The following is a 57,671-nucleotide window of genomic DNA, read 5'->3' as shown; positions in this document are numbered from 1 at the left end:
ATTTACCACAGGAAGCTGCGCAGCGGCAGCGGCCAAGGCGGCCGCCTATATGCTGCTGACCGGAAGGGAGAAAACAGAAATCACCATAGAGACACCCAAAGGTATCCCTTACACAGCCCAGATCCGCAACATCTGCCGCAAGGAGCAGGAGGTCAGCTGCGCCGTGGAAAAGGATGGCGGGGATGACCCCGATATTACCACAGGGGCGCTGATCTGTGCGAAGGTTTCTTTTGCGGAAATAACGGATAGGAAAGCCAGAGAAGAACCCGGTAGGAAGAATGGAACCGGACATGCACCTGAACAGGCACAGGTCGTGATCGACGGCGGCATCGGTGTCGGCCGGGTGACGAAGCCGGGACTGGATCAGCCCGTGGGAAATGCAGCTATCAATCACGTCCCCAGAAAAATGATCGAACGGGAAGTATTACAGGTGTGCCAGGTGCTGGATTATCGTGGAATCCTGTCGGTGGAGATCTCTGTGCCGGAAGGTGAAAAGTTGGCAGAGAAGACATTTAATCCAAGGCTTGGCATCGTGGGCGGTATTTCTATTCTGGGCACCAGCGGTGTCGTGGAGCCTATGAGCACACAGGCTATTCTGGATACGATCCGCGTGGAACTGCGGCAACAGCGGGCACTGGGGAGAGAAGATGTGGTGATCTCTCCGGGCAATTACGGACTGGATTTTCTGAAAAATACCTATCACTATGATCTGGATAAAAGTGTAAAATGCAGTAATTTTATCGGTCTGACGATCGATATGGCGGTGGAAGAGGGATTTAGGCGTCTGCTTCTTGCGGGACATATCGGGAAGCTCATCAAAGTGGCGGGAGGTATTATGAATACCCATTCCCGGGAGGGCGACTGCAGGATGGAGCTGTTGACCGCTTTTGCCGTAAAATGCGGTGTAGCGGCAGTGGATGCTGCCAGACTCCTGTCCTGTGTCACCACAGAGGAAGCGGTGCGGATTCTGGACGAGTGCGGCAGGAGACAGGAAGTTATGGATTATGCCATGGAGCGTATTTTATTTTATCTGGAGAAGCGGGCGCAGGGAAAGCTTGCGATCGAATGTATCATGTATGCCAATGATTTCGGAGCATTGGCGAAAAGTAAGGAGGCGGAGGAATGGTTTACTTTGTTGGCGCAGGAAGCGGGGCAGCAGATCTGATCACAGTGCGGGGCATGCACATGCTGCAACAGGCGGATGTCATCATCTATGCGGGATCACTGGTGAACCCGGAGCTGTTACAATATGCCAAAACAGACTGTGAAATCCATAACAGCGCAAAACTGACCCTGGAGGAAGTGCTGCAGATTATGCAGGAGGCACAGGAACAGGGGAAGATGCTGGTGCGTCTGCACACCGGAGAACCAAGCATCTATGGTGCGGTGCGGGAGCAGATGGATGCACTGGATGCATTACATATCCCTTATGAGAGCTGTCCGGGAGTCAGTGCCTGCTTCGGCGCAGCGGCATCGTTAAATCTGGAATATACCCTGCCCGGTGTCTCCCAGACCCTGATCATCACCCGTATGGAAGGACGGACCGGAGTGCCGCAGAAGGAGAGCATCGAAAGTCTGGCAGCCCATCAGGCTTCCATGGCGATCTATTTAAGCACGGGAATGCTGAGGGAACTGAGCCGCAGACTGATGGCGGGCGGTTATGCGGAGAACACCCCAGCAGCCCTGATCTACAAGGCAACCTGGCCGGAGGAAGAGGCTTATATCTGTACGGTGGAGACACTGGCACAGGTAGCGGAAGAACACGGCATCATTAAGACAGCGCTGGTACTGGTGGGGGATGTTATCACCCATGGAAATTATCAGAAGTCGAGGCTGTATGCGGCGGATTTTTCCACAGAATTCCGTCAGGCAAAAAGCAGTGTCCGGCAGACAGAGGAAAACCGGGAGGAGCAGCGTGAAGATTAGTGTGATCAGCTTTACGAAAACAGGACAGAAGATGGCGGAACGGATTCTGAAGAGCATGTGCGGTGGAGACGAGACGATTATTCTATATAGCAAATGCTCCCGAAAAAAGACAGTGCAGACAGCGGAAAACAGTGGGGACGTTACAACGCAGGCATTCGGGGTGATTCCGAACAAAGACACTAACGTACCGACAGATAATACCGGGAATACAATAGCGGTACAGGAGAGTGTGTCAGTCTGGGCCGGTGAGCAGATGGCTGCCCATCATGCGCTGGTGTTCGTCGGTGCCTGCGGTATTGCGGTCCGGGCTATTGCCCCCTGGATCACGGACAAGCTGCATGACAGCCCGGTACTGGTCATGGATGAACAGGGGCAGTATGTGATCCCGCTGTTGTCCGGGCATGTGGGCGGAGCCAATGAACTGGCGGTCCGTCTGGCCGGAGAACTGGGAGCCGTCCCTGTGATCACGACAGCTACAGACCTGCATGGCAGCTTTGCGGTGGATTTGTTTGCCAAAAGAAATGATCTGTGGATCCACAACCGGGAGGGGATTGCCCGAGTGTCGGCAAAAATACTGGCAGGCGAGAAAATTACCATGTCCGTACAGACAGGGCATCTGGCAGTGGACGAGACTATTCCGTCAGAGATCAGGCTGTGTGCATATCCTCCGGTGGAAAAGGTGGATGTCCTAATAGCGGACAACACGGAAGAAATATTTCGAAAAGAGGCAGCAGAACTGTTGTTGAAGCCGAAGAAATATATTCTGGGTGCGGGTTGTAAAAAAGGAACGGACAGTGTGAAGCTGGAAGCCTTTTTAAGAAAAATACTGGAAGAACAGGACATTGCCATAGAACAGGTCGCAGCACTGGCTTCCATTGATGTAAAGAAAGAGGAACGGTGTCTGCTGGAATTCAGCGAAAAGTACAGAATCCCGTTTCAGACCTATCCGGCACAGAAATTACAGACGGTGTACGGAACATTTCATGGCTCCGATTTTGTAAAGTCACAGGTGGGTGTGGACAATGTGTGTGAACGTGCCGCCATGAAGGCGGCGGGGGCAGATGGAAGAATCTGCAGAGCTAAGCAGGCACAGGATGGCATGACCGTGGCAATTGCCGAGAAAGCATGGAAAGTATCGATGCAATCGTAAAGACCAATCGGAAGGACAGTCAGAAAAAACAAAGATTTTTTCATGTAGCTAGGCATCCCTGGGACAATACCTACAAGTGATGGAAGTATGAGAGGATCCGGAGGGCTTGCAAATGATGGAAAGAGGAAAATCAGATGAGTAACAGAATCTATATCATAGGAATGGGTCCCGGCAGGGAAGAAATGATGACCGGAGAAGCCATCGCTGCGCTGGAGCAGGCAGATGTGATTGTGGGTTATACCGTATATGTCAAATTATTGGGAGAACGTTTTGCAGGGAAAAAGCTGCTGACCACTTCCATGCGGCAGGAGACGGAGCGCTGTGAGCTATGCTTCCGGGAGGCGGAAGCAGGAAATCAGGTGGCACTGATCTGTAGCGGCGATGCAGGCATCTACGGTCTGGCATCCCTGATGTACGAGCTGGGGGCAAAGCACCCGGAGACGGAACTGCTTGTGATTCCCGGCATCACGGCGGCCAGCAGCGGTGCGGCGGTACTGGGAGCACCCTTAAATCATGATTTCTGTGTCATCAGCCTGAGTGATCTGCTGACACCCTGGGAGAAGATCGAGAAGAGACTGCGGGCGGCAGCAATGGGAGATTTTGCCATGGCCATTTACAATCCTTCCAGCCACAGACGAAAAGATTATCTGCAAAAAGCCTGTGATATTTTACTGAAAACCATAGAAGGGGAGCGTCCCTGCGGTTATGTGGAAAATATCGGCAGAGAGGGCACCCGTGCGGTGACCTGTACGCTGCGGGAATTAAGGGACCGGGAAGTCAATATGTTCACCACTGTATTTATTGGCAATTCGGAGACGGAGATCCTGGGGGACAAGCTGATCACCAGAAGAGGCTACCAGGCAGAAAAGGGAGAAAAGGCAGAGTGAAAAAGCTTGTAATATTTGCGGGAACCACAGAAGGACGGAGATTGTCGGAGATTCTGGCGGATGCCGGAATCGCACATACGGTATGCGTGGCAACGGAATACGGTGAAATCGTAATGCGGGAACAGACGGAAAGCACAAAAGCGATGCAGACAGCCGGGCAGCCCATTGTAAACCTTCACTGCGGCAGAATGGACCGGGAGCAGATGCAGAAGTTTCTGCATGACGAAGGCTATGAGATTGTAGTGGATGCCACCCACCCTTACGCCAGGGTCGTTACGGAGAATCTGCGGGGAGCTGTGGATACACTGAAATCTTTGGAAAAAGATGCACATTTTCCCATATACCTGCGTCTGGAACGGAAAATCGACGGGATTACAGAAGCAGATGACATTGTTACAAATGTCCAATATTTTGAAAACAATGCAGATTGTGCGAAAGCTTTGGAGAATACAGAGGGCAATATTCTGCTGACTACGGGAAGCAAGGAACTGGCGGTGTATTGCGCTTCCGGCAGATTAAACGACCGCCTGTATGTACGGATTCTGCCGGGCAGAGAGAGTCTGGAACTGTGCATGGAGCAGGGAATCAAAGGCCGGCAGATCCTGGCATTGCAGGGGCCTTTTTCCACAGAGATGAACGCTGCCATCCTAAGGCAGTACGACATCCGCCATATGGTCACGAAAAACAGCGGCCGCACCGGAGGGTATCAGGAAAAGCTGGAAGCAGCGAAAATACTGGGAATCCCGGTGTATGTGATTGAGCCTGCGCAGAAGACATCGGATGCTGCCGGGAATATTCCGGGGACAGACTCGTATTCGTTTGCAGGAATCTGTGGAAAACTGGGACAACTCTGTGATTGTAAGATTTCGCAGCAGGGAAGTCTGGAAATCTGCCTTGCCGGGATCGGTATGGGCAGCAGAGACTGCATGACAAAAGAAGTGCAGCAGACAATCGAAACTGCGGATATCCTGCTGGGGGCGGAGCGCATGATTGCAGACTATTCTGCCAGAATAGAAAAAAAGCCCTACTATATGGCTGCCCAGATCCTGCCCTATCTGGAAAAATTACAGGAAAGCGAGGAACTGGCACAGCAGGAGACACTTCGGGTAGCGGTTCTGTTTTCCGGAGATACCGGATTCTACAGCGGATGCAGAAAATTGTATGTGAAATTACAGGAAGCGATTGCAGCAGGACAACTGAGAGGCAGTGTGAGGATCCTGCCGGGAATTTCATCGGTGGTTTCTCTGGCGGCCCGGGTGGGAGAAAGCTATGAGGATGCCGCCATTATAAGCATGCACGGCAAGAAGCTGAACCATCTTCCGACAACTGTGGTGAGTCATGAGAAGACTTTCCTGTTGACCTCGGGAAGTGAGGATATCCGTAAGATCGGACGGATGCTTACGGAGATGGGACTGACAGATTGTGAAGTGATCGTGGGATATCAGCTGTCCTATCCGGAGGAAAACATACGGACCCTGATGCCGGAGCAGTGTGTGGAGGTCACCGAAGAGGGTCTGTATACCTGCCTGATCCGCAATCCTCATCCACAGCCGGAACTCCTGACCCACGGCAGAGCGGACACCTGTTTCCTACGGGATGCTTCCGGGACGGAGGGAAAACTTCGTAGAACTCCTATGACCAAGGAAGAAGTCCGGGAAGTCAGTATTTGCAAGCTGCACCTGACAGATGGAGCCGTAGTCTATGATATCGGCAGCGGCACCGGATCCGTGGCGGTGGAAATCGCCGGATTGTCGGAAACGGTGCATGTCTATGCCATTGAGAGAAAACCGGAGGCGGTAGAACTGCTTCGGAAGAACCGAGAGCATTTCCATATGGACAATATGGAGATCATCGAAGCACTGGCACCGGAGGGACTGGAAGAACTGCCTGTGCCCACCCATGCTTTTATCGGCGGCAGTGGAGGCAGATTAATGGATATTTTACAGACCTTGTATCGGAAAAATCCTCATATGCGCATTGTGATCAATGCCATCAGCATGGAGACGATTGCGGAGCTTCAGGAAGTATTGGAAGCGTTTCCTGTGGAGGACGGGGAAATCCTGCAGATGCAGGTAAACCGGGTGAAGAAGCTGGGAAACTATCATCTGCCCAAGGCGGAGAATCCGGTGTGGATCTGTTCGTTTACGTTCAGGGAGGGAGAAACAGGCTCTATGGACAAAGTGAAGAAAGCGTTGCTGACCGAAGAAGAAAACGGAAACAGGGAAAATGGAGAAGTGCAGAGATGATCGGAGCACAGGAAAAAAAGATACGACGCATCATGATCGCCGCCCCGAAAAGCGGTAGCGGCAAGACTATGATCACGTGTGGATTATTGCAGATTTTTAAGGAAAACGGAGAGAATATCTCTTCCTGTAAATGCGGCCCGGATTATATCGATCCCATGTTCCACAGACAGGTGCTGGGGATTCCTGCCAGAAATCTGGACACTTTTTTCACCGGAGAGGACGGCACGAGAAGCCTGTTTCTGAGAGATCGCAGGGAAGACGAGCTTGTGGTCATGGAAGGTGTTATGGGACTCTATGACGGGCTGGGCGGAATAAGAGAGGAAGGCTCCTCCTATCATCTGGCAAAGGTGACGCAGACCCCCATCATACTGGTGGTGGATGCAAAAGGCATGGGAAAATCGGTGCTTCCTCTGATCACCGGATTTCTGGCTTATGATAAAGAACATCTGATCCGGGGAGTGATCTTCAACCGTATGTCAGCAGTTTACTATGAGATTCTGAAGCCACTGGTGGAAGAGGAACTTGGTATTGCGGTGCTGGGATATTTCCCGGAAAATAAGGACTTACAGATCGCCAGCAGACATCTTGGCCTGTGCCTGCCGGGAGAACTGGAAGATCTGCAGGGAAAGATCCGGGTCACGGCGGCAAAACTAAGGGAGAGCGTAGACATTTCGAAGCTGTTGCAGATTGCAGAAGAGGCGGAACCGCTGGGAGCTGAGAGAATAGGGAGAACCTCCCAAACCAAAAAGAAGGAACGCAGTGAAGAAACGGCAGAAGAGCAAGATCCGGATTCTGTGGAAAACGATAGGGTAAAGTGCCCGAGGATCGCTGTAGCCCGGGATGAAGCCTTTTGCTTTTATTATGAAGAGAATCTGCGCCTGCTGGAACAGACCGGAGCGGAACTGGTGTATTTTTCTCCATTGCATGACAAGGCGTTGCCGGAAAATATCCATGGGATGCTGTTGGGCGGCGGTTATCCGGAATTATATGCCAGACAGCTGAGTGAGAACAATGCCATGCGCAAGGCCATCCGGGCAGCAGTCATAGGTGGCCTCCCCACCGTAGCGGAGTGCGGAGGCTTTTTATACCTGCATACGTCTCTGACAGACAGAGAAGGACATTCCTTCCTTATGGCAGGAGTGCTGCCTGAAAAATGCTTCGATACCGGAAGCCTGGTGCGCTTCGGATATATCGAACTGGAAGAGAACAGTGAATATTTTCTGCCCCGGGGCAGCCGCATCCGGGCACATGAATTTCATTACTATGACAGTGAAGATAACGGCGTGGACTGTATCGCAACTAAACCAACCATCGGAAGAAACTATCCCTGCATCCATGTCGGTGAGAACCACTGGTATGGTTTCCCCCACCTCTATTATCCTTCCTGCCCCGAGTTCGCAGAGCAATTTGTGGAAAAGGCTGCGCAGTACAAAAATCGTTTTAAATAGCAGGATATTTGGCGGTATCTGCAAAAATTGTGCAAGAAAAATAAAAAAACACTTGCATCGTACATCGATGTACGGTGTACAAAGAAATGGGGAAGTATTTCGGATGAAATACGTTGAAAGGACGAAACCGGCTGGCGAGAGTTGGGTTCGTCCTTTTTTGCAGAAAAATTCTCAAAAACAAAAAAGATGTGTTATAATCGTAATATCTTTTTTAGGTACGGAGGATAAAGTTATGGAAAAATCAAAGGTATATTTTACAGACTTCAGAACCCGTCTGGGAGAGGGACTTCCCAGTAAGTTAAAGCGTCTGATGACGGCGGCAGGAATTCAGGATATGGATATGGATCACAAGTTTGTTGCCATAAAGATGCACTTCGGCGAGCTTGGCAATCTGGGATATTTACGTCCCAATTATGCCAAGGCGGTAGCAGATGTGGTGAAGGAACTGGGAGGAATTCCTTTCCTGACGGACTGTAATACCCTGTATCCCGGCAGCCGTAAGAATGCCATCGAGCATATGTACTGTGCCTGGGAGAATGGTTTCACACCGTTGACGGTTGGGTGTCCTGTGATCATTGGTGATGGTCTGAAGGGAACGGATGACATTGAGGTGCCGGTAGAGGGCGGCGAATATGTGAAAAATGCTAAGATCGGCCGGGCCATTATGGATGCGGATGTGTTTATTTCCCTGAATCATTTCAAGGGGCATGAAACGGCGGGCTTCGGCGGTGCTATCAAAAATATCGGTATGGGCTGCGGATCCAGAGCCGGTAAAATGGAACAGCACGCTCAGGGCAAACCGGAGATCAATGAGAATTTGTGCCGTGGCTGCAAACGATGCATGAGAGAATGTGCCAATGAGGGACTGGTATACGACGAGACTACCCATAAGATGCATATTGATCATAACAAATGCCTGGGCTGTGGACGCTGTATCGGTGCCTGTAACTTCGACGCAATCCATAGCGGTTGTGATGCGGCAACAAAGGATTTCAACTGCCGTATGGCAGAGTATGCGAAGGCGGTCGTGGACGGCAGACCCAATTTCCATATTTCTCTGGTGGTGGATGTGTCTCCGAACTGTGACTGCCACCGGGAGAATGATGTACCCATCCTGCCCAATATCGGTATGTTCGCCTCCTTCGATCCTCTGGCGCTGGATCAGGCCTGTGTGGATGCCTGCCTGAAGCAGACACCGCTGCCGAACAGCCAGCTGACGGATGCCATGGCAAAAGAGGGCTTTTGTGATCACCATGATCATTTTGAAAATACCACTCCAAATGCGGAGTACAAGACCTGTCTGGAGCATGCAGAGAAGATCGGTATCGGCAGCAGGGCGTACGAACTTATTGTTATGAAGTAATTTCAGAAAGGATGAGCTTATGCGTCCCATGGTAAGCATCATTGTTCCGGTATACAATGCGGAGCAATATTTACGACGCTGTGTCGACAGCATTTTGAATCAGGAATACACGGACTTTGAAGTGTTTCTGGTAAACGACGGCAGTACGGATTCCTCCGGTGACATCTGCGAGGAATACGGCAATAAGGACACAAGAGTCATTGTGATCCAGAAGGAAAATACCGGAGTCTCCGACAGCAGAAATCTGGCATTGGATCGTGCACGGGGAAAATATCTGCAATTCTTAGACAGCGACGACTGGATCACGCCGGATGCCACAAGACTGTTCGTGCGGGCGGCGGAAGAGTATGACTGCGATATGGTCATTTCAGACTTTTACCGCGTGGTGGGAGAGCGTCTGTCCCCCAAGGGAGACATTGAAGAGGAGGGTGTGCTCACCCAGGAGGAGTTCGCGGCACATATGATGGAGAATCCGGCAGACTTTTACTATGGTGTGTTGTGGAACAAACTGTACCGCAGGGATCTGGTGGAGGAGCACAGTCTGCGAATGGATACGAATATCAACTGGTGTGAGGATTTTCTGTTCAATCTGGAATATATCCGTTACGCGAAAGTATTCTATGCCCTGCATGCCCCAATCTATTATTATGTGAAGCGCAAAGGCTCCCTTGCCAGTCAGGGAATCAGCATCTCCAAGACGGTAAAGATGAAGTTGAATGTCTTTGAGTATTACAATAACTTCTACAAGCATGTGCTGGAAGAAGAGGACTACGAGAAGAACCGTTTGCAGGTATATCGTTTCTTCATTGATGCGGCAGGAGACGGAACCGTGCCGCCTTCCATCCTGCCCGGATCCAAGAAGCTGGGAGACGAGAGAGTCTTTGTCAATACCGAGATCCTGCAGGCCGAGGGACCGGCGGGGGATGCTTACCGTAAGCGGAAGCTTCTGGAACATTATCTGGAGCCGGTGGCATTAAAAGGAGATCTGAAGGTAGCGGATGTGCGGCTGCTTCTGTGCCTGTGTGAAAAGCACGAGTGGGACAGCAGACGGGAACTGGCGGATTTCGCCGGAATCTCCCGCACGAACCTGACCAGCGGCTTGCAACGCCTGACCATGAAGGGATTCTTGAAAATAGAGGAAGTGAAGGAACCCAAGCCTTCCAGAAAAAGCAAGGCAGCCGGAGAAGTACAGGGAAAAGCGGAAAAGCCGGAGACAAGGCGCAAAGACCGTAAAACCAAGGTCACAGTGACAATCCTTCCCACTGCGGAAGCGGTCATGAAGGAACTGGCACTGGCACAGCGGGATTATGATGAGGCGAGATTTGTGGGATTTACCGAGGAAGAACTGATAAAATACGCAGATCTGTCGGAGAAAATAAAAGAAAATACAAAGAGGATTCTGGGATAATATTCCTTCGCCCTATAAATATCACTCAATATTCTTACGAATGCGAGCATTCGACGTATATTGGGTGATATTTACATGGATTGGAATATTTTATATTTTGTTAATTGACATCGCCCCTTCCAAAAAGTTATGATAAATAAGTATATAAAAATGTGAGGGAAAGGAAGGTATTTGGATGAAGAAAAACGAAGAGTATATGTTGGAACATGCCGGATTGTGCAGAGCGGCAGATAGATTGGAACCCCAGATGTTCGACGAATACGGCGTACAGAGGGGACTGCGTGATAAGAACGGTAACGGCGTAGTCGCAGGTCTTACCAATATTTCACGGATCGAATCCTTCAAAATGGAAGACGGCAAAAAAGTTCCCTGTGAAGGTAAGCTGTGGTATCGCGGCTATGACTGCATCGAGCTGGTCAACGGCTTCCGGGGTGATCATTTCGGATTCGAGGAAGTGGCTTATTTACTTCTGTTCGGTAAGCTGCCGAACCGTGAGGAACTGAAACATTTTAACGATATTCTTGCGTCCAGCAGAACTCTGCCGACCAACTTCACCAGAGACGTCATTATGAAAGCCCCCAGCAGTGATATTATGAATTCACTGACCAGGAGCGTTCTGACACTGGCTTCCTATGATAAAAACTGCAGCGACACTTCCATTGAAAATGTATTAAGACAGTGCCTGGGGCTGATTGCTGTGTTCCCCATGCTGGCAGTCTACGGCTACCATGCATATAATCACTATTCCAACGATGAGAGTATGTACATACACCGTCCCCAGAAGAAACTTTCCACCGCAGAGAATCTGCTGATGATGCTTCGCCCGGACAAACAATACACCGAACTGGAGGCGAGGGTACTGGACACCGCACTGGTGCTGCATATGGAGCATGGCGGTGGTAACAACTCCACCTTTACCACCAGAGTCGTGACTTCTTCCGGATCCGATACTTATTCTGTCATTGCGGCAGCACTTTCCTCCCTGAAGGGACCCAAACATGGTGGTGCCAATATCAAAGTCGTAGAGATGATGCGGGATATCGAAGCACATGTGTCCGACTGGACAGATGAGGATGCGGTAAGGGCATATCTGAACAAGATTCTGAGCAAAGAAGCCTTCGACGGCAAGGGACTGATCTATGGTATGGGGCATGCAGTCTACTCCCTGTCTGACCCCAGAGCCCAGGTATTCAAAAGCTTCGTGGAAAAACTGGCGGTAGCCAAGGGCAGAGACAAGGATTTCGCCCTGTATTCCATGATCGAGCGGATCGCACCGGAGGTCATTTCCCAGAAATCCCGGATCTACAAGGGTGTCAGCGCCAACGTTGATTTCTACAGCGGTTTCGTATACAGCATGTTGGAGATTCCTCTGGAACTGTATACCCCGATCTTCGCCATTGCCAGAATCGTAGGATGGAGTGCACATCGTATCGAAGAGCTGATCAATATGGATAAGATCATTCGTCCCGCTTACAAGAGCGTAATGCAGGAACTGGAATATGTTCCTTTGGATCAGAGATAAATTATCAAATAATAAAGGACTGCGTATTTTGCGCAGTCCTTTGCTGAATTACTATGGAGAACAGATCGGGGAACCTACGAATAGATCTTGCAGATAATGGATACGATTTCTTCAGCGGATTCTTTGGAATCTTCCAGAATCCAGGTGACATAAATATTGTAGAGGGAACCGGAGAAGGCTCGGAGCGTGTAATAAAAATCCTGCCCCTTGTCTTCGGTATAATAGGTATCCAGAATGTAGCCGTCCAGTGCCTGTAACAGCAGGTGCCCCAGACCGGTCTGCACCAGACAGGCAATGAATTCTTTGTAATGATTGAAATATTCATAACAATGCAGCATATTGCGGGAGTCATTGTAATTGCCCTTGTCCGGCCATGTCGCAACATCCTGACGGTAGGATTCTACCAGATCCTTCAGATAACTGCTGAAGATTTCATCCAGAGAATGGTAATTGCGATAATAGGTCATGCGGGAGACACCGGCACGCTCGGTCAGCTCGGTAATTGTAATATTGGACAGGGATTTGGTCTTCAGCAGCTGGATCAGAGCCTGTACCATACAATCTCTGGAAAAAAAGTTGGAATTCTTTGTGGACATGACGGATCACCTTCTTTATGATTTCTACCTAATAATGTAACGATTCAGACCTACATTCGCAAAATCGCCTCTATGAGGCTTCCTTGGAGAACAGGCCGGCCTGTTCTCTGCTCATTGTGGTTACTTCGCCATATAAATCATATCAAATGTTCTTACGAATGCAAGCATTCGACGTACATGTTGACATGATTTGCATGGCTCTGAATAGTTACCATATAATTATATGATGTCGGGGTCAAAAGCCCCCGACTTTGATGCCTACGGATTGTTCCGTGCTACGCACTCCTACAATCCTACCCAATATTCGCATATCGTGGGATTATCATCCCACTTTTATGCTCATATCGGGGCGGGGCCTAAGGTCTTTCACCCACCTATGAGCAAGCTCATGTGGGCTTAGACCTTTTGACCCTGGCATCATTATATAGAACGTAACACAATCCGGCGAAATACGCAAGGAAAGTTCCTCGCAGAAAGGAGCGGCATATGGCAGGAACGGTAATAGAATATTTGCAAAAATACGGAGACATTTCTTTTCGGGAAAAACCTCTGAATGATGTGGACAGTCTGGCATTGTGCCAGCTCTCTTATCTGAAATTCGACGGGATGGTCAGCGATGTGCGGCACAATGGCCCTTCCGTGACCCTGCGGGAGATTGCAGAGCGTTCAGACGTGGACAAACTGTTCGGGGATGTCCGTTTTGAGAAGGAGAACCGGGCGCTGTTCGAAGGAATGTTAAGCGGCAGACGTTTCCGGGATATGAAGCTGAACTGCTATATCAATCTGGTGGAAAAGGAATGGGAGACCCAGTTCTCCGCCATCACTTTTATTCTGGATGACGGAACCCTGTTTCTGGCATTCCGGGGAACGGATGAGACTATCGTAGGCTGGAAGGAAGATTTCAACATGGCATTTCTGTCACCGGTGCCGGGGCAGGAGTACAGTGTAAAATATGTAAATATGGTCACCGGATGGCTGCACCAGCCCTTTTATATCGGAGGGCATTCCAAGGGCGGCAATCTGGCAGTCTACAGTGCCATGAAATGCGCCCCTTTTGTGCAGAAACGGATTCAGAAGATCTACAGTCTGGATGGGCCTGGATTCCGGCCGGAAGTGCTGAAGGAGTGTCACTATAATGCCATCGAAGGCAAGGTGGTGAAGCTGTTGCCACATTCTTCCATGATCGGTATGATTTTCGAGCGGGATATTCATTACCGCGTGGTGGAGAGCAACAGCCATGGGCTTTTGCAGCACGATCCTTTTTCCTGGCTGGTGGAGGAGGACCATTTCGTGGATGTGGATGACATTTATGAGAGCCAGAAGATCATGAATGAAGCACTGAACGAATGGATACTGTCCTTAAATGAAGAACAGGTCCGCACCTTCGTGGAAACACTCTATCAGGTCATCTCCGCATCCCAGGCGGATGATCTGATCACGTTTACCGCTGACTGGAAAAAGAGTATGAATGCGGTGGTTACTGCACTGAAGGAAGTGGACGACCAGACCGCGGAGATGCTGCGTGGAATCATCCGCTCCCTGTTCGAAATCGCCAAAGTCAAGGTCAGAGAGGAGCTGGCCCCGGCGAAAAAGCCCGGGCGCAGATTCAGAAATAAGAAGAAAGAAGAGAAAGCAGAGGCTCACCGGCCTGTTCCGGAAGACGCTCCGGATGCCACTGCAGCCCAAGGATCGGCAGCTCGTCATGCTCCAAAGCTTCGGGGCAGCCGTCATCGGGGCAGCGCTGAATGATCTTCAGATGCTGACCTAAGCGGTCGATCCTCTGATGGTGGGCGCTGTTGACGTGCATTTCGACAGGAAAATACTTGAAAAGACGGGAATCTTCCGTCATAATGGACGTATGGAATGCATCACCGGAAGGGATACTGTGCAGGGAATCTCCCGACATATCCTGCAAAATAGTGCCACCGAAGGCAACATTGATGACCTGCATGCCCTTGCAGATCCCGATCACGGGGATCCTGGCGGCAATGGCTGTGTCAAGGGCCTGAAATTGCAGGATGTCCAGTTCGGTGTCAACAGTACGGGAACCTTTGTTTTTTTCTCCGAAGAAAGCCGGAGTGATATCTCCGCCGCCCGGCAGAATCAGGGCATCACAGGAGGTGACTTCCCCGGGGACCAGTGTGGTTACGGTTCTGGCGGGAAGTTTCGAAAAAAACGTCTCATAATTGCCCGTCTGGGATTTGCGTCCCAAAATGACTAATTTTGTCATATGATTTTCTGATACCTCATTTTTTATAGTTAATATATGCCATAACTTTTCATTTTTGCATGGAACAAATTAGCAAAAATGTATCTTACGTTTTTCAATAAATAGGAGTAAAATAGCAACGACCGTGAGGGAGTGAAAGCTCTTTCAAGGATGTTCACGGAAAGGAAGTGGTATTATGGAGGAATTGGCATCAGAACTGCTCAAGGAACTGAATTGTGACACGGCTTTTTCTATTAAGCTTCCGGCAGGTCTACCCCTGATCGGTGGAGTACAACTGGACATTGCGGAATCGGTCGTTATCACCTGGGTGGTCATGGCAGTCATTCTGATCTTGTCGATTATCCTTACAAGCAACCTCAAAGTACACAATGTCAGCAGACGACAGCTGGTGGCAGAGACGATCGTGACAAAGCTGGAAGGCATTGTTACGGGAATGATCGGAGAAGAAGGCAAACGGTATGTACCGTATCTGGTTAGCGTACTGTTGTATCTGGGCATATCCAATATCATTGGATTGTTCGGTATGAAGCCCCCTACCAAGGATCTGAACGTAACGGCGGCACTGGCCCTGATGAGTATCGTTCTGGTGGAAGCCGCAGGTATCCGCAAAAAAGGTATGGGCGGATGGATCAAGAGCTTTACCGAACCCATCGCGATCGTAACACCTATCAATATCCTGGAGGTGTTCATCAAGCCCCTGTCCCTGTGTATGCGATTGTTTGGTAACGTTTTGGGAGCATTCGTTATCATGGAGCTGTTGAAGCTTCTGGTTCCGGTAGCATTGCCGGTACCCTTCAGCTTTTACTTTGATATTTTTGATGGATTGATTCAGGCATATGTATTTGTATTCCTGACATCCATGTATATTAAGGAAGCCATTGAGTAACTGGATAACTATTCAGAGCTATTTTGCGAATGCGATTATGAATAGTTATGAAACACTAATTCACACAAAAACGGAGGAAAAGAATTATGATAGCTATTGGAGCAGGTATTGCAGCACTGGCATGTATCGGAGCAGGTATCGGTATCGGTATCGCAACAAGTAAAGCAGCAGAGGCAGTCGCAAGACAGCCGGAAGCAGAGAGCAAGATCACCAAGATCTTACTGTTAGGTGGTGCGCTGGCAGAGGCAACCGCTATTTACGGATTCGTTATCGGTATCCTGATCATTCTGTTCATGGCATAACTATCCGAAGCCGGAAACGTCACAGACAAGCGTCAAATGCCTGCATTTGTAAGCTGTTTTGTGACGATTTACGACGACTAAAACTCCATGAGCAAAAAGAAAGCTCTGAAAGAGCGTTTTGCGAATGGAAGTTTCGGATAGTTATAAGGAAATTAGAAAGCGAAACGTAAGAAAGGATGAAAGCACATGCTGAGATTAGATATTAATATTGTATGGACCATCCTGAATCTGTTGATCATCTTTGCCATTGTGAAGATCTTCCTGATCAAGCCCATCCACAAGATCCTGGATGCAAGACAGGCAGAGATCGATAAGCAATATGCAGATGCAAAAGCTGCACAGGACAGTGCCAATGAACTGAAAGGCCAGTACGAGGCATCCTTAAGCGGTGTTCAGGCAGAAAAAGAAAGCATTCTGAACGAGGCAAGAGGCAAGGCCAGCAACGAATATGACCGCATCGTGGCAGATGCCCAGACAGAAGCGAAAAAGATCATGGACAATGCCAGTAAGAATGCCACACTGGAAGAGCAGAAGCGCATCGAGCAGGCACAGGAACAGATCGCCGGCCTGGTAGTGGAAGCTACTGCAAAACTGGTAGCTGCCAAGCAGAACGCAGATTCAGACAGAGAACTTTACAACCAATTTATAGCAAAGACAGGTGAAAAGATTGATTAGTACAGCTTTAGAATACGCAAAAAGATTGCGTGAACTGAATATCCCCGGAGACATTGTAGGTCAGACAGGCGATATCTTCAAAGCCGTACCGCAGGTGAAGCTGGATTTCGAATCCCCTGCTGTGTCACTGTCTGCCAAGCACAATGTAATAGAAAAAGTATTCCCCTTACAGATCAGAGATTTTCTGAAAGTCCTGTGTGACAACGGAGACGTCTATCTGTGGGATGATATCTGCACCGCATACAGAGAAGCCTCTCCCGAGAAAAAGGAAGAGTTCGTTGTAACCCTGTCCTATGTGACAGCGCCCACCGATGAGCAGCTGCAGAATATCCGTAATTTTATCCAGAAGAAATACAACAGAGAGGATATGGTCTTTGAGACCAAAGAAGATCCTTCTCTTGGCGGCGGTTTCATCATCCGTGCCGGTAACGAGGTCTATGACTGGAGTACCAATGGACGTATGAAGCAGTTCGCAGACAAGCTTTCCCAGGTAGGAAAGACCGCCAGTGAGCAGGGCATCATTTCCATTCTGAAAGGTGAGATCGAGGATTTCAACTTACAGGCACAGGAAAATGAGATCGGTTCTGTCAGCTGGGTAGGTGACGGTATCGCCAACGTCAATGGTATCGACCATGCAGAGTACGGCGAGATCGTTATCTTTGATTCCGGTGTCAAAGGTATGGTACAGGATGTCCGCAGAGATGAGATCGGATGTATCCTGTTCGGTCATGATACCGAGATCCGCGAAGGCACCAGGGTCGTTCGTACCGGTAAGAGAGCCGGTATTCCTGTAGGTGACGGATTCAAAGGCAGAATCGTGGATGCTCTGGGAGCACCCATTGACGGTGCAGGTCCTATTAAGGAAGAAGGCTATCGTCCCATCGAGCAGCCGGCACCTTCCATCGTGGACAGACAGTCCGTAGGCGTGCCTATGGAGACTGGTATTCTGGCTATCGATTCCATGTTCCCCATCGGTCGTGGACAGCGTGAGCTGATCATCGGTGACCGTCAGACCGGTAAGACTTCCATTGCCATCGATGCAATTTTGAACCAGAAGGGCAAGGATGTGGTATGTATCTATGTGGCTATCGGCCAGAAGGCATCCACCATTGCAAAACTGGTAGGAACCCTGAAAAAGAACGATGCCATGGATTACACCATTATCGTATCTGCAACCGCCAGCGATCCTGCACCTCTGCAGTACATCGCACCTTATTCCGGTACCGCACTGGCTGAGTACTTTATGTATCAGGGCAAGGATGTCCTCATCGTATACGATGATCTGTCCAAGCATGCGGTAGCTTATCGTGCACTGTCCCTGTTGCTGGAACGTTCTCCCGGACGTGAGGCATATCCCGGAGATGTATTCTATCTGCATTCCAGACTGCTGGAGCGTTCCGCAAGACTGAGTGCCGATAAGGGCGGCGGCTCCATCACCGCACTGCCGATCATTGAGACCCAGGCAGGCGATGTATCCGCATACATTCCGACCAACGTTATCTCCATTACCGATGGTCAGATCTTCCTGGAGAGTGATCTGTTTTTCTCCGGCATGAGACCTGCAGTCAATGTCGGTCTGTCCGTATCCCGTGTCGGCGGTGCTGCACAGACCAAGGCAATGAAGAAAGCAGCCGGAAGTATCCGTATCGACCTGGCACAGTTCCGCGAGATGGAAGTGTTCACCCAGTTCGCATCTGATCTGGATAACGCCACAAAGGAACAGTTACAGCACGGACATGTACTGATGGAACTGTTGAAGCAACCTCTGTGCAGGCCTTTGAGCATGGCAGAGCAGGTTATGACCCTGTGTGCAGCCAACGGCAGAGTGATGCTGGATGTGCCTGTAAATCAGGTAAAGGATTTCCAGATGAAGTACTTAGACTACATGAAGGAACAGCACAGCGACATCGTTCGTCAGTTAGAGACCACCAAGGCTCTGGATGACGAGCTGAACAAGCAGATCTGTGATGCTGCAACAGAATTTAAAAAGGAATTTTTACAGAAATAATGTAACTATTCAGAAACCCATTCGCAAAACCGCTCTTTCAGGGCTTTACTTTTGCTTATGTGGTTACTTCGCCCATTGGCTCTGAATAGTTACAAATAACAGGAGGTTAACATGGCAAATACGAGAGAAATACAAAGTCGTATGAAAAGCATTCAGGATACCATGAAGATCACCAATGCCATGTATATGATCTCTTCCACAAAGCTTCGGAAAGCCAAGAAGAATCTGGAAGAGACAGAGCCTTACTTCTATACTCTGCAGACGATGGTCAGCAGAATCGTCCGTCACTTACCGGAGATCGATAATAAATATTTCGATGAACGTAAGGACAAACCGGCTGAGGAGAAGACCACGGGACTGGTAGTAGTCACCGCGGATAAAGGCCTGGCCGGAGCCTATAACCATAATGTACTGAAAATGGCAGAAGAACAGATGCAGAAAGCCGGGAAGACCGGAAAGTACAAACTGTTCGTTGTCGGTGAACTGGGACGTCAGTATTTCGGACACCGCGGAATCGAGGTGGCGGAGCAGTTCCATTACACCGCGCAGAATCCGACGCTGCATCGTGCCCGTATCATTACGGAGACGATTCTGGAGCAGTTCGAAGAAGAACAGCTGGATGAGGTATATATTATTTATACCAATATGGTAAACAGCGTGACAACGGAACCACATATGATGCGTCTGTTACCTATCATAAAAGAACGTTTTATTACCAAAGACGGACAGGATCTGAGTATGTATCAGGAACCGTTAGTCATGACACCGTCTCCCAAGGCAGTGCTAAACAACATTGTCCCGGATTTCGTCATGGGATATGTCTACGGTGCACTGGTAGAATCGTTCTGCAGTGAGCAGAATGCCAGGATGATGGCCATGGAGGCAGCAAATAAGAATGCTTCCGCCATGATCCATGATCTGTCCATTCAGTACAACCGGGTACGTCAGGCCATGATCACACAGGAGATCACTGAGGTCATTGCTGGTGCCAAGGCTCAGAAAAAGAAGAAAAAGGCAAGAAAGGAGGTCCTGAACAATTGAGTAACGTAAAGGAAAAAAATCATGGTAAGATCGTCCAGGTCATGGGACCTGTTGTAGACGTAGAGTTCGAGAACAATGATCTTCCTTTTATCAAGGATGCCCTGGAAGTATACAGTGAAGGCAAGCGTCTGGTCATGGAAGTGGCACAGCATATTGGCAACAATACCGTTCGCTGCATCATGCTGGGTGCCAGTGAAGGACTTTGCAAGGATATGGATGTCATTGCTACCGGAAAAGGAATTCAGGTGCCGGTAGGTAATAAGACACTGGGTAGATTGTTCAACGTATTGGGAGAGACCATCGACGGTGGAGAATCCCTGGAAGGAGAGGAACATTGGGTTATCCACAGAGATCCACCTTCCTTCGAAGAGCAGAGTCCTGTAGTAGAGATGCTGGAGACCGGTATCAAGGTTATCGATCTGCTGGCTCCCTATGCAAAAGGTGGTAAGATTGGTCTGTTCGGCGGTGCCGGTGTAGGTAAGACCGTGCTGATTCAGGAGCTGATTCGTAATATTGCTACCGAGCACGGTGGATATTCTATTTTCACTGGTGTCGGAGAGCGTTCCCGTGAGGGTAACGATCTGTGGAGTGAGATGAAGGAGTCTGGAGTTCTGGAGAAGACTGCGCTAGTCTTCGGTCAGATGAACGAGCCCCCCGGAGCACGTATGCGTGTAGCCGAGACCGGACTGACCATGGCAGAGTACTTCCGTGATGAAGAGCACCAGAACGTGCTGTTGTTCATTGATAACATTTTCCGTTTTGTACAGGCAGGTAGTGAGGTATCCGCATTGTTAGGCCGTATGCCTTCCGCAGTAGGATATCAGCCCACTCTGGCTACCGAAGTCGGTGAATTGCAGGAGCGTATTGCTTCTACGAATAAGGGTAGTGTTACTTCCGTACAGGCTGTCTATGTGCCTGCGGATGACCTGACAGACCCTGCACCCGCAACTACATTCGCCCATCTGGATGCCACCACCGTTCTGTCCCGTAAGATCGTGGAGCAGGGTATTTACCCAGCTGTGGATCCTTTGGAATCCACCTCCCGTATTTTGGAAGAGGATGTGGTAGGTAAGGAGCATTACGAGACCGCCCGCCAGGTACAGGCAATGCTGCAGAAGTACAAGGAACTGCAGGACATCATCGCCATCCTGGGTATGGAAGAGCTGTCCGATGAGGATAAGGTCACCGTATATCGTGCCCGTAAGATTCAGCGTTTCCTGTCCCAGCCCTTCCATGTGGCAGAGAACTTCACCGGTGTACCCGGTAAGTATGTGCCTGTGAAGGAGACCATCCGCGGATTCCGTGCGATCATCGACGGAGAGATGGATGAGTATCCCGAGGCTGCATTCTTCAATGTAGGAACCATTGACGAGGCAGTGGAGAAGGCCAAGAAGCTCATGGCACAGTAAGGAAAGGCGGTGTGCGTATGAACACCTTCAGCTTGAAGGTCATTGCCAGTGATAAAGTATTTTTCGACGGAAAATGCGGCATCATTATCGTACCGGCTCTGGACGGCGAGCAGGCCATCATGTCCCATCATGAGGATATGGTCATTGCCACGAAGGAAGGCGAGGTACGGTTTAAGGAAAAAGAGGATGACGACTGGACCAAGGCCGTAGTCGGTGTGGGCTGTGTCTACATTTCTCATAACCGTGTGATCATGCTGGTGGATACGGCGGAGCGCCCGGAGGATATCGACAGAGTCCGTGCGGAAGCCGCTCTGGAGCGAGCCAAAGAGCAGCTGCGTCAGAAGCAGAGCATTCAGGAGTACCATGTATCCCAGGCATCCATGGCGAGAGCTATGCTGCGCCTGAAGGAAGCCGGAAAATACGAGATCAACTAGAAATCAAGTAAAATATTTGTAAAAAGTAACAAAATTAAGCCTGTAATGTTAGCAAATGTGTGCAATTCGGAAATTGTTATTTTTCTGTCATTGCGATAAAATCTCTTAAGTATAAGAGGAGAGTTAAGCAATGGATTATTTACAGAAAAAATCAATACGAAGTGTCGCAGCTGCCATTACAGGCTTTTTGCGTCATTCCGTTCGAAAAATAGGAATTACCAGGGAGAAGCTTCCTTCCTGTATCGCGCTGGCAGTATGTCCGCTGGTGACATTTTATCTGTTTGAAATGTATACCCATAATCCTTTTACGACAATGCATTTCAAAACCCAGCTGTTGAACATGGCGTTCTATGTACTGACCGCACTTCTGTTATTCGGAATCGTGAAATATGTCCGGGCGGCTCTGATGTTGCAGACGGCCTTTTTCATGGTGGTGGGACTGGCGAATTATTATGTGCTGAATTTCCGTTCCGCACCCATCATGCCCTGGGATATTTATTCCATCAGTACAGCAGCCAGTGTGGCGGGCAATTTCAACTATGAATTGTCCACCAGTACGATACTGGTCATTGTGGGATTCCTGATTTTGTTGTTGATCGAGAGCCGTTTTCACATGAAGGCACCGGGAAGAGTGGCAAAGAGAGCGGCACTGATCCTGTTAAGCATTGTCATGATCTATGGTTATACCGGCATGATACAGAGCGAGAGCTTTGTGCAGAGCTTTGGATTATACGACAAGCTGTTTACCCCTACCGTCATGAATAAGAGAGATGGCAATATCGTGGCATTTCTGATGGAAATGGAATATATGGATGTGGAGAAACCCGCAGATTATTCTGCAGATGGCACCGGCAGCAATTATGAGCAGGCCGGGAAAGATTCCGCAGGGCTTGCAGCAGCTGTGGAAGAACCGGAGAGCGTGAAGCGTCCGAATATCATTGTGATCATGGATGAGGCATTTTCGGATCTGGCAGTCCGGGGAGAGTTTACCACCAACGAAGACTATATGCCCTTTATTCACAGCTTACAACAGGGGGCAGAGAATACCAGAACCGGTTACCTGAATGTTTCCGTGCTGGGCGGGAATACTGCCAATACGGAGTTTGAATTCCTTACCGGCAACACTATAGGATTTTTACCGCAGGGCAGCGTGGCTTACCAGCAGTATGTGCAGAAGGAGATGCCTTCTCTGGCTTCCTACCTGAAGGAACTGGATTATCATACTGTGGCGATCCATCCTTATTATGCCAGCGGCTGGGACAGAGACAGAGTCTATCCGCTGCTTGGATTTGATGAGTTCCTGTCACAGGACGATTTCAGGAATCCGAAACGGATCCGTAACTATATCTCCGATGAGAGCAGCTTTGCCAAGATCATTGAACTGTATGAGAACAAGGAAGCGGGAGAGCCTCTGTTTGTATTCAATGTGACCATGCAGAATCACAGCGGTTATGAGGAGGAATTCCACAATTTTACCCCGGATATCACGGTGGACGGTATTGATTCCAAGGTACTGTCCATGTATCTGTCCCTGGTAAAACAGACGGATTCCGCCCTGCAGGGACTGATTGATTATTTCTCTCAGGTCGATGAGGATACCATGATCGTATTCTTCGGGGATCATCAGCCTACGACCTATGTGAGCAATCCGATCTTAAGAAATAATAAAGTGGATCCGGAGACTTTAACAGATGAGGAAAATCTGTTAAAATATAAAGTACCTTATGTGATCTGGAGCAACTTTGACATTGAGGAGCAGACGGACGGAGAGACCAGTGCCAATTATCTGGCCATGGATGTGTTGGAGAACTGTGATCTGCCGCTGCCTGCCTTGCAGAGCAGTCTGACCGGGGTGCGGGAAAAATATCCGGTGATCAGCGCGGCCGGTGTGAGAGAAGCGGACGGCACACTCACGACGGTGAAGGAATGTGGGGAAGCATTGAACGATTACCGGAGTCTGGAGTATTATCTGCTGTTTGATTACGGAAGGTAAGAAAAGAGATCGTGGGAGAAAAATAATATGAACGGCAATAAAACGACAGCAACAAGTAGTGAGGAGCGCAGGATGCAGAGAGGGATCTCTGTGCTTGCGTTCTTTGTGCCTGCATTTATTATGCTGGTTCTTTTTATCATACGGGGCATATATCCTTTTGGTGACCGGAGTTTTCTGTTCTCCGACATGTACCATCAGTATATGCCTTTTTTAAGTGAATTTGTACACAAGATCAAAGCGGGAGAGGGACTGTTCTATTCCTACAATGTAGGGATCGGATCGAATTTCCTGGCACTGTATGTCTATTATCTGGCAAGTCCTTTTAACTGGCTGGTATTTTTGCTGCCGGAAGGCCTGATCATGGAATTCATGAGTTATCTGGTGATCCTGCGGATCGGCCTTATGGGGCTTACCTTCAGCATCTATCTGCGGAAAGTGTTCGGCAAGGAGGATCCGGCGGCTCTTTTGTTTTCCACTGCGTATGCTCTGTCCGGCTATCTGGCGGCCTACAACTGGAATGTGATGTGGCTGGACTGCCTGATCCTGCTACCCTTGATCCTGTTAGGAGCAGAGCGGCTGGTCAGAGAAGGCAAATGGGTCATGTATACCGTGACTCTGGGACTCTGTATTCTGACCAATTATTACATCTCCATTATGATCTGTATCTTTCTGGTGCTGTATTTTGGAATGTTTTTGATCACGGAATACTATACCATGACGGAAGGGCAGAGCAGGAAAGCACGGATCGTATTCGGCAGGATCGGAAGATTTGCATTTGCCTCCCTGCTGGCCGGAGGGCTGGCTGCAGTACTGCTGATTCCGGAGGTCTGTGCTATTCTACGGACGGATTTTGGCAATTCGGATTTCCCCGGTACGCTGGAGTCCTATTTTTCCGTGTTTGATATGCTGGCGAGACATTGCCTGTGCGTGACCACGGAGAGGGGACTGGAACACTGGCCGAACATTTACTGTGGTGTGGCAGTATTTTTACTGGTGCCCATGTATGCACTGAATGAAAAAATATCAGTGAGAAAACGGTTCTGCAATCTGGCACTGGCGGGATTTTTGCTGCTCAGCTTCGGAACCAATGTCCTGGACTTTTTATGGCACGGTCTGAATTATCCGGATTCCCTGCCGGCGAGACAGTCTTTTCTATATATTTTTCTGATCCTTGTCATGTGCTATGATGCTTTCCGAAATGTCGAGGGCACTTCTCCCAGGCAGATTATCTATGGGTATCTGGCGGCGGTGATATTTTTACTTGCCTGTGAGAAATTCGTGGAGAGCGAGGATTTCGACACGGGTATTGAAGTGCTGACGCTGGTGTTCGTTACGATCTATGGTGTGCTTCTGTATTTGTACCGGACGAGAAAAGACGAACTGACGAGGCAGGTGCTGGGGATTCTGGTGCTGGCGTGCGTAGTGGCGGAGCTGAGCATCAATACATTTAATACGAGTCTGGGCACTACCGGACGAAGCGCTTATCTGGGAGACCAGGAGGATTATAAGGCGTTGTACGCCCTAGCGCAGGAACAGGAGGGGGATGACTTCTTCCGTATCGAGAAGTTTACCCGCAAGACGAAAAATGACGGTACTCTTACGGGATACCCTACGGCTTCCGTATTTTCCTCCACCATGAATTCCATCGTTATGGACCTGTATAAAATGCTGGGTATGCGTCACAGTAAGGTTTATTACGGATTTGACGGAGCGACAGCTTTCGTGTCGGCACTCCTGAATGTGGATTATATGTTCGGCGGATCGGATAAATACGAAAACGGTCTGTATGAGATCGTGAATAACAGCGGAGATGTTTATTTATATCATTGTAAATATACGCTGCCTTTTGGCTATGTGGCACCGATGGGTTGGAATGTTACGGACGAGATCGGCACCGGTGTGAGAGTGCAGAATCAGCTGACCGAGGATCTGGGAATCGCAGAGCCCTTACTGGACCGGGCGACCAGTGAGACTAGCGGAGATAATGTATGTATTACGGCGGACCGGGCAGGCTACTATTACGCGAGGATCAATGCCACAGGGACGAAAAAGGTTCAGGTGCTTGGGGGAACGCTGGAGACGCAGGATTACAGTGATCTGAAGGACGGAGCTATCCTGTATCTGGGCTATCTGCAAAAAGGCGAGAGAGTTACCTTGACCAATGGGGATGACACGGACGATACCCCGAAGGTATCGGCGGAAGCTTATGTAATGAATGAAGAAGTGCTGGCACAGGCAGTGGAGATATTGTCAAAAGAACATCTTGAAAATGTAGCGATGGACAGCACCCATATTTCCGGAACCTTAAGTCTGAAAGAAGCCGGCAGACTGATCCTGTCCGTGCCTTATGAGGAGGGCTGGACGGTGCAGATCGACGGAGAAAATGCAGAGACTGAGCAGTTTGGCAATGCGCTCATGGCATTTGATCTGGAAGCGGGAGAACATACGATACAGATGCACTATGTACCGGAAGGACGGAATATCGGTATTTTAGTGAGTGCGGGAAGTGTACTGATCCTGTTGGGATGCGTGTTGTGTCAGAGGTGTGACAGGAAAAGGAAAGACTGTGCGGAGAATGAGCCTTTGCAAAAGGCAGCAGACGAAACGATGGAAGACGGGAATGCGGAAAAAACGCACACAGAGGAAGGTTCTGTGAAGGAAGAGGCAGGAAGGATGTAAGAAGGAGCGAATTATGACGAAGAAGAGTATTTGTGATACCTTGCGGCGTACCTGCCTGATCCTGGCGGGATCCTTTATCATGGCAGTCAATTTGAAAAGCTTTGTCCGGGCCGGGGGATTGATCCCCGGTGGATTCAACGGCCTGACCCGACTGATCCAGGAGATCAGCGTGCTGTTGTGGCACTGGGAGCCTCCCTTTTCGGTGATCAACTTTATCTTAAATGCGGTTCCGGTGGTCATCAGCTTCAAATTCATCGGAAAAAAGTTCACCGGTTATTCCTGTCTGATGATCGTGGTGAGCGGTATTTTGACGGATATGGTGCCCGCCTGGCCGGTAACGGAGGATATTCTGCTGATTGCTATCTTCGGTGGACTGATCAATGCACTGGCCATCAGCCTGTGTCTGTTCGCCAATGCCACCAGCGGCGGTACGGATTTTATCGCGATCTTCCTGTCGGAAAAGTATGGCATTGATTCCTGGAATTATATTTTTGCGGGAAATGTGGTGATCCTTGGAATTGCCGGAGCACTGTTTGGCTGGGACAAGGCGCTGTATTCCATTATTTTTCAGTATACCTCCACACAGGTACTTCATGTGCTGTACAAGCGCTACCAGAAGCAGACACTGATCATCGTGACGAAACGGCCGGAGGATGTCTACGAAGCTATTGCGGAGATCACCCATCACGATGCCACCCTGATCAAGGGTGAGGGCTGTTATTCCAAACAGGAATGTGACGTGCTGTATTCCGTGGTGGGACGAGACGAGGTGAACAAAGTTGTGAATACGGTGCGGGAGACGGACCCGCAGGCCTTTGTCAACATGATCCGTACGGAGAATCTGGCGGGCCGGTTCTACCAGAGACCGAATGATTAAGAAATGTAAAAAGAAGAGCCTGAGCGTCAGCAGTTTAGCTGACACTCAGGCTTGCGTACTTTTTCGGGGAAACACCCACGGCTTTGGTGAAGGCTTTGAAGAAATTGCTGTAGTCCGTGAAACCGCTGCGTTCGAAGGCTTCCATGACATTGCCGTTTTCGTTCAGAACCGCCTTGGCGATACTGATGCGGCGGGCGGTGATGTATTTATTAATGGTGGTGCCTGTGGCGGATTTGAAAATCCGGCAGATATAGGATTCGCTTAAGTAGAACTGTCCGGCCAGATGTTCCACTGTAATAGGCTGGGAGATGTTCTGGTTGATGTAAGCCAGAATATCGTCCACCTGATGGTTGTAGCGGTAGCTACTGTCCTTGTATTCGGCGGGATCTGTTACGGTTTCCCCGGCCGCCGTCTGCTCTGCACTGCGGATGAACAGCGTGTTGAGCATGACCATCAGCTCCATGAAAGCGGCATATTCCGTGATGTCATGGGCAAAGCCCTCCGCGGAAGTGATTTTGTTGATATAATAGAGGAAACGTTTCTGCTGTTCCTTGTTGAGCGAAAGCTTATGGGAAAAGGGGGCACTGCGGTGAGTGAAGCAAAAGCTCAGATCCGTCTCTTTGGTGGAGATCAGCTTCATGAAATCCGGCGCCACCGACAGAACGATACGTTCGTGGACGGAGTTGTCGATCTGGGTCAGCTTGTGACTTTCGTACTGGTTGATGATAAAGAGATCGCCTGGGGCGATGGTGTAGAAGCAGTTGTCGATCAGAAACTGTTTGCCGCCGCAGATGGAATAGTAGATCTCGTAGCAGTCATGGATGTGCATGTCCATGGCTTTTTCTTCTTTATATAAGTGGGCAATGGCAAAAGTCCCGGAGGTTTTACAGTTTTCTATGGCTGTTTTACAGGAGGTAAGTTCTTCCATTTCTTTCATCCTTTTCGCTTTTTCTTTTATTAAACACCAAAAGTTCAAAATTTGCAATGTTTAGATTAAAATATGAAAAGACTTTGAGAATCTTTTCTAGTATACTTAACTCATACAAAAGAGAAAAGCAGTTACAGCCTTCCAAAATTTTTATAAAAAATAGTAAAAATGTGTTGGAAATGGTTACAATGATATGTTATAATGTAAGTGCTTTCATAAAAAGGTAACATTCAATAGCGGCACGCAGGCCGCCCGTTGAGGAAAGAGAGGCGTAAGGTGGAACTTAGAACAGCAGTATCACCAAGAGATGTGAAGCATTACACCACAGAGCGTCTGAGAGAAGAGTTTCTGATCCAGAATCTGTTCGTACCCGGCGAGATCAAGCTGGTGTACAGCCACATCGACAGAATCATTACAGGAGCAGCAGTTCCTGTAAGCCCTATCACTCTGACCGCCGGAGATGAACTCCGTGCAGAGTATTTCTGTCAGAGAAGAGAACTGGGTGTGATCAATATCGGCGGAGCAGGTATGATTACCGTTGATGGCAAAGTGTACAAGGTAGGTTACAAGGAAGCTATGTACATAGGAATGGGCTCCAAGGAGATCATTTTCGCAAGTGAAGATGAGAAACAGCCCGCTAAATTTTATCTGAATTCCGCTCCCGCACATAAGACTTATCCGACCGTGCTGATCAAGCCGGAAGGTACTCCCGAAGAGGGCGTGGTCATTGTAAAGGATGAGAATAAAGTAGAACTGGGTACTCTGGAGGATGCCAACCACAGAGTAATCTGCAAGTATATCCTTCCCGGACAGGTAGAGAGCTGTCAGCTGGAGATGGGTATGACGAAGTTAGAGCCCGGCAGTGTATGGAACACCATGCCTTGTCATACACATGACAGACGTATGGAAGTATATCTGTATTTCGATATGCCTGAGGATGCCTTTGTTATGCACTATATGGGTGAGCCCGATGAGACCCGCCACATCGTAATGCGTAACGAAGAAGCAGTGATCTCCCCCAGCTGGTCCATCCATTCCGGATGCGGTTCCAGAGCATATACCTTTATCTGGGGTATGGTCGGAGAGAATCAGGACTTCGATGATATGGACGGCGTTGACAACAGAGATCTGAAATAAGATCCTTTGGAACATGTAACTAAAATAACAGTTTTTATAAAGAAAAGGAGAAAAAACAATGTCTGAATTCACTAATTTCTCACTGGAAGGTAAGGTTGCACTGGTTACCGGCGCATCTTACGGTATTGGTTTCGCTATCGCTTCCGCATACGCTGAGTGCGGTGCTACCATCTGCTTCAACGATATCAAGCAGGAGCTGGTAGACAAGGGAATGGCAGCATACGCTGAGAAAGGTATCAAGGCTCACGGCTATGTATGCGACGTTACCAATGAAGAGGCAGTTAACGCTATGGTAGCTCAGATCGAAAAGGAAGTAGGCACCATCGATATCCTGGTGAACAACGCAGGTATCATCAAGAGAATCCCCATGACCGAGATGACCGCAGATCAGTTTCGTCAGGTAATCGACGTAGACCTGAACGCACCTTTCATCGTATCTAAGGCAGTTATCCCCGGCATGATCAAGAAGAATCATGGTAAGATCATCAACATCTGTTCCATGATGTCCGAGCTGGGTCGTGAGACTGTATCTGCATATGCAGCAGCTAAGGGCGGCTTAAAGATGCTGACCAAGAACATCTGCTCCGAGTACGGCCAGTACAACATTCAGTGTAACGGCCTTGGACCCGGTTACATCGAGACTCCTCAGACAGCTCCTCTTCGTGAGATCCAGCCCGATGGCAGCAGACATCCTTTCGACCAGTTCATCTGCGCTAAGACCCCTGCTAACAGATGGTTGAAGCCCGAAGAGCTGACCGGTCCCGCTGTATTCCTTGCTTCTGAGGCATCCAATGCAGTCAACGGACACATCCTCTATGTAGATGGCGGTATCCTTGCTTACATCGGCAAACAGCCCCAGTAGAGCTTGTGCAAAAGGAAAACAAGCGGCCGCATAGCGGACATTTGTTTTCCTTGCACAGCTCACGAGTAAATATCCGGTGAGTTTACGAGCCGGATGCAGAGTGCGAAGCACGAATTTGCGAGTGAGTAGCTATGGAGCTTGTGCATTTACGCAGGATATCAAAAACAGAATAAACAATTCACATCAGGTCAGTCGCAGAAGAATTTCGGCGGCTGACTGTTGTGGCGTTTGGAAAAGGAGTATCTCATGAAGATAGCTTTGATCAATGAAAACAGTCAGGCTGCCAAGAATGAAATGATCTGTGCTACTCTTAAAAAAGTAGTAGAGCCCATGGGTCATGAAGTATTCAACTACGGTATGTGCGGCGCAGAGGATCCCAATTCCCTGACCTACGTACAGAACGGTATTCTGGCAGCAGTTCTTTTGAACTCCGGGGCAGCGGATTTCGTTATCACCGGATGCGGAACCGGCGAAGGTGCCATGCTTGCATGCAATTCCTTCCCCAAGGTTCTGTGTGGACACATTGAGTCCCCTCTGGATGCTTACCTGTTCTCTCAGGTAAACGACGGTAACTGTGTGGCACTTCCTTTTGCTGAGAACTTCGGCTGGGGCGGTGAACTGAATTTACAGTATACTTTTGAAAAGCTGTTCTGTGCTCCCGGCGGCGGTGGATATCCCCCTGAGAGAGTGGTTCCCGAGCAGCGCAACAAGAAGATCCTGGATCAGGTAAAAGAAGTAACTCATACCGATATGGTTACCATCCTGAAGAATCTGGATCGTGAACTGGTAAAGGGTGCTTTATCCGGTGCCAGGTTTAAGGAGTATTTCTTTGCAAACTGCAAGTGCGACAAGATCGCTGAGGCAGTGAAGGAAGTACTGGCATAAAAGTATTGGTTTCATTTTGCAGAAATATTTTCGACAGGATCTCCTGCGAAGATTTTTCACATAACTATTAGTCTATAAGACAGAAAGGTGTTATTTATGAACGCAGTATTAGAGCAAATCAGCAAAATCGGTATCGTACCGGTTGTAAAAATTGACAACGCAGCAGATGCACTTCCTCTGGCAAAGGCACTTTGCGCAGGAGGACTTCCCTGTGCAGAGGTTACTTTCCGTACCAGCGCAGCAGCAGAAGCTATCAAGATCATGACCGACAACTTCCCTAGCATGTGTGTTGGGGCAGGTACCGTTCTGAACGCAGAGCAGGTTGACGCAGCAGTAGCAGCAGGCGCCAAGTTCATCGTAAGCCCCGGCTTAAATCCCAGAACCGTTAAGTATTGTGTAGAGAAGAACATTCCTATCACTCCCGGTACTTCCAGCCCCAGCGACATCGAGCAGGCTATCGAGCTTGGCCTGGATGTAGTTAAGTTCTTCCCCGCTGAGCAGTCTGGCGGTCTGGCTAAGATCAAGGCTATGGCAGCCCCTTATGTAAATATGAAGTTCATGCCTACCGGCGGTGTAAACGCTAAGAACCTGACTTCTTACCTTGACTTCCCCAAGATCATCGCATGCGGTGGTTCCTGGATGGTTCCCGGCGACCTGATCAACGCTGGTGAGTGGGACAAGATCGAGCAGCTGACCAGAGAAGCAGTACAGACCATGCTGGGCTTCGAGCTAGCTCATGTTGGTGTCAATGCAGAGAACGAGGAAGAGGCTGTTAAGGCTGCGAACCGTTTCGCATTCATCTTCGGTATGCCCGCTAAGGTTGGCAACAGCTCCGTATTCGCAGGCTCTGCTCTGGAAGTTATGAAGACTCCTTACCTGGGCAAGAACGGCCACATCGCTGTTAAGACCAACTACATCGAGAGAGCTGTCAACTACCTGAGCACTGTTCTGGGTGTTGAGTTCAACGAAGAGTCCGCTAAGAGAGATGCCAAGGGCAACCTGAAGGCTATCTACCTGAAGGAAGAGATCGGCGGATTCGCAGTTCATCTGGTACAGAAATAAATCATAAGCAAATTTTAAACCGTACGGTTGCAGCAACTGCATATTTCAGTTGCAGACGAGCTTCCGCTGTAATATAGCGATTACACGGTGAAATGAATAGGATTTAGAATAATCAGGTTGGACGGTTGCGTGTTCCGACACGGACTCTAACCGACCGTCGGTACTTAGATGCTGTATTTTAGCATCTTATGTACCGCTACGGGAGGGCCGAAGCGAGAGCGGGTCCGTGATGGAATATGCAGCCATCCAACCAGAGATAATAGACAATTTTTAGTGAGAAAGGAATATACCAAAATGGCAAAAGTAATTACCATGGGTGAGATCATGCTGAGACTGTCCACCCCCAACAACGAGAAATTTATCCAGGCAGACGAGTTCGATGTAAACTACGGCGGCGGTGAAGCTAACGTAGCAGTATCTCTGGCTAACTACGGTCATGACGCTGAGTTCGTTACCGCAGTTCCTGACAACGAGATCGGTGAGTGCGCAGTAGCAGCTCTGAGAAAGTACAACGTAGAGACCAAGCACATCGCAAGATGCGGTGAGAGACTGGGTATCTACTACCTGGAGAGCGGTTCTTCCATGAGACCTTCCAAGGTTGTATACGATAGAGCACATTCTTCTATCTCTACTGCAACCGAGGCTGATTTCAACTTCGATGAGATTTTTGAAGGTGCTGACTGGTTCCACTTCACAGGTATTACCCCCGCCGTATCCGACGCTGCAGCAGAGCTGACCGAGAAGGCTCTGATCGCTGCTAAGAAGCACGGCGTAAAGGTATCCGTAGACCTGAACTTCCGTAAGAAGCTGTGGAGCTCTGAGAAGGCTCAGAAGGTTATGACCAACCTGATGAAGTACGTTGATGTATGTATTGGTAACGAAGAAGATGCTGAGCTGGTACTTGGCTTCAAACCCGGCGATACCGATGTTACCAGCGGTGAGCTGGAGTTAGCCGGTTACAAGTCCATCTTCGAGCAGATGGTTGAAAAGTTCAACTTCGAGTACTGCGTATCCTCTCTGCGTGTAAGCCATTCCGCTTCCGATAACGGCTGGTCTGCTTGCATCTACTCCAGAGATACCAAGGAGTTCTATCACTCCAAAGAGTACAGCATCCATCCCATCGTTGACCGTGTAGGCGGCGGCGACTCCTTCGCAGGCGGCGTGATCTGCGGTATGCTGGATGGCAAGAACTTCAAGGATGCTCTTGAGTACGGCGTAGCTGCATCCGCTCTGAAGCACACCATCCCCGGTGACTTCAACCTGGTATCCAGAAAAGAAGTTGAGACCCTGGCTGGCGGCGACGCTTCCGGACGTGTACAGAGATAATCTTCTGTAAACAGAATAGTGTAAAAATAAAAAGAACTCACCTGCGTGGTAACATGCAGGTGAGTTTTTCCGTCTTTGGGACTGGTTAATGCTGGCAGCACTGCTTTGCCATTTCAAACCAGTCATTGGTCATATACACCAGAGCAGAAAGAAGAAGTGAAGAAAGCATTAGCTGCAGGAGTTCCGAAAGCAACGATTTTGACTTATTTCTATCCGGAGGTTACTGTGGAGAAGATGAGTTCATATCGGAATAAGAATTAAATGATATCGCATAGGCACAGGAAATGTGGTATACTGTGCCTATGTAAAAAAGAATGTGTTTTGCAAATCAGAATTTGTATTATTGAATAAAATGGGGATTTTGATATGAAAGACAAGGCAAACAAGGGTTATTGGCAACGACTTGCAAAAATATATGCACCTTTGATGGAGTCAGATAAGAAATTTTATAATGCAATTTGCGGGTATATTAGAGATTATCTCAAACCTGATATGAACATATTAGAATTAGCTTGTGGAACAGGGCAACTATCTTTTCCACTGTCTGATTATACTAATAGTTGGACGGCAACCGATTTTTCGGAAAATATGATTGAGCAAGCAAAAAGGAGAGGCACAACAGAAAAACTTCGTTTTTTCGTAGCGGATGCAACAGCACTTTCATACGAGGATGAAAAATTTGATTGTGTAGTAATTTCAAATGCACTGCACATTATGCCGGAGCCTGAAAAAGCAATGCAGGAAATTCGTAGAGTATTAAAAAAAGATGGTATTTTGTATGCACCAACTTTCTTATGGGCAGAGAAAAATTCAAGTGGTTTACGAAAACGATTGATGTCTATTACAGGATTTAAAGAATACACAGAATGGAACAAGGGAAGTTTTTGCAAGTTTATATCGGATTATGGCTTTACAGTTGTCGAAATAGATTTGGTGGATGGCGTTTTAGCTCCTGTTGGAGTTTTGATTGCGAAAAAAGCTAATTATTAAATTCGATTTGTATAGAACAGAAACTTGGAAGTTGGAGGTGTGACGAAATGTCAATAGCATATAAGAGATTAACTGAAAATGAACTTGATATTTTTATTGAAATGAGAATAAATCAGTTAAGGGAAGAAGGTGCAAAAGAAGATATTGATTTAAAACCTGCTTTAAAAGATTATTATAAGCGTCATATGACAGACGGCACATTCGTATCTTGGATAGCTGTTGATGGGAGCAAGATAATCGGAACAAGCGGTATGTCTTTTGTTGAGAAGCCTCCATATTTCGGTTGCCCAAGCGGAAAAATGGGACTGTTATCAAGTATGTTTACCAATCCAGATTACAGACGGATGGGAATTGCAAAAGAGCTTTTGCACAGAGTTATAGAGGAAGCAAGAAAATATGGCTGCGGCACGATACAGATTACTGCTTCTGATATGGGCGTAAAATTATATACAGCATATGGATTTGTTCATAATGGTAATTTTATGCAATACAAACTATAAGGAAAGCTCAAACTTGTAGAACCGAAAATACCAGTTTGACGAATTGTAAAATCGAAATTGAACGATTATTGACTACACATACAAAGATACATTGTATTTTAATAGTAATGAAACCTGCCTCGTGAGTACAACAGGAAACACCGTGCAGTTGTTGCATTTTATGTTTGAGTAAGGAGATTTTCATGAGCGACGATATAAGAATAACTATAGCTTTAATTTGTGGTGCTGTTATTTTTGCTTGGCTATTTTTCTTTGTTTTTCTTAAAGGCAAAACAAAGGGAAATCAGCTAATGGCAAAAGCAAGACAAAGTGGATGTATAACCACAGGTAGGGTTGTAAAGAACGATTATAGAAGATTTACAGGTCCTGAGGGACGATACAGAAGTGAGATCGTAACCTATGAGTATTTTGTGGACGGAAAAAGATTTGAGAAGAAAATCACATATACTGACACAGGAATTGTTGTTAATTATCCCAATCAGGTAGAAATTTTTTATGACAAAAACAATCCCTCAAAGTCGTTTGCAGATGTTGAATTAGGGCAGAACAAACAAAAGCAAACAGGATGTTATATGTCAATTGTAATTCCGATTATTGTAATCATATTAATATATAATTTATTGAAATTAGTATAAGAGAGGTCATTGATATGCAGTGGATAAAGAAAGAATGGGTACATAAAAATGAGCGAAGAAATTAGAAGTGCTATCGCTTTGATAGCTGGTGCATTAGTTTTGGTTGTATGTTATATAAAGATTTTTCTGAAAGGTCGTTCCTTTAATCAAAAGTTTATGGAAAAAGCAAAAAAGCAGGGGTGTTATACAACGGCTACGCTTATAGATAATAAGCTTAGATTAGGAAACGATGAATCTGGAAACGCAAACTTTAAAAATGATAGAATGAAATGCACCTATGAGTATAAAGTTAATGGTATTTCATATAAAAAGAAAATTACGTTTCAGTCACCAGGTATGGTAGCTGTAAAGTTCCCTTATACAATAACGGTTTATTATGATTCGAATAACCCTTCTAAGAGCGTTTGCAAGGAAGAAGCAAGTCAAGGATCACAGCGGACAGCTGGTTGTTTGGGAACAATAGCTTTTGTAGCTATCACATTTATTGTTATTTATAATTTGTTGAAATTAGTATAAGAGAGGTTATTGGTAATCCGTGTTATTGCCGGTATTGCAAATAATATTAATCAGGCAGTAAAGCTTGGTAATTCACAGGGAAAGTTATATTACAGCGATATTGATAAACTGCAGAGCAAACTGGATGATGTAAAGAATGTGCAGGATAGAAAAATCGGAATTCGTAGGAGGTATCGAAAAATGAATAGGAAAACTTTATTCTGTTTTCTGACAGCTTTGATAATGATTTTTGTTCTTGCCGGCTGTGGTGGAAAGAATAGTGGTGGGAATATTGACAATGTTCAAATTCCTGATTGGAAACCATCGGAAATATATTCAGACAGTGATATTGAGGCGGCTTTCCAAACAGTAAAAGACTATTTCGGCAACGAATTTGACGGCTGCACACTGACAAAACTGTCCTATCCCGGAGATACATACGCCGATGAATTTTATGAATGGGCTGAACAATATGACGCGGATGAAGCAATCGTAATATTATCATCTTTCGATGTAGACTCATCAGGCGGGGATGGTTCGCTTAATCCGGATTCAACATATGATGATTGGAAATGGATTCTAATTAGGAATGACAGTGGGAATTGGGAACATGTTGACCACGGGTATTAAAGCGACAGATTCAAGTTTGTCGGACTCACAACAAATTAATATCAAACTAATACAAGCACTTTAGCCAATCAGACACACTTTTGTAAAAAGGGAGTTAAGAAATAAAAAAGAGCCGTTTTCCGGGTTGCGGAAGACGGCTTTTTTGACAGTTTCTGATTTAGTGATTTAGCTTTCGCTGTATTTCTCTTCGCAGTATTTGCAGCGGTAGATCTCTTTTTTCTCATCGGAGAGGACGAATACATGGGGCAGTCCCTGCTCGATGGAAGTGATGCATCTAGGGTTGCGGCATTTGATGACGTTTTTGATCTGTTTGGGAAGTACCAGTTCCTTCTTCTCTACGATCTCACCGTTTTTGATGACGTTGACAGTGATGTTGTGGTCGATGAATGCCAGTACATCCAGATCCAGCATATCGATGTCACATTCTACTTTCAGAATATCCTTTTTGCCCATTTTTCCGCTACGGGCGTTTTTGATGATAGCAACGGTGCAGTCTAACTTATCCAGCTGAAGGTGCTCATAGATTGAGAGACTTTTTCCGGCTTTGATATGATCGAGGACGAAGCCCTCTTCGATTTTTCCTACATTTAACATAGTAATCTCCATTCTGCAGGCACAGAGTGCTGCGTATGTTAACTTTAATATACGAATTCATAAGATAATTTTGCGGTCAGATACCGGAAAATTATGCCAGACCCAGCAAAGTCAGGATCAGAGCCATACGGACATAGACAGCGAACTGTGCCTGTTTGAAATAGGCGGCTCTGGGATCGTCATCGATCTCCACGGAGATCTCATTGATTCTGGGAAGGGGATGCAGCACCAGCATATCGGGCTTCGCCAGTTCCATTTTTTCAGGGGTCAGTACATAGAAATCTTTCAGGCGGACGTAATCCTCTTCGTTGAAGAAACGTTCCTTCTGCACACGGGTCATGTATAAGAGATCCAACTCCGGCATCACATCTTCGAGACGGATAACTTCCTGGAAAGGAATGCCTTTCTCGCGGAGCATGTCGGTGACATAGTCGGGAATCTTCAGCTCTTCGGGAGAGATGAAGATGAATTTGATGCCTTCGTAGCGCACCAGTGCGTTGATCAGGGAGTGTACGGTACGGCCGAATTTCAGGTCACCGCACAGACCGATGGTAAAATTATTCAGATCGCCGTGGAGGCTGCGGATGGTCTGCAGGTCGGCCAGGGTTTGGGTGGGATGCTGATGTCCACCGTCACCGGCATTGATCACGGGGATCAGGGATTTCTCTGCGGCTACCATGGGAGCGCCTTCCTTGGGATGGCGCATAGCGCAGATGTCCGCATAGCAGGAGATGATGCGGATGGTATCGGATACACTTTCTCCTTTAGAAGCAGAAGAGGAAGCCGCATCGGAGAAGCCGATGACTCTGCCGCCTAAACGGGTCATGGCGGTTTCAAAGCTTAAGCGTGTACGGGTGCTGGGCTCATAGAAGCAGGTGGCGAGGATCTTGCCGTCGCATTTGTGGGCGTATTTGGCGGGATCCTTCTCAATGTCGTCTGCCAGAGCGAACAGCTTGTCCAGTTCCTCAACAGAGAAGTCAAGTGGGTTCATCAAGTGTCTCATTTTTTCATTTCCTCATTTCTGCGCTGCTATTTTCGACACAGTGACTGTACGGAATAGAAGAATCCGTGCTCACTTGTGTATGCGACATCATAAGAATACAGCGCTTTTCTTATGATGCGGGTAGAAACAGGGCCCGCAGGAAGCAGACAGCTCATACCCTGACCAGAAAAAAGTCGAAGAGGAAAAACTCTTCGACTTTAAAATTACTGTTGATAAGATAACAGATCCGTTACGGGTTTCCGTTTGGGAGCAACGGGTGCTTCTGTGGGATAACCGATGGGGATCAGTGCGATCAGGTCCTGATTTTCAGGAATCTCAAGGAGATCAGCAGCTTCCTGCTGATCGAAAATACCCATGATCACGGTGCCAAGGCCCTGCTCGTAAGCAGCCAGACAAAATGCTTCGCTGGCAACACCGGCATCGAACATCTGCCATGCATCGCCTCTTTGGGTAGTGAAGGAGCCGTCTCTCTCGAAACCGCTTCTGCCCTTGATCACGGATACTGCAACGACCATGGGAGCATTCTCCATGATCTTACCATTACCCGGGAAGGAGGAAGTACATGCTGCCAGTTTCGCTTTCTTTTCGCCTTCCACAGCGATATAACGAACGATTTGCGTATGCTTCCAGCTGGGAGCATAAGAAGCTGTCTCTACGATCTGAGCCAGAAGCTCATGAGATACCGGCTGATCCGTATACTGACGGATACTTCTGCGGCCGGTGATACATTCTTTTGCGGTCATTGTTTATCCTCCTGTTTTTTTGCATTTGTAATATAATAGCATTTCTGAAGGGTAGAATCAAGCAGGAAAGAGTGAAAAAATATAGAAAATTTGTGTGGATATGACAGAAAGGTTTTGCATTCCCGGATAGGATATCATATAATGAGGCAAAGAGAACTATATTGATGAAGCCGGTTGTGTAAAAGACGGTTCTACTGTACGTTACAGCGGCTGTGGAATACCGGACCAGGCAATAAAAGGAGGGCACTATGTCAGTAGAATTTGTGGAAAAGAAGCGCTGGTTATTTTTAGGATTACCTTTTACTTTTACCAGGTATGTGATCAAAGAGGATATGATCACTGTGGATACGGGTGTGTTCACCAAGGTGGAGAATGACTGCTATATGTACAAGGTACAGGATGTGGAGCATACGGCAAGTATCTGGGAGAGAATGGTAGGACTTGGCACCATTGTCTGTTATACCGGTGATACCACTCATCCCAAACTGTTGATTGAGCATATCCGCAATTCCAAAGCGATCAAGGAGTTTATTTTGAAGGAGTCGGAAGAAGCCAGATTGAAGCGCAGAACCGTGAACATGCTGGATATCGGTTCCGGAGAGGTCGGGGATATTGACGATTTACAGTAATATTGAGAAACAAGTATACATGTGTAAAGTATACATGTGTATAAGAGACGGGGCCTTCCGGGGCCCTGTTTTTTCGGGAGAAGAGATTTATGGAACTTGATATGACGAAGGGCAGCCCTTCCAAGCTGATTACAAAATTTATCATTCCTATTATCATAGGTAATATTTTCCAACAGTTATACAGTATGGTGGATACCATTATCGTGGGTCGGTTCGTAGGTGTGGATGCATTGGCGGCAGTAGGAGCCACCGGGTCGGTAAGCTTCCTGATCCTGGGATTTACCCAGGGACTGACCACCGGATTTACTGTGCTGACGGCACAACGCTTCGGAGCAGGGGACCGGGAAGGTATGCGTAAAAGTATCGGAAGCGCTGCCATCCTGTCGGTGATCGTGACGATCGTGATGACCGCAGTCAGTATGGCCGGCATGGACAGGCTGCTTCGGGTGATGAATACTCCGGAAGATATTTTTGATATGACGAAGGAATACATTATGATCATCTGTGCGGGAATTGCCTGCAATGTATTGTATAACCTGTTGTCCAGTATCCTGCGTGCCATCGGCAACAGTGTGGTGCCGTTAGTATTGCTGGTGATCGCTTCGGTGACGAATATTGTCTTGGACTATGTACTGATCGTTTACGGTCATATGGGAGTGGGCGGTGCAGCTTATGCTACCATCATTTCGCAGGGATTATCCGGTGTACTGTGTCTGATTTATATTATTAAGAGAGTACCTACACTGCATATCCGTCCGGAGCATTGCAGACTGGAAAGTCAGTGTGTGAAAAATCAGCTGACCGTGGGAATTCCCATGGCACTGCAGTTTTCCATTACTGCTATCGGTACCATTCTGGTACAGGCAGCACTGAATCTGCTGGGTTCTACCGTGGTGGCATCTTATTCGGTGTCCTGCAAGGTGGAACAGCTGGTGACACAGCCCTTTGCTGCAATGGGTGTGACTATGGCAACTTACTGTGCGCAGAACCGCGGCATCAATGATCTGAACCGGATCCGTAAGGGCGTGAAAGCTGCCAATATCATGTCCGGTGTCTATGCGGTGCTTGTCTACGGACTGGTATATATAGCACTTCCTTATATTGTACCGCTGTTCATCTCCGAACAGGTTGAGATGGTATGCGGCTATGCCAGAACGTATATTACGATCTGTGGCATGTTCTTCATTCCGCTGGGAATGATATTTATCTTCCGAAATGCGCTGCAGGGCTGTGGCTTCGGCTTCATGCCCATGATGGGCGGTGTGGTGGAATTGTTGAGCCGTGGTATCGTGGCTTTTGCGGCAGCGCATCTGATGAGTTATGTGGGTGTGTGCTTTGCCAATGCCTCAGCCTGGCTGACCGCAGGTATTTTCCTCTGGATCGCTTATCATTTCCTCATGAAGAAGATGGTGAGGGACAAAAAGGGTCATGAGGAACGGATGCTGGCAGAAGCAATGCAGTAATGCTGTAAAACGGCTCAGGGCAGGATCTTTTCAAAAAACAGTCCTGCCAGGAACCACCAGGGGGCATAGTCCAGCCGGATGATCCGGTGGATGTGGAAACGGCTTTTACCGTAATCCCAGGGGCAGAGACCATGCTTCCACAATAGGCGCCCACTGAGATATTCCACGGTGAAGATCATAGCCATATAGAACAGCCCGCGCCCGGGACGACTGATATTCAGGTGCTCAAAAAGCCGTTTGAAGGGTGCAAGCAGGCAGGCGGAGCCGTAGATAGGGAACATCCACAGGGAAGTATTACCGGTAAGACGCAGATCCCTGCGCCGAAGGGAGTGCAGCGCTGTGAACAGGATCTCCATGCACCAGCCGCACAGTCCGCACAGGAGAAAGCTCCTGCCGAAGGTTTTAAAAGAGTTTGCGATGGATTTTGTCATTTTCATGGACATAGTATATGAAATTTTCAGTGTATGATACGGGAGAGATTGCTATGAACTATCAGGAAGCAATGGAATATATGGAAAAAGTGGGAACCTACGGCATTGTTCCGGGGCTGGACAGCATCAGAGAGCTGTGCAGAAGGCTGGGAGATCCGCAGAACGACCTGAAATTCGTACATATTGCGGGAACCAACGGAAAAGGTTCCACACTTGCCTATATTTCCAATATCTTACAGGCTGCCGGATACCGTGTGGGGAAATATATATCACCTGTTATTATTGATTATTGTGAAAAAATCCAGATCGGAAAGCAGAAGATCACCCATAAGGATCTGTGCGATGGTCTGGAAATCATCCGGGAGCATTGCGAGGCAATGGTGCAGGACGGGTTCCATCATCCCACGCCTTTTGAGATCGAGACGGCGCTGGCTTTTTGGTATTTCCGGGAGAAACAGTGCGATATCGTCGTGCTGGAGACCGGTATGGGCGGCAGGGAGGATGCTACAAATCTGATCACGACCACGCAGGTGGCGGTACTGGCTTCCATCGGTATGGATCATATGAAATTCTTAGGGAACAGTCTGGAGGAGATCGCAGCACATAAGGCCGGAATCTGTAAGCCGGGATGTCAGGTGGTCTCCATGCGGCAAAAGGAAGCGGCACAAAAGATTGTGGAGCAGACGGCGGCAGAGCTTGGCTGCATGCTGACCATCGCAGATGTGGCAAATGCAAAGCATGTGAAATACGGACTGAAAAAGCAGACCTTCGATTATGGAAATTATAAAAAGCTGGAGATCACCCTTGCGGGGAAATTCCAGGTAGCAAATGCTGTGCTGGCGGTAGAAGCGGTGCAGGCTCTGGGAAAATGCGGCTATGAGATCAAAGAGAGCGCTGTCCGGAAGGGCCTGCAGGAGACGACCTGGATCGGACGGCTGCAAATACTGGAAGAACACCCGTTATTTATAGTGGACGGCGCGCATAACGAGGATGCAGCCGCAAAACTTGCGGATTCCATAGAATTCTATTTTACAAACAAAAGAATTATCTATATAATGGGAATGTTAAAGGACAAGGAAGTGGACCGCGTGATCGCGCTGACGGAGAAGTATGCGGATCAGATTCTCACGGTGACACCTCCGGACAATCCCAGAGCCATGCATGCTTATGATCTGGCAACGGAGGTGGCAAAGGTACACCCCAATGTGACGGCGGTGGACAGCCTGGAAGAGGCAGTGGAGCTTAGTCACCTGCTGGCAGGACGGGATGATGTGATATTGTGCTTCGGCTCTCTCTCTTATCTGGGAAGAATCCTGAAGCTCATGGAGAAGAGACAGACAGCAGGGAATAAACGGAAAGCGAAGCGGTGAAAATGGTAGATCAGAAGAAAGTACAGGAAGCAATAAAGCTTTTACTGGAAGGAATCGGGGAAGATACCGATAGAGAAGGACTGAAGGAGACACCGGAGCGGATCGGCAGGATGTATGAAGAGATCTGCGGCGGTATGGATCAGGATGCGGGAGAGCATCTGTCGAAGGTCTTCTCCGTAGACAATAACGAGATGGTACTGGAGAAGGATATTACCTTCTATTCTATGTGCGAGCATCATCTGATGCCTTTTTACGGCAAAGCTCATGTTGCGTATATCCCCGATGGCAAGGTTGTGGGTCTGAGTAAGCTTGCCAGGACTGTGGAGGTATATGCCAGAAGATTACAGATCCAGGAGCGGATGACGGCGCAGATCGCCGATGATATCATGAAATATCTGGCACCTCAGGGAGTTATGGTAATGTTGGAAGCAGAGCATATGTGCATGACCATGCGCGGGATCAAAAAGCCCGGCAGTCAGACCGTTACCATGGTGACAAGGGGAGTCTTTGCGGAGAATAAGGAATTGCAGGACAGATTCTTACAGCTGGTGAACCGATAGAAATTATGAAGACCGGAGGAAGCTGCGGAAAGACCGGATCGAAATGGGGGAACTCCTGTGGACAGAATTGATAAAATATTAAATCATGATTTATTTTTATACCATTTAGGAAAGAACAATGCGGCAGAAGCAGACAGACGCTTCTGCCGTCATAGTATGGTACATTTTCTGGATGTGGCCCGGATCGGGACGATCATAGCTCTGGAGGAAGGACTGGAACTGGACCGGGAGTGGATCTATGCGGCGGCATTGCTCCATGATTGCGGGAAGCATGAACAGTACGAGAACGGCACGCCTCATGAGCAGGCCAGTGCCCGGATCGCACCGGAGATCCTTAAGAACTGTGGATTTGACGATAAAGAAACGGATGTTATTGTAACTGCAATCTCACGGCACAGAGATCCCGAGGCCGCGAAAGAGAAGAACCTAAACGGCGTTCTTTACCGGGCAGACAAGGCAAGTCGTGCTTGCTTCGCCTGCGATGCGGAGAAGGATTGCAACTGGAAAGACGGCAAGAAGAACCTGACGATCAGGTACTGAGTGCAACAGGCTGAACCGAGAAATTCGCAAAGCTGTACCCGGTAGGGGAACATATCCGGACAAAAAATAATACAAACATGAGGGAGAAAACAAATGAAGATTGGCAACAGAGAGTTTCAGACCAAAGGACATACTTATGTAATGGGGATCCTGAATGTGACCCCGGATTCTTTTTCCGACGGAGGAAAGTGGAATGACAGAGACCGGGCATTGAAGCATGTGGAAGAAATGATCGCTGAGGGGATGGATATTGTGGACATCGGCGGAGAGTCCACGCGTCCGTGGGGTTATACCCTGCTATCTGACGAGGAGGAGATTGCCAGAGTCGTACCCATGATCGAGGCGGTGAAGGCAAATTTTGATATTCCCATTTCCCTGGACACCTACAAAAGCGGTGTGGCAGAGGCGGGGATCCGCGCGGGAGCGGATCTCATCAACGATATCTGGGGATTGAAATACGACAGACACATGGCGGAAGTCATTGCAAAGAGCGGCCTGCCCTGCTGTCTGATGCACAATCGCAAAGAGGCGGACTATCAGGATTTCATGCAGGATGTGGCGGCAGATCTGGCAGACACGATCCATCTGGCGGAAGCGGCAGGCATTGCGGATGAGAAGATCATTCTGGATCCCGGCGTGGGGTTCGGCAAGACCTACGAGAACAATCTGGAGATCATCAACTGTCTGGAAGAACTGAATATGTTCGGCTATCCCCTGCTGTTGGGATGCAGCCGCAAGTCGGTCATCGGGCTGACACTGGATCTGCCGGTGACGGAGAGAGTGGAGGGAACGCTGGTGACTACCATGTTCGGCGTCCAGAAGGGATGTATGTTTGTCCGGGTGCATGATGTGAAAGAAAATGTCCGCACCATTAAAATGTGTGAAGCTATTTTAAACAGTGGAAAATAAAAAGCTCTGAAAAGGTATCGGGAAAGGCGGAGTCAGCAAATGAGAAATGAGAATCGGAAAGATCAGATCCGTATCGAAGAACTGGAAGTATATGCGCATCACGGCGTATATCCGGAAGAAAATGAAAAAGGACAGCATTTTTATGTGAATGCCACGTTGTATACGAATACCCGTCCGGCAGGACTGGCGGATGACTTAAGTCTCTCCACCAATTACGGAGAGGTCTGTCAGTTTATCACGGAGTTCATGCAACAGCATACTTTTCAATTGATCGAAACGGTGGCGGAGCGGACTGCTTACGAAGTATTACAGCAGTTTCCACTGGTACAGGGACTGGATCTGGAGATCCGCAAGCCTGAGGCTCCGATTCCGTTACCCTTTGGCAGTGTATCTGTGGCAATTCACAGGGAATGGCATGAAGCCTATATTGCCGTGGGTTCCAATATGGGGGACAGCAGAGAACATATCGCGCGGGCACTGGGCCAGCTTAAGAATAGTAAAGATATCAGAGTAGAAAAGGTATCGGAGCTTTTGGAGACATTGCCATATGGCGGTGTGGAACAGAATAACTTCGTAAACGGAATGTTTGAGATCCGGACGCTGCTTGCACCGGAAGAACTATTACAGGAGCTGCACCGTATTGAGCAGATGGAAGGAAGAGAACGCAAGATCCACTGGGGCCCCCGGACACTGGATCTGGATATTATTTTCTATGATGACTTGATCTACAGCTCCGAGGATTTGGTGATCCCGCATGTAGATATGGAGAACCGTTATTTTGTACTGAAGCCCTTAAGTGAGCTGACACCGAATTTCCGTCATCCCATTACTCACAAGACCGTAGCACAGATGCTGGCGGAGCTTCCCGTGGATCTCACGGAAGGAAGCGAAGCGTAAAGCGGGCACAGAGACCAATGAACAAACCGGTCACCAGACCGCTGAGAAGCAAAAACGGCAGATAGACAAGCACGGCGGGAACGGAAGTCAGCAGAAACGCCACTCCAATCTGCCCCAGATTGTGAAAAACAGCACCTGTCATGCTTGCGAGGAACAGGTAATTCCCATGCAACAGCAGCTTCACAAGCAACATGGAAAACAGGCAGAGTATACCGCCGGACAGGCTGTACAGGAGACTCATGGCCTGCCCGAAGAACATGGTCGCTAAAAGGATCCGCACCAGAAGCACGAAAAAGGCGTCTTTTGCGGAATATTTCCATAGAACAACAAGCGTTATTATATTGGAAAGCCCCAGCTTGATGCCCGGGATCGGGACAATGGGGGGCAGAGCACTTTCCACGGCATACAGCGCCAGTGCAATGGCCGCCAGCAGAGAAAGCGTCGTCAGTTTTCGGGTAGTTACAGGTGGTTTCATTAAAATCTCCGTGTTTTCGTAATTCGTAAGATCTGCGGTGTTTTAGGGCCGTGGGCTTTAATACCGTGGAGGTTTGGCATCAGGTGGTTAGCACCGGATGATTTCGAGTTGTGGATTAGGGCATCGTGTGGTTAGAATCATGCAGGCAAAAACGATATCCCGTCAGTAGGTCACGCCGTCCGGAACCGGTGCAGTGTCATCCGGAACGGAAACCTCTTCTCTGACCCGGATCACCAGCCGATTGGGCAGACAGGTGATGGGGAGCAGGGAGGTGCTGATAAATCCCTGATGCACGCAGATCTGATCCGGACAGGACGCAGAGACGATGGCAATGCTGCCCGGACGGACACAGACGGTATTCGTGGCACCGGCATTCCCGGAGACCTCAAAGGTATATTCGGCGGTCACCGTATCCAGACGGATGGTCTGCAATAATTCGCCGTTCTGATAGAGATCGGCATAGAGAGCCTGACCGTTTTCTACGGAACTGTGCGAGACTACATAGATCCGCACTACGCAAAGGACAGCTATTACAAGCAGAGCGGTGGTAAGGAGAACTGCTTTTTTTCGATCATTCATGGAAAGATTCATAGGAATAAGGAACTCCTTTCTGATGAGAACAGTATAGCAAAAGGAATGAAAAAAATGAAGAAGTATTTGAAAACGCCCCGGGTGTTGCGACGGGCGACGTTGCTGGCAATGCTCCCGGTGTTTTTTCTGGCGGGATGCGGGCAGAAAACGGAATGCGAAAAAAGCATAGATACCGCCATGGGAACCGTGATCTCCCAGACCGTTTATGTTACCGGAAATTCCGTAACCACAACAAATAGTAAAATAAATGAGAAAATAACAGATGTTCTTTTACAAAAACTAAACGATCTGGAACAAAAAGAACTTTCCTGGAGACTGGAAAGTGCGGAAGTGGCGCGGATCAATGCAGCCGCTGGAGAAGGGCAGACCTCCGTATCTCCTGTGATGGCTGAGTGGCTGGGAAGATGCCGGCAGATCTCAGAGGAGAGTGCCGGGGCCTTTGATGTCAGTATCGGCCGGCTCAGCCGTCTGTGGGACATTGATACCTGGGCGGCTGCCGGAGATTCCGGGGATTATGAACTGCCGAGGCAGGAAGAGATCGCGGAGGCTCTTGCCACCACAGGCTGGCAGAAAATTCAGTTGGAACAACAGGCGGACGGGGATTCGGTGAGCATTCCCGCAGAAATGCAGTTGGATCTGGGAGCTATGGGAAAAGGTGTGGCGCTGGATGAGATCCTTAAGATACTGGAAGCGCATCCGGAGGTAAGTGGTGCCGTGATTTCCGTGGGCGGCAGCATCCTGACTTACGGAAGCAAGCCGGAGGGCGGAGCCTGGCAGATCGCAGTGACAGATCCGCTGGATCCTTCGGAAAGTGTGGGCGTGCTGACACTGGACGGAGGGCACTGTGTATCCACATCGGGAGATTATGAACGCTATGTGGAAGTGGATGGTGTCAGATATCATCACATACTGGATCCACGGACCGGATCACCGGCCCACAGTGATGTGGCGGGGGTCACCATCGTGACGAAGGACGGATTCTTAAGTGATGCCCTGTCTACGGCCTGCTTTGTACTGGGACAGGAGGAAGGCCAGAAACTTCTGGAAAAGTATGATGCGGAAGGGTTGTTCATCAACCATGAGGGAACGATCACCATGACAGAGGGCATGCGGCAATATTTTCATTTGTCGAATTCGCAGAAATAGTGTATAGTAAATATGGTTAACCGTAGATAACAGTCAGTGCAGAAAACCTCTGTTGAGAGAGGGATCACAGAGTAAATAATGGAGAAATAAAATGGAAGAGAAGAACAGTTATCTTTCCGCAGATCCGGAAACCATCCGGCAGATCGATGAGAAGATGCCGCCGGAGGAGGAGTTACAGGATCTGGCAGAATTTTTTAAAGTATTTGGAGATGCTACAAGACTGAAGATCTTGTCGGTGCTGCTGTGCTCCGAAATGTGTGTGTATGACATAGCCACTCTGCTTGGTATGTCACAGTCTGCCATTTCCCATCAGTTACGTGTATTGAAGCAGATGGATCTGGTGAAGAACCGCAGAGACGGCAAGACGATCTTTTATGCACTGGCGGATGACCATATCATCACGATTCTGAATCAGGGCCTGAACCATATCGAGGAAGGTTAAAATCAATTTGCAACGGGAACGAAAAAATAAGAGCCGCAGGCGGAATGTCTGCGGCTCTTGCTATGTTATTATTCTGTAACTATTCAGAGCAGTATCGCAAAATCGCATCTTCGATGCTTTCTTTTTGCTCATACAAGCTGCTTCGCCAAAGAAATATTAGCGGATGCTCTTACAAATGCAAGCATTCGACGAACATCCGCTAATATTTCATGGCCCTGAATCGTTACATTATTTTTTCAAAGCATCCAGCGCGGCCTGTCTGGCTGCGTCAAATACGCTGTAGCTCTGACTGCCTAATGGAGAGTGATACCAGGAAGAGTCATCTCCGAACATCTGGAAATAGACATACTGGGATGTCATATTGATGGCGGTATAATTGCCTTCGGCAATGACCCAGGAGTCGCTTCCGTCATCCCGCATGCATTTCAGGCAGGCTTCTTCGCCGTTCACCTGATAGTACACATAACCGTAACCCACATTGAAGCAGTCGATCCGTTCGTTGGTCAGGACTTCGATCTCATTCCGGGACAGGGAGTAACGACACAGGCGGTAATCATTTTCCACATCCATATAGTAGACATAATCTCCCTGTACGATGGGATACCACAGATTGCCGTCCCATACGGTGGAAACTCCGTCCGTTGCGGTATTCATGGCATAGAGATAGTGGTTGTCCTGTGTACCGTTGTAATAAATGGTGCCGTTTACGGCGCTGGCGGGATTGATCTCGAAGTTGGAAAGTTCCGTCTTGTCAGACTTGTCGATCTTCATACGGTAAAATAAAGGCCCGTTATCATCCACGGTCATAATATAGAGGTTGCTTCCCACCAGCTGGGCGGTGGAAATGGGATCTCTGGTAAGTCCTGTGACGTCGCTGCCGTTTAGCTTACAGCGGTTGAAGGAACGCACAGTTCGCAGCGCACCGATCCCGGCATCCCCGGAAGCTCCAGTCTGATAATAGTAGAGGAATTTACCGCCAGCCAGGATATTTTGTACGGAGGCATTCCCCAGTTTTTTGATGTCCTGTTCGGAAGGGTCCATGGAGTACAGGGTGTCGCTGTCATAGACATTGGCAAAATACACTTTTCCATCATACTCGCAGAAGTAGCCGGAATTGTTCAGATTTCCGGCGGTGTTCCCCACGGTCTCCGGGGGATTGTCAGGGATCCGGTCTCCCACGATGGCAAATGCACCGATGATGATCACGAACAGAAGAAAAGGAATCAGAATCAATAAGGCTTTTTTATCTTTCATAAGCAATCCTTCTTTATGTAAAATGAAATGTAAAGTTTTTGTAATATCTAATATTATACCTTGGTTCTTGCTTGCTAACAAGGGAAAAGTGAGATAAAATGTAACTATTCAGAGCCAAAGGGCGAAGTAACCACTATGAGCAAATAACATGCAAGCATGTTATTCAGAAAAGCCTCGCAGAGGCGGTTTTGCGAATGTGGTTCTGAATAGTTACATTTGGAGTCAGCGGATTCCGAATGTTTGAGAATTGCGGGAGCTGCTTTGCAGCGGAGCAATTCGTGGATATCAGTTAAGTTAAGGAGAACAGCATGGATTTATCACAGTTAAGACAACAGATCGACACCATTGACCGGCAGATCGTGGATCTCTATGAGGAGCGCATGGATGTCAGCAGACAGGTGGCGGAATATAAAATAGAGACGGGGAAAAAGGTATTCGACAAGCAGCGTGAACAGGAGAAGATCGCCGGTGTCAAGGCACTGACCCACAACGATTTCAACAGCCACGGCGTGGAAGAACTGTTTGAACAGATCATGTCCATGAGCCGGAAGCTTCAGTACCAGCTGTTAGCCGCCCACGGAAGTGAGGGAAGGCTTCCTTTTATCGGCGTGGAAGAACTGGAAACCGACTGTGCCAGAGTGGTCTATCAGGGTGCGGAAGGTTCCTATTCCCAGGCAGCCATGCGGAAATTTTTTGGCGAGAATGTCAATGCATTCCATGTGGAAACTTTCCGGGATGCCATGAGTGCTATTGATGAAGGCAGTGCGGATTTCGCAGTACTTCCCATTGAGAATTCCACCGCCGGAATCGTGAATGAGATCTATGATCTGCTGGTAGAATTCGAGAATTATATCGTAGGAGAGCAGGTCATTCCCATCGAGCATTGTCTGCTGGCACTGCCCGGGACGAAGATGGAAGAGATCAAAAGAGTCTATTCCCATCCCCAGTCCCTGATGCAGAGCGCCAGATACCTCTCCGAGCATGACTGGCAGCAGATCAGCATGCAGAACAACGCTTTCGCAGCTTTAAAAGTAGCGAAGGAAAAGGATAAAACCCAGGCAGCCATCGCCAGCGAATACGCGGGAGAGACCTACGGACTGGAAATTCTGGAAAAAGGGATCAATGATTCCGACAGCAATTCCACCCGTTTCATCATTGTGACGAACCAGAAGATCTTCCGCAAAAATGCCAACAAGATCAGTCTGTGTCTGGAGATCCCCCACCAGAGCGGATCCCTGTATCACATTCTGTCCCATTTTATCTACAACAATCTGAACATGACCAAGATCGAGAGCCGACCCATTCCCGACCGGAACTGGGAGTATCGTTTCTTCATTGATTTTGAGGGGAATCTTGCGGACAGCGCAGTGAAAAACGCACTGCGGGGACTCAGAGAAGAAGCTCGCAGCATGAAGATACTGGGCAATTATTAAGCATAACAACTATTCAGAAACCCATTCGCAAAACCGCCTCTGCGAGGCTTACTTAAATAACATGCCTGCATGTTATTTGCTCATGTGGTTACTTCGCCCATTGGCTCTGAACAGTTAAAACATAAGACAAGAAGGTTAGACATATGAGAGAAAAAGAACTGATCGTATATCGTGATTTTGAGGATGGAGAACTGCTGTATGACATGGCATTTCTCATGTCCCATTACGATGATGAATATTACAATACGGAGGATATGGCAGCACTGTTTTACGAGTGTATCCATGATCTGATCGACCTGGCAGGCAATTACGGTTTCCACGGGAATCTGTGGCACTGTTACCTGGCAAATCTCCTGGTGAACAACGAGAACAGTTATAGCTGCGGCTGTGAGATCCGCGGAGAGATTGCCGGCTCCATCAACGATGCGGCGCTGCATGATATCCGCATTTTCAAGGAATTCTATGATTTTGATTTTGCTCCCATGATGGAGATACTTAAGGTACCGGAATTTTCCTTAATAGAAAATTATGCCAGCAGCATGCAGGAGAGCAAGGTCTATAATAAACGGATCTGCGCCCGGATCTGTGAACTGGCGGAGAAATTCTGCGCAGACGGAACGGCTGAGGAGATGAAGGCTACACTGACCCAGTTCTATAAAGAATACGGCGTCGGTAAATTCGGTCTGCACAAGTCTTTCCGCATCACCCATGATGAGGAAGGCGTACATATCGTTCCGATTTTAAATATTGCCCATGTGAAGCTGGATGATCTGGTAGGTTACGAGCTTCCCAAGAAAAAACTGGTAGACAATACCGAGGCTTTTGTAAACGGGAAAAAGGCCAACAACTGCCTGCTGTTCGGTGATGCGGGCACCGGTAAATCTTCCAGCATCAAAGCCATTGCCAATGAATATTATGACAGGGGCCTGCGTATTATCGAGGTCTACAAGCATCAGTTCCAAGATCTGAACACGGTCATCAGCCAGATCAAGAACCGCAATTACAAATTTATCATTTATATGGATGATCTGAGCTTCGAAGAGTTCGAGATCGAATACAAATACTTAAAGGCTGTCATCGAGGGTGGTCTGGAGAAAAAGCCGGAGAACGTCCTGATCTATGCTACTTCCAACCGTCGCCATCTCATCCGCGAGAACTACAGTGACAAGGAGGAGACCAGAGAGGATATGCACACCAGCGATACCGTACAGGAGAAGCTGTCGCTGGTATACCGTTTCGGCGTGACCATTTATTTCGGTGCTCCCAACAAAAAGGAATTCCAGAATATCGTGAAGACTCTGGCGGAGCGCTATCATGTGGAGATGCCGGAAGAGGAACTTTTACTGGAAGCCAACAAATGGGAACTGTCCCACGGCGGACTGTCCGGAAGAAGTGCCCAGCAGTTCATTGATTACCTGTTAGGAAAGTGAGGAACTTTATGAGTGTAAAAACCTTCGCAGCCATTGATGTGGGCAGCTTTGAACTCACCATGAAAATATTTGATCTCTTCGGGAAAAATACCATGCGGGAGATCGACTGTATCCGCCAGCGGATCGACCTGGGCTCGGACACCTATGCCCACGGGAAGATTAGCAATGAGAAAATAGATGACCTGTGTCATACTTTGAAAGAATTTGCACAGATCATGGAATCCTACAAGGTGACAGCTTACAAAGCCTACGGTACCAGTGCCATCCGGGAGACGGAAAATACCCTGATCCTACAGGATCAGATTGAACAGCGTACCGGCATCTGGGTGGAGACCTTAAGCAACTCCGAACAGCGTTTCCTGGATTACAAGTCCATTGCCTCCAAGGGAGAGACTTTCCGCAGAATCATTGAAGAAAAGACGGCGATCCTGGACATCGGCGGGGGTAGTATCCAGATTTCCCTGTTCGACAAGGATACACTGGTCTCCACGCAGAACCTGCGGCTGGGGGTACTGCGGCTGCAGGAACTGCTGAATCATCTGAACGCGGGCAGCACTCAGATGGAGCGTCTGGTGGACGAACTGGCTACGGCACAGCTGGATGATTACAAGAAGCTGTATCTCAAGGACCGCGAGATCAAAAATATCATCATCGTGGACGATTACCTGTCTCCCTGGGCGGTGCGCAAGGCTCACGAGCGGGGAGAAGTCAATGCCGTAGTGGATCGCAAGGCATTTTCCCAGCTGATGGAAGCCCTTCGTACCAAAGGCACCACGGAGCTGGCGAAGCGGATGGATATTGCGGAGGAGAAAGTGCCTCTGGTGTACATCAGTGCCATTCTGACCAGACGAATTGCAGAACTCATGGGCGCGGAACTGGTCTGGGCACCGGGAGTAACACTCTGCGACGGCATCGCCTATGAGTATGCGGAGCAGAACAAAATGTTCCGTGGCGAGCATGATTTTGCGGAGGATATTATCGCCTGCGCACTGAATATCAGCAAGCGCTACAATGGCAGCAGTAAGAGAGCGGATACCCTGGAACATATCACTACCACGATTTTTGACAGTATGAAAAAAGTGCATGGCATGGGGCAGAGAGAACGCCTGTATCTGCGGCTGGCCGCTATTTTGCACGACTGTGGAAAATATATCAGCCTGCTCAATGTCGGCGAGGCTTCCTATGACATCATCATGGCAACGGAAATGATCGGATTGTCCCATATGGAGCGGGAAATCGTGGCCAACGTGGTAAGGTTTAACCACAGCGATTTCGTCTATTATGGGCAGGCACAGGAGCGCCCTATGGGACTGGATAAGGCGAGCTACTTAACGGTTGCCAAACTGACTGCCATCTTACGTCTGGCCAACAGCCTTGACCGCAGCCACAAACAGAAAATGAAAGGTGTCAAGGCCGTTTTACAGGAGAATGAACTGATTCTGAAGGTGGACACCCAGGAAGATATTACGCTGGAAAAGGGATTCTTCCAGACCAGCACGGAATTTTTCAAGGAAGTATACAGCATTACCCCGGTGATCCGGCAGAAAAAGAAATTTTAAGGGAGGCAGCAGGGAAAATGGAAATCGATTTTAAAGATCCGAAATATTATACCAACCGGGAACTGAGCTGGGTACTGTTCGACTATAGAGTGTTGAACGAGGCCAGAGACAAGAGCATCCCACTGTTTGAACGGTTGAAATTTTTAAGCATTACAGCATCGAACCTGGATGAATTTTTCATGATCCGGGTGGCATCCTTAAAGGATATGGAAAATGCGGGCTATACCAAAAAGGATATTGCCGGCATGACGCCCACAGAGCAGTTAAAGGCGCTGCATGTAGCAATCCATGAACTGGTGGATCTGCAATATTCCACCTATAACCGTTCCTTACTCCCTCTTCTGGAGAAAAACGGGCTGCATATCATCAGAGAGCATGAGCAGCTGACGGCGGAGGAGGCAACGTATGTGGATCAGTATTTTCAGGAAAATGTGTATCCTGTGCTGACCCCCATGGCCGTGGACTCTTCCAGACCATTCCCTCTGATTCGCAACAAATCTCTGAACATCGGAGCTATGGTGCGGAAGAAAAACAGTGACGAGGAACTGGAATTCGCCACCGTACAGGTGCCCAGTGTCCTGAGCCGTGTGGTACGGATCCCGTCTAAGGGCAAGGCCTGCAAGATCATTCTGTTAGAAGAGATCATTGAGCGGAACATGGATAAGCTGTTCCTGAATTATGATATTGTCTGTGCCCATCCTTTCCGTATCATGCGAAATGCGGATCTGAGCATTGATGAGGATGAGGCGGCAGACCTGTTAAAGGAGATCGAAAAGCAGTTAAAGAAGCGTCAGTGGGGCGAAGCCATCCGCCTGGAAGTGGAAAGCGGCATGGATAAGCGGCTGCTGAAGATCATTAAGAAGGAATTGAACATCGAGCCCGAGAATATTTATGAAATCGACGGACCGTTGGATCTGACTGTATTGATGAAGATCTACGGGCTGGAGGGCTTTGACCATTTAAAGACTCCCAAGTATGAGCCCCAGCAGTCACCGGAGCTTCCCGCAGGCTGCAATATTTTCGAGGAGATCCGTAAGGGAGATATCCTCTTACATCATCCGTTCCAGAGCTTTACGCCGGTGGTGGATTTCATCCGTCAGGCGGCGAGAGATCCGGAAGTACTGGCTATCAAACAGACCTTGTATCGTGTCAGCGGCAATTCTCCCATTATTGCGGCATTGGCTCAGGCCGCCGAGAACGGCAAGCAGGTCACAGTACTGGTGGAACTGAAAGCCCGTTTCGATGAGGAAAATAATATCGTCTGGGCGAGAATGCTGGAAAAAGCAGGCTGTCATGTTATCTACGGACTGGTGGGATTAAAGACTCATTCCAAGATCACACTGGTGGTCCGCAGAGAAGAGGATGGCATCCGCAGATATGTCCATCTGGGTACCGGTAACTATAACGATGCTACGGCGAAGCTGTACACGGATGTGGGTATGCTGACCTGCGCGGAGCGCATCGGCGAGGATGCCACGGCAGTATTCAACATGCTGTCCGGTTATTCTGAGCCACTGTTCTGGAACAAGCTGGCATTGGCACCGTTATGGCTGAAGGATAAGTTCCTGCACCTGATCGAGCGTGAGAAAAATTATGCGCTGGAGGGAAAGAATGCTCATATCATTGCGAAGATGAACTCCCTCTGCGACAAGGATATTATCCGTGCCCTGTATGAAGCAAGTGCGGCCGGCGTGAAGATCGAACTGATCGTCAGAGGTATCTGCTGCCTGAAGGTGGGAATCCCCGGTGTCAGCGAGAATATCAGTGTCCGTTCCATCGTCGGCAATTTCCTGGAGCATAGCCGTATTTTCTATTTTGCAAATGATGATCATTATGAGATCTACTGTGGAAGTGCCGACTGGATGCCCCGTAATCTGGAGCGTCGTGTGGAGATCCTCTTCCCGGTAGATCGCCCGGAGCTGAAGGAAGAGTTATTACATATTCTGAACAGTCAGCTGAAGGATAATGTGAAGGCTTCTATTTTACAGCCGGATGGCAGCTATGAGAAGCAGGACAAGAGAGGAAAGCAGTTGTTCAATTCCCAGGATGCGTTCTGCCTGGAGGCCATTCAAAAAGCAAAGGAGGCTGCGGGAGAATCTGCCATCGAAGGCAGAACTTTTATCCCGGAGACACATCATGAATAAGAAGATTATACTGGCATCCGCCTCCCCCAGGAGGCGGGAGCTTCTGACACAGATCGGACTGGATTTCGATGTTGTGGTCAGCGAGACCGAGGAGAAGATCAACTCCACAGAGCCGGCGAAAGTGGTGGAAGAACTGTCAGCGCAGAAGGCGGAAGCGGTGTGGGAGAAGCTTGCGGTAAGTGGTGTCTTTGATCCGGAACAGAAAAGTGGAGAAACTACTATGACAGACACTCTTGTGCTGGGAGCCGATACCGTGGTCGCCTGCGACGGTAAGATTCTGGGTAAGCCTGCGGATACGGAAGCTGCGGCAGCCATGCTTACTATGCTGCAGGGCAGAGGACATGAGGTATACACAGGCGTGACGATCCTCTATGAGCAAAATGGTGAGAGGAAGACGCTGACTTTTCATGAGAAGACCATAGTGCATTTTTATCCCATGACCGATGCACAGATCCGGGAATATGTGGCTACCGGGGATCCCATGGACAAGGCGGGATCCTACGGCATTCAGGGATTCTGTGCCAGATATATCCGCGGTATCGAGGGAGATTACAATAATGTGGTAGGGCTTCCCGTGGGAAGAGTCTATCAGGAACTGCATGGATTGAGATTAGTGTAGGAGAACAGAATGAAGAAAGCAGCAATTTTTGACCTGGACGGAACCTTATCCGATTCCATTATGAGCATGAAATACAGCGGAGACAAGACCATGGCGGAATTCGGCTATGGACCTTTCTCGGTACAGGATTATAAATATTTTGTGGGAGACGGTGCCGCCAATCTGGTAAAGCGGGCACTGATCAAGGGTGGCGATACGGAACTTACCCATTTTGAAGCAGCCTATGCCAGATACAAGGAGATCTTCCAGGCGAACTGTATGTATCAGGTGAAGCCCTATGAGGGAATTCCGGAACTGCTGGAAGAGTTGAAGAAACGTGGAATGAAGATCGCCGTATTATCCAATAAGCCCCACCATGCCACCGTAGATGTCATTGAGAGTTTATTTGGTAAGGGCTATTTTGATGTAGTGCAGGGACAGGTGGACGGCGTGCCCATCAAACCCGATCCCGCCGGAGTCTTCCGGATCTTAGACCAGTTCGGTCTCACCGCAGACGAAGTGCTCTACATGGGAGACACCGCTACAGACATGAAGACCGGCAAGGCGGCAGGCGCCTTCACTGTAGGAGTCCTCTGGGGCTTCCGCAACCGCAAGGAACTGGAAGAAGGCCACGCCGATGCTATTATCGCCCACCCGTTGGAATTGTTGAAGTATTGCGAATAATTGAAAGTTAGCATAGCTACGAGCCATGCAAAAATAGAGTGGAACACCTCGATGGGCGCTTGCGCACAAGCGAGGCTGGTTCACTCTATTTTTATACGGCGACAGCCGTCTATGAAATAAGATTGACAGCGTTCTTTGCTGACAATCTTATGAATAGGCATGGCTCGTAGCGGAGGGAGCCTTAGACCAGACAAACTCCCGGAGCATGCGATACACATGTCTCGATGTAAGGTCTCCGGATGTGAA

54 protein-coding genes and 1 pseudogene (1 of these 55 running past the window's edge) are annotated in these 57,671 nt (G+C 48.4%); 45 read left to right on the top strand and 10 right to left on the bottom strand.

The window, feature by feature from the left end; genetic code table 11:
- The 9 genes from cbiD to DWZ61_RS13520 form a co-directional block, all read left to right on the top strand.
- Positions 1-1,165 carry the 3' portion of a cobalt-precorrin-5B (C(1))-methyltransferase CbiD gene (gene cbiD / locus DWZ61_RS13560; RefSeq protein WP_118504639.1) on the top strand. 11 nt of this gene lie to the left of the window's left edge, so only the last 1,165 of its 1,176 coding nucleotides appear in the window; the start codon falls outside the window, past its left edge; the stop codon is at positions 1,163-1,165.
- Complete coding sequence (gene cobM / locus DWZ61_RS13555; protein ID WP_118504637.1) at positions 1,123-1,926, top strand: precorrin-4 C(11)-methyltransferase; 804 nt, start codon at positions 1,123-1,125, stop codon at positions 1,924-1,926. Before cbiD ends, cobM begins: the two co-directional genes overlap by 43 nt.
- A complete protein-coding gene (locus tag DWZ61_RS13550) occupies positions 1,916-3,076 on the top strand; it encodes a cobalamin biosynthesis protein (protein WP_118504635.1) in 1,161 nt (386 codons plus the stop codon). Before cobM ends, DWZ61_RS13550 begins: the two co-directional genes overlap by 11 nt.
- Before the next feature lie 134 nt (positions 3,077-3,210).
- Complete coding sequence (gene cobJ / locus DWZ61_RS13545) at positions 3,211-3,963, top strand: precorrin-3B C(17)-methyltransferase (protein WP_118504633.1); 753 nt, start codon at positions 3,211-3,213, stop codon at positions 3,961-3,963.
- Positions 3,960-6,209 carry a precorrin-6A reductase gene (cobK, locus tag DWZ61_RS13540; protein ID WP_118539116.1) on the top strand — a complete coding sequence of 750 codons (2,250 nt, stop codon included), beginning with the start codon at positions 3,960-3,962 and terminating at the stop codon, positions 6,207-6,209. Before cobJ ends, cobK begins: the two co-directional genes overlap by 4 nt.
- Complete coding sequence (locus DWZ61_RS13535; RefSeq protein WP_118539114.1) at positions 6,206-7,657, top strand: cobyrinate a,c-diamide synthase; 1,452 nt, start codon at positions 6,206-6,208, stop codon at positions 7,655-7,657. The genes cobK and DWZ61_RS13535 overlap by 4 nt, the downstream gene beginning before the upstream one ends.
- 232 nt (positions 7,658-7,889) lie before the next feature.
- Positions 7,890-9,020, top strand: coding sequence for a DUF362 domain-containing protein (locus DWZ61_RS13530; RefSeq protein ID WP_118539112.1), 1,131 nt, complete (start codon positions 7,890-7,892; stop codon positions 9,018-9,020).
- Positions 9,021-9,039: 19 nt separating this feature from the next.
- A complete protein-coding gene (locus DWZ61_RS13525) occupies positions 9,040-10,428 on the top strand; it encodes a glycosyltransferase (protein ID WP_118539110.1) in 1,389 nt (462 codons plus the stop codon).
- Between the two features lie 175 nt (positions 10,429-10,603).
- Positions 10,604-11,950: a citrate/2-methylcitrate synthase gene (locus DWZ61_RS13520; RefSeq protein WP_118539108.1), complete on the top strand. Its 1,347-nt coding sequence runs from the start codon at positions 10,604-10,606 to the stop codon at positions 11,948-11,950.
- 74 nt (positions 11,951-12,024) lie between these two features.
- On the opposite strand, the gene DWZ61_RS13515 is transcribed toward DWZ61_RS13520, so the two are convergent.
- Complete coding sequence (locus DWZ61_RS13515; RefSeq protein WP_118539106.1) at positions 12,025-12,546, bottom strand: TetR/AcrR family transcriptional regulator; 522 nt, start codon at positions 12,544-12,546, stop codon at positions 12,025-12,027.
- Positions 12,547-13,032: 486 nt separating this feature from the next.
- On the opposite strand from DWZ61_RS13515, the pseudogene DWZ61_RS20250 reads away from it, so the two are divergent.
- Positions 13,033-13,938, top strand: a pseudogene (locus DWZ61_RS20250) (DUF2974 domain-containing protein); the annotation flags it as partial.
- A gap of 214 nt (positions 13,939-14,152) precedes the next feature.
- Here DWZ61_RS20250 and DWZ61_RS20245 read toward each other — a convergent pair.
- Positions 14,153-14,776, bottom strand: a complete 624-nt coding sequence (locus DWZ61_RS20245; protein ID WP_117465815.1) for a gamma-glutamyl-gamma-aminobutyrate hydrolase family protein — start codon at positions 14,774-14,776, stop codon at positions 14,153-14,155.
- A gap of 175 nt (positions 14,777-14,951) precedes the next feature.
- Here DWZ61_RS20245 and DWZ61_RS13500 point away from each other — a divergent pair, with 175 nt between their 5' ends.
- The 10 genes from DWZ61_RS13500 to DWZ61_RS13455 all read left to right on the top strand — a co-directional run bounded on the left by DWZ61_RS13500 (position 14,952) and on the right by DWZ61_RS13455 (position 27,080).
- Positions 14,952-15,662, top strand: coding sequence for a F0F1 ATP synthase subunit A (locus DWZ61_RS13500; RefSeq protein WP_118539102.1), 711 nt, complete (start codon positions 14,952-14,954; stop codon positions 15,660-15,662).
- Between the two features lie 86 nt (positions 15,663-15,748).
- The gene (atpE, locus tag DWZ61_RS13495; protein ID WP_022154739.1) at positions 15,749-15,964 is read left to right on the top strand and encodes an ATP synthase F0 subunit C; all 216 of its coding nucleotides are present in this window, start codon (positions 15,749-15,751) and stop codon (positions 15,962-15,964) included.
- Positions 15,965-16,150: 186 nt separating this feature from the next.
- A complete protein-coding gene (locus tag DWZ61_RS13490; RefSeq protein WP_022312934.1) occupies positions 16,151-16,639 on the top strand; it encodes an ATP synthase F0 subunit B in 489 nt (162 codons plus the stop codon).
- Positions 16,623-18,647, top strand: a complete 2,025-nt coding sequence (gene atpA / locus DWZ61_RS13485) for a F0F1 ATP synthase subunit alpha (RefSeq protein ID WP_347475447.1) — start codon at positions 16,623-16,625, stop codon at positions 18,645-18,647. The genes DWZ61_RS13490 and atpA overlap by 17 nt, the downstream gene beginning before the upstream one ends.
- Before the next feature lie 111 nt (positions 18,648-18,758).
- The gene (gene atpG, locus DWZ61_RS13480) at positions 18,759-19,688 is read left to right on the top strand and encodes an ATP synthase F1 subunit gamma (RefSeq protein ID WP_118539100.1); all 930 of its coding nucleotides are present in this window, start codon (positions 18,759-18,761) and stop codon (positions 19,686-19,688) included.
- Positions 19,685-21,097: a F0F1 ATP synthase subunit beta gene (atpD, locus tag DWZ61_RS13475; protein WP_022312043.1), complete on the top strand. Its 1,413-nt coding sequence runs from the start codon at positions 19,685-19,687 to the stop codon at positions 21,095-21,097. Before atpG ends, atpD begins: the two co-directional genes overlap by 4 nt.
- A gap of 17 nt (positions 21,098-21,114) precedes the next feature.
- The gene (gene atpC, locus DWZ61_RS13470) at positions 21,115-21,531 is read left to right on the top strand and encodes an ATP synthase F1 subunit epsilon (protein ID WP_117465818.1); all 417 of its coding nucleotides are present in this window, start codon (positions 21,115-21,117) and stop codon (positions 21,529-21,531) included.
- A gap of 130 nt (positions 21,532-21,661) precedes the next feature.
- Positions 21,662-23,524 carry an LTA synthase family protein gene (locus tag DWZ61_RS13465; protein ID WP_118539098.1) on the top strand — a complete coding sequence of 621 codons (1,863 nt, stop codon included), beginning with the start codon at positions 21,662-21,664 and terminating at the stop codon, positions 23,522-23,524.
- A gap of 27 nt (positions 23,525-23,551) precedes the next feature.
- Positions 23,552-26,203 carry a YfhO family protein gene (locus DWZ61_RS13460; RefSeq protein WP_118539096.1) on the top strand — a complete coding sequence of 884 codons (2,652 nt, stop codon included), beginning with the start codon at positions 23,552-23,554 and terminating at the stop codon, positions 26,201-26,203.
- Positions 26,204-26,216: 13 nt separating this feature from the next.
- Positions 26,217-27,080 carry a YitT family protein gene (locus tag DWZ61_RS13455; RefSeq protein WP_117465821.1) on the top strand — a complete coding sequence of 288 codons (864 nt, stop codon included), beginning with the start codon at positions 26,217-26,219 and terminating at the stop codon, positions 27,078-27,080.
- 34 nt (positions 27,081-27,114) lie between these two features.
- On the opposite strand, the gene DWZ61_RS13450 is transcribed toward DWZ61_RS13455, so the two are convergent.
- Positions 27,115-28,008 carry an AraC family transcriptional regulator gene (locus tag DWZ61_RS13450; protein WP_118504661.1) on the bottom strand — a complete coding sequence of 298 codons (894 nt, stop codon included), beginning with the start codon at positions 28,006-28,008 and terminating at the stop codon, positions 27,115-27,117.
- Between the two features lie 276 nt (positions 28,009-28,284).
- Here DWZ61_RS13450 and kduI point away from each other — a divergent pair, with 276 nt between their 5' ends.
- From kduI to DWZ61_RS13390, 10 genes are all read left to right on the top strand, one after another.
- Positions 28,285-29,145 carry a 5-dehydro-4-deoxy-D-glucuronate isomerase gene (kduI, locus tag DWZ61_RS13445; protein WP_117465822.1) on the top strand — a complete coding sequence of 287 codons (861 nt, stop codon included), beginning with the start codon at positions 28,285-28,287 and terminating at the stop codon, positions 29,143-29,145.
- A gap of 58 nt (positions 29,146-29,203) precedes the next feature.
- Entirely contained in the window at positions 29,204-30,007 is an 804-nt protein-coding gene (locus tag DWZ61_RS13440) for a gluconate 5-dehydrogenase (RefSeq protein ID WP_118504603.1), read from the top strand.
- Positions 30,008-30,253: 246 nt separating this feature from the next.
- Positions 30,254-30,892 (top strand): RpiB/LacA/LacB family sugar-phosphate isomerase, encoded by a 639-nt coding sequence (locus tag DWZ61_RS13435; RefSeq protein ID WP_118504601.1) that lies wholly within the window; start codon positions 30,254-30,256, stop codon positions 30,890-30,892.
- A 96-nt stretch (positions 30,893-30,988) separates the two neighbouring features.
- The gene (locus tag DWZ61_RS13430) at positions 30,989-31,954 is read left to right on the top strand and encodes a bifunctional 4-hydroxy-2-oxoglutarate aldolase/2-dehydro-3-deoxy-phosphogluconate aldolase (RefSeq protein ID WP_022154726.1); all 966 of its coding nucleotides are present in this window, start codon (positions 30,989-30,991) and stop codon (positions 31,952-31,954) included.
- A 294-nt stretch (positions 31,955-32,248) separates the two neighbouring features.
- The gene (locus DWZ61_RS13425; RefSeq protein ID WP_118539094.1) at positions 32,249-33,280 is read left to right on the top strand and encodes a sugar kinase; all 1,032 of its coding nucleotides are present in this window, start codon (positions 32,249-32,251) and stop codon (positions 33,278-33,280) included.
- Between the two features lie 366 nt (positions 33,281-33,646).
- Positions 33,647-34,270, top strand: coding sequence for a class I SAM-dependent methyltransferase (locus DWZ61_RS13415; protein WP_118539090.1), 624 nt, complete (start codon positions 33,647-33,649; stop codon positions 34,268-34,270).
- Between the two features lie 47 nt (positions 34,271-34,317).
- Positions 34,318-34,770 carry a GNAT family N-acetyltransferase gene (locus DWZ61_RS13410; RefSeq protein ID WP_118539088.1) on the top strand — a complete coding sequence of 151 codons (453 nt, stop codon included), beginning with the start codon at positions 34,318-34,320 and terminating at the stop codon, positions 34,768-34,770.
- A 182-nt stretch (positions 34,771-34,952) separates the two neighbouring features.
- Positions 34,953-35,405: a DUF3592 domain-containing protein gene (locus DWZ61_RS13405; RefSeq protein WP_118539086.1), complete on the top strand. Its 453-nt coding sequence runs from the start codon at positions 34,953-34,955 to the stop codon at positions 35,403-35,405.
- 48 nt (positions 35,406-35,453) lie between these two features.
- Complete coding sequence (locus tag DWZ61_RS13400; RefSeq protein WP_118539084.1) at positions 35,454-35,921, top strand: DUF3592 domain-containing protein; 468 nt, start codon at positions 35,454-35,456, stop codon at positions 35,919-35,921.
- Between the two features lie 9 nt (positions 35,922-35,930).
- Positions 35,931-36,530 (top strand): hypothetical protein, encoded by a 600-nt coding sequence (locus DWZ61_RS13390; RefSeq protein WP_243026421.1) that lies wholly within the window; start codon positions 35,931-35,933, stop codon positions 36,528-36,530.
- A 165-nt stretch (positions 36,531-36,695) separates the two neighbouring features.
- Here the strand turns inward: DWZ61_RS13390 and DWZ61_RS13385 are convergent, their stop codons facing one another.
- From DWZ61_RS13385 to DWZ61_RS13375, 3 genes are all read right to left on the bottom strand, one after another.
- Entirely contained in the window at positions 36,696-37,124 is a 429-nt protein-coding gene (locus DWZ61_RS13385) for an aspartate carbamoyltransferase regulatory subunit (RefSeq protein WP_117465826.1), read from the bottom strand.
- Positions 37,125-37,215: 91 nt separating this feature from the next.
- Entirely contained in the window at positions 37,216-38,127 is a 912-nt protein-coding gene (pyrB, locus tag DWZ61_RS13380) for an aspartate carbamoyltransferase (RefSeq protein ID WP_118539082.1), read from the bottom strand.
- Positions 38,128-38,330: 203 nt separating this feature from the next.
- On the bottom strand, positions 38,331-38,870 hold the full coding sequence (locus DWZ61_RS13375; RefSeq protein ID WP_118539080.1) for a nitroreductase family protein: 540 nt from the start codon (positions 38,868-38,870) through the stop codon (positions 38,331-38,333).
- A 248-nt stretch (positions 38,871-39,118) separates the two neighbouring features.
- Between DWZ61_RS13375 and DWZ61_RS13370 the strand changes: the two genes are divergently transcribed.
- Entirely contained in the window at positions 39,119-39,499 is a 381-nt protein-coding gene (locus tag DWZ61_RS13370) for a PH domain-containing protein (protein WP_118539078.1), read from the top strand.
- An 89-nt stretch (positions 39,500-39,588) separates the two neighbouring features.
- Positions 39,589-40,962: an MATE family efflux transporter gene (locus DWZ61_RS13365; protein ID WP_118539076.1), complete on the top strand. Its 1,374-nt coding sequence runs from the start codon at positions 39,589-39,591 to the stop codon at positions 40,960-40,962.
- Between the two features lie 14 nt (positions 40,963-40,976).
- Here DWZ61_RS13365 and DWZ61_RS13360 read toward each other — a convergent pair whose 3' ends face one another.
- Positions 40,977-41,399: a putative ABC transporter permease gene (locus DWZ61_RS13360; protein ID WP_243026420.1), complete on the bottom strand. Its 423-nt coding sequence runs from the start codon at positions 41,397-41,399 to the stop codon at positions 40,977-40,979.
- A gap of 47 nt (positions 41,400-41,446) precedes the next feature.
- Here DWZ61_RS13360 and DWZ61_RS13355 point away from each other — a divergent pair, with 47 nt between their 5' ends.
- The 5 genes from DWZ61_RS13355 to folK all read left to right on the top strand — a co-directional run bounded on the left by DWZ61_RS13355 (position 41,447) and on the right by folK (position 45,669).
- On the top strand, positions 41,447-42,763 hold the full coding sequence (locus DWZ61_RS13355) for a folylpolyglutamate synthase/dihydrofolate synthase family protein (RefSeq protein WP_118539074.1): 1,317 nt from the start codon (positions 41,447-41,449) through the stop codon (positions 42,761-42,763).
- 2 nt (positions 42,764-42,765) lie between these two features.
- Positions 42,766-43,323, top strand: a complete 558-nt coding sequence (gene folE, locus DWZ61_RS13350; RefSeq protein WP_118539072.1) for a GTP cyclohydrolase I FolE — start codon at positions 42,766-42,768, stop codon at positions 43,321-43,323.
- A gap of 57 nt (positions 43,324-43,380) precedes the next feature.
- Positions 43,381-43,863 (top strand): HD domain-containing protein, encoded by a 483-nt coding sequence (locus DWZ61_RS13345; protein ID WP_118539070.1) that lies wholly within the window; start codon positions 43,381-43,383, stop codon positions 43,861-43,863.
- Positions 43,864-43,956: 93 nt separating this feature from the next.
- Complete coding sequence (gene folP, locus DWZ61_RS13340; protein WP_118539068.1) at positions 43,957-44,772, top strand: dihydropteroate synthase; 816 nt, start codon at positions 43,957-43,959, stop codon at positions 44,770-44,772.
- Positions 44,773-44,811: 39 nt separating this feature from the next.
- The gene (gene folK / locus DWZ61_RS13335) at positions 44,812-45,669 is read left to right on the top strand and encodes a 2-amino-4-hydroxy-6-hydroxymethyldihydropteridine diphosphokinase (protein ID WP_118539066.1); all 858 of its coding nucleotides are present in this window, start codon (positions 44,812-44,814) and stop codon (positions 45,667-45,669) included.
- Here the strand turns inward: folK and DWZ61_RS13330 are convergent.
- Both DWZ61_RS13330 and DWZ61_RS13325 read right to left on the bottom strand, forming a co-directional pair.
- The gene (locus DWZ61_RS13330) at positions 45,647-46,144 is read right to left on the bottom strand and encodes a Gx transporter family protein (protein WP_118539064.1); all 498 of its coding nucleotides are present in this window, start codon (positions 46,142-46,144) and stop codon (positions 45,647-45,649) included. The two genes, folK and DWZ61_RS13330, sit on opposite strands and share 23 nt — an antisense overlap.
- Before the next feature lie 162 nt (positions 46,145-46,306).
- Positions 46,307-46,735: a NusG domain II-containing protein gene (locus DWZ61_RS13325; protein ID WP_117465833.1), complete on the bottom strand. Its 429-nt coding sequence runs from the start codon at positions 46,733-46,735 to the stop codon at positions 46,307-46,309.
- Positions 46,736-46,789: 54 nt separating this feature from the next.
- On the opposite strand from DWZ61_RS13325, the gene DWZ61_RS13320 reads away from it, so the two are divergent.
- Entirely contained in the window at positions 46,790-47,881 is a 1,092-nt protein-coding gene (locus tag DWZ61_RS13320) for an FAD:protein FMN transferase (RefSeq protein ID WP_182427085.1), read from the top strand.
- A 91-nt stretch (positions 47,882-47,972) separates the two neighbouring features.
- The gene (locus tag DWZ61_RS13315) at positions 47,973-48,323 is read left to right on the top strand and encodes a metalloregulator ArsR/SmtB family transcription factor (RefSeq protein WP_022154707.1); all 351 of its coding nucleotides are present in this window, start codon (positions 47,973-47,975) and stop codon (positions 48,321-48,323) included.
- A 228-nt stretch (positions 48,324-48,551) separates the two neighbouring features.
- On the opposite strand, the gene DWZ61_RS13310 is transcribed toward DWZ61_RS13315, so the two are convergent.
- Positions 48,552-49,577: a DUF5050 domain-containing protein gene (locus DWZ61_RS13310; RefSeq protein ID WP_118539060.1), complete on the bottom strand. Its 1,026-nt coding sequence runs from the start codon at positions 49,575-49,577 to the stop codon at positions 48,552-48,554.
- Positions 49,578-49,885: 308 nt separating this feature from the next.
- Between DWZ61_RS13310 and pheA the strand changes: the two genes are divergently transcribed.
- The 6 genes from pheA (at position 49,886) to DWZ61_RS13280 (ending at position 57,425) form a co-directional block, all read left to right on the top strand.
- On the top strand, positions 49,886-51,010 hold the full coding sequence (pheA, locus tag DWZ61_RS13305; RefSeq protein ID WP_118539058.1) for a prephenate dehydratase: 1,125 nt from the start codon (positions 49,886-49,888) through the stop codon (positions 51,008-51,010).
- A gap of 143 nt (positions 51,011-51,153) precedes the next feature.
- Positions 51,154-52,440, top strand: a complete 1,287-nt coding sequence (locus tag DWZ61_RS13300; protein ID WP_118539056.1) for an ATP-binding protein — start codon at positions 51,154-51,156, stop codon at positions 52,438-52,440.
- 8 nt (positions 52,441-52,448) lie between these two features.
- Positions 52,449-53,999: an HD domain-containing protein gene (locus DWZ61_RS13295; protein WP_118539054.1), complete on the top strand. Its 1,551-nt coding sequence runs from the start codon at positions 52,449-52,451 to the stop codon at positions 53,997-53,999.
- 17 nt (positions 54,000-54,016) lie between these two features.
- Entirely contained in the window at positions 54,017-56,143 is a 2,127-nt protein-coding gene (locus DWZ61_RS13290) for an RNA degradosome polyphosphate kinase (protein ID WP_118539052.1), read from the top strand.
- On the top strand, positions 56,136-56,762 hold the full coding sequence (locus DWZ61_RS13285; RefSeq protein ID WP_118539050.1) for a Maf family protein: 627 nt from the start codon (positions 56,136-56,138) through the stop codon (positions 56,760-56,762). The genes DWZ61_RS13290 and DWZ61_RS13285 overlap by 8 nt, the downstream gene beginning before the upstream one ends.
- Before the next feature lie 9 nt (positions 56,763-56,771).
- Positions 56,772-57,425 carry an HAD family hydrolase gene (locus DWZ61_RS13280; RefSeq protein WP_118539048.1) on the top strand — a complete coding sequence of 218 codons (654 nt, stop codon included), beginning with the start codon at positions 56,772-56,774 and terminating at the stop codon, positions 57,423-57,425.
- Positions 57,426-57,671 lie beyond the last annotated feature (246 nt).

The sequence above is a fragment of the Clostridium sp. AF34-10BH genome (genome assembly GCF_003478095.1).
Classification (GTDB): domain Bacteria; phylum Bacillota; class Clostridia; order Lachnospirales; family Lachnospiraceae; genus Acetatifactor; species Acetatifactor acetigignens.
This window is presented reverse-complemented; position numbering and strand designations above follow the sequence as displayed.

Bases quoted from the DNA above. Each gene is read 5' to 3' on its own strand.
- DWZ61_RS13455 (WP_117465821.1), top strand. From the start codon at position 26,217: ATGACGAAGAAGAGTATTTGTGATACCTTGCGGCGTACCTGCCTGATC.
- DWZ61_RS20245 (WP_117465815.1), bottom strand. From the start codon at position 14,776: ATGACAAAATTAGTCATTTTGGGACGCAAATCCCAGACGGGCAATTAT.
- folP (WP_118539068.1), top strand. From the start codon at position 43,957: ATGAAGATTGGCAACAGAGAGTTTCAGACCAAAGGACATACTTATGTA.
- atpC (WP_117465818.1), top strand. From the start codon at position 21,115: ATGAACACCTTCAGCTTGAAGGTCATTGCCAGTGATAAAGTATTTTTC.
- DWZ61_RS13280 (WP_118539048.1), top strand. From the start codon at position 56,772: ATGAAGAAAGCAGCAATTTTTGACCTGGACGGAACCTTATCCGATTCC.
- DWZ61_RS13295 (WP_118539054.1), top strand. From the start codon at position 52,449: ATGAGTGTAAAAACCTTCGCAGCCATTGATGTGGGCAGCTTTGAACTC.
- DWZ61_RS13450 (WP_118504661.1), bottom strand. From the start codon at position 28,008: ATGGAAGAACTTACCTCCTGTAAAACAGCCATAGAAAACTGTAAAACC.
- DWZ61_RS13320 (WP_182427085.1), top strand. From the start codon at position 46,790: ATGAAGAAGTATTTGAAAACGCCCCGGGTGTTGCGACGGGCGACGTTG.
- DWZ61_RS13525 (WP_118539110.1), top strand. From the start codon at position 9,040: ATGCGTCCCATGGTAAGCATCATTGTTCCGGTATACAATGCGGAGCAA.
- DWZ61_RS13535 (WP_118539114.1), top strand. From the start codon at position 6,206: ATGATCGGAGCACAGGAAAAAAAGATACGACGCATCATGATCGCCGCC.
- DWZ61_RS13315 (WP_022154707.1), top strand. From the start codon at position 47,973: ATGGAAGAGAAGAACAGTTATCTTTCCGCAGATCCGGAAACCATCCGG.
- DWZ61_RS13440 (WP_118504603.1), top strand. From the start codon at position 29,204: ATGTCTGAATTCACTAATTTCTCACTGGAAGGTAAGGTTGCACTGGTT.
- DWZ61_RS13530 (WP_118539112.1), top strand. From the start codon at position 7,890: ATGGAAAAATCAAAGGTATATTTTACAGACTTCAGAACCCGTCTGGGA.
- DWZ61_RS13375 (WP_118539080.1), bottom strand. From the start codon at position 38,870: ATGACCGCAAAAGAATGTATCACCGGCCGCAGAAGTATCCGTCAGTAT.
- folK (WP_118539066.1), top strand. From the start codon at position 44,812: ATGAGAAATGAGAATCGGAAAGATCAGATCCGTATCGAAGAACTGGAA.
- DWZ61_RS13415 (WP_118539090.1), top strand. From the start codon at position 33,647: ATGAAAGACAAGGCAAACAAGGGTTATTGGCAACGACTTGCAAAAATA.
- DWZ61_RS13435 (WP_118504601.1), top strand. From the start codon at position 30,254: ATGAAGATAGCTTTGATCAATGAAAACAGTCAGGCTGCCAAGAATGAA.
- DWZ61_RS13330 (WP_118539064.1), bottom strand. From the start codon at position 46,144: ATGAAACCACCTGTAACTACCCGAAAACTGACGACGCTTTCTCTGCTG.
- DWZ61_RS13365 (WP_118539076.1), top strand. From the start codon at position 39,589: ATGGAACTTGATATGACGAAGGGCAGCCCTTCCAAGCTGATTACAAAA.
- DWZ61_RS13465 (WP_118539098.1), top strand. From the start codon at position 21,662: ATGGATTATTTACAGAAAAAATCAATACGAAGTGTCGCAGCTGCCATT.
- folE (WP_118539072.1), top strand. From the start codon at position 42,766: ATGGTAGATCAGAAGAAAGTACAGGAAGCAATAAAGCTTTTACTGGAA.
- DWZ61_RS13325 (WP_117465833.1), bottom strand. From the start codon at position 46,735: ATGAATCTTTCCATGAATGATCGAAAAAAAGCAGTTCTCCTTACCACC.
- cobJ (WP_118504633.1), top strand. From the start codon at position 3,211: ATGAGTAACAGAATCTATATCATAGGAATGGGTCCCGGCAGGGAAGAA.
- DWZ61_RS13400 (WP_118539084.1), top strand. From the start codon at position 35,454: ATGAGCGAAGAAATTAGAAGTGCTATCGCTTTGATAGCTGGTGCATTA.
- DWZ61_RS13285 (WP_118539050.1), top strand. From the start codon at position 56,136: ATGAATAAGAAGATTATACTGGCATCCGCCTCCCCCAGGAGGCGGGAG.
- DWZ61_RS13430 (WP_022154726.1), top strand. From the start codon at position 30,989: ATGAACGCAGTATTAGAGCAAATCAGCAAAATCGGTATCGTACCGGTT.
- DWZ61_RS13515 (WP_118539106.1), bottom strand. From the start codon at position 12,546: ATGTCCACAAAGAATTCCAACTTTTTTTCCAGAGATTGTATGGTACAG.
- DWZ61_RS13490 (WP_022312934.1), top strand. From the start codon at position 16,151: ATGCTGAGATTAGATATTAATATTGTATGGACCATCCTGAATCTGTTG.
- DWZ61_RS13310 (WP_118539060.1), bottom strand. From the start codon at position 49,577: ATGAAAGATAAAAAAGCCTTATTGATTCTGATTCCTTTTCTTCTGTTC.
- cobM (WP_118504637.1), top strand. From the start codon at position 1,123: ATGGTTTACTTTGTTGGCGCAGGAAGCGGGGCAGCAGATCTGATCACA.
- DWZ61_RS13360 (WP_243026420.1), bottom strand. From the start codon at position 41,399: ATGAAAATGACAAAATCCATCGCAAACTCTTTTAAAACCTTCGGCAGG.
- DWZ61_RS13500 (WP_118539102.1), top strand. From the start codon at position 14,952: ATGGAGGAATTGGCATCAGAACTGCTCAAGGAACTGAATTGTGACACG.
- DWZ61_RS13425 (WP_118539094.1), top strand. From the start codon at position 32,249: ATGGCAAAAGTAATTACCATGGGTGAGATCATGCTGAGACTGTCCACC.
- DWZ61_RS13520 (WP_118539108.1), top strand. From the start codon at position 10,604: ATGAAGAAAAACGAAGAGTATATGTTGGAACATGCCGGATTGTGCAGA.
- DWZ61_RS13460 (WP_118539096.1), top strand. From the start codon at position 23,552: ATGAACGGCAATAAAACGACAGCAACAAGTAGTGAGGAGCGCAGGATG.
- DWZ61_RS13370 (WP_118539078.1), top strand. From the start codon at position 39,119: ATGTCAGTAGAATTTGTGGAAAAGAAGCGCTGGTTATTTTTAGGATTA.
- DWZ61_RS13385 (WP_117465826.1), bottom strand. From the start codon at position 37,124: ATGTTAAATGTAGGAAAAATCGAAGAGGGCTTCGTCCTCGATCATATC.
- DWZ61_RS13355 (WP_118539074.1), top strand. From the start codon at position 41,447: ATGAACTATCAGGAAGCAATGGAATATATGGAAAAAGTGGGAACCTAC.
- pheA (WP_118539058.1), top strand. From the start codon at position 49,886: ATGGATTTATCACAGTTAAGACAACAGATCGACACCATTGACCGGCAG.
- DWZ61_RS13290 (WP_118539052.1), top strand. From the start codon at position 54,017: ATGGAAATCGATTTTAAAGATCCGAAATATTATACCAACCGGGAACTG.
- pyrB (WP_118539082.1), bottom strand. From the start codon at position 38,127: ATGAGACACTTGATGAACCCACTTGACTTCTCTGTTGAGGAACTGGAC.
- DWZ61_RS13405 (WP_118539086.1), top strand. From the start codon at position 34,953: ATGAGCGACGATATAAGAATAACTATAGCTTTAATTTGTGGTGCTGTT.
- atpE (WP_022154739.1), top strand. From the start codon at position 15,749: ATGATAGCTATTGGAGCAGGTATTGCAGCACTGGCATGTATCGGAGCA.
- DWZ61_RS13300 (WP_118539056.1), top strand. From the start codon at position 51,154: ATGAGAGAAAAAGAACTGATCGTATATCGTGATTTTGAGGATGGAGAA.
- DWZ61_RS13410 (WP_118539088.1), top strand. From the start codon at position 34,318: ATGTCAATAGCATATAAGAGATTAACTGAAAATGAACTTGATATTTTT.
- atpG (WP_118539100.1), top strand. From the start codon at position 18,759: ATGGCAAATACGAGAGAAATACAAAGTCGTATGAAAAGCATTCAGGAT.